The organism is Actinophytocola glycyrrhizae (genome assembly GCF_042653545.1).
Classification (GTDB): domain Bacteria; phylum Actinomycetota; class Actinomycetes; order Mycobacteriales; family Pseudonocardiaceae; genus Actinophytocola; species Actinophytocola glycyrrhizae.
Map to the genome: position 1 here is coordinate 513,605 of NZ_JBHSIS010000002.1, position 57,671 is coordinate 571,275.

Annotated in this window: 49 protein-coding genes (2 of these 49 running past the window's edge); 24 read left to right on the forward strand and 25 right to left on the reverse strand. The window is 70.5% G+C overall.

Features of this window, described 5'->3' with window-relative positions:
* The 4 genes from ACFPCV_RS02360 to ACFPCV_RS02375 form a co-directional block, all read left to right on the forward strand.
* Window positions 1–376: the 3' end of a CaiB/BaiF CoA transferase family protein gene (locus ACFPCV_RS02360; protein ID WP_378053944.1), read on the forward strand. 800 nt of this gene lie to the left of the window's left edge; only the last 376 of its 1,176 coding nucleotides appear in the window; its start codon lies beyond the left edge, outside the window; it ends in the stop codon at window positions 374–376.
* Window positions 373–1,167 (forward strand): HpcH/HpaI aldolase/citrate lyase family protein, encoded by a 795-nt coding sequence (locus tag ACFPCV_RS02365; RefSeq protein ID WP_378053946.1) that lies wholly within the window; start codon window positions 373–375, stop codon window positions 1,165–1,167. The genes ACFPCV_RS02360 and ACFPCV_RS02365 overlap by 4 nt, the downstream gene beginning before the upstream one ends.
* A gap of 253 nt (window positions 1,168–1,420) precedes the next feature.
* On the forward strand, window positions 1,421–1,636 hold the full coding sequence (locus ACFPCV_RS02370) for a hypothetical protein (protein WP_378053948.1): 216 nt from the start codon (window positions 1,421–1,423) through the stop codon (window positions 1,634–1,636).
* On the forward strand, window positions 1,633–2,604 hold the full coding sequence (locus tag ACFPCV_RS02375) for a hypothetical protein (RefSeq protein WP_378053950.1): 972 nt from the start codon (window positions 1,633–1,635) through the stop codon (window positions 2,602–2,604). The genes ACFPCV_RS02370 and ACFPCV_RS02375 overlap by 4 nt, the downstream gene beginning before the upstream one ends.
* Here ACFPCV_RS02375 and ACFPCV_RS02380 read toward each other — a convergent pair.
* A complete protein-coding gene (locus ACFPCV_RS02380) occupies window positions 2,563–3,927 on the reverse strand; it encodes a coiled-coil domain-containing protein (RefSeq protein ID WP_378053952.1) in 1,365 nt (454 codons plus the stop codon). The genes ACFPCV_RS02375 and ACFPCV_RS02380 overlap by 42 nt on opposite strands.
* Before the next feature lie 227 nt (window positions 3,928–4,154).
* Complete coding sequence (locus tag ACFPCV_RS02385) at window positions 4,155–4,487, reverse strand: DUF3140 domain-containing protein (RefSeq protein WP_378053954.1); 333 nt, start codon at window positions 4,485–4,487, stop codon at window positions 4,155–4,157.
* A 105-nt stretch (window positions 4,488–4,592) separates the two neighbouring features.
* Here ACFPCV_RS02385 and ACFPCV_RS02390 point away from each other — a divergent pair, with 105 nt between their 5' ends.
* The 4 genes from ACFPCV_RS02390 to ACFPCV_RS02405 are packed head-to-tail and all read left to right on the forward strand — an operon-like array spanning window position 4,593 to window position 12,909.
* Complete coding sequence (locus ACFPCV_RS02390) at window positions 4,593–5,576, forward strand: LacI family DNA-binding transcriptional regulator (RefSeq protein ID WP_378053956.1); 984 nt, start codon at window positions 4,593–4,595, stop codon at window positions 5,574–5,576.
* A 42-nt stretch (window positions 5,577–5,618) separates the two neighbouring features.
* A complete protein-coding gene (locus tag ACFPCV_RS02395) occupies window positions 5,619–8,384 on the forward strand; it encodes an RICIN domain-containing protein (RefSeq protein WP_378053958.1) in 2,766 nt (921 codons plus the stop codon).
* A gap of 5 nt (window positions 8,385–8,389) precedes the next feature.
* Complete coding sequence (locus tag ACFPCV_RS02400) at window positions 8,390–10,165, forward strand: glycoside hydrolase family 76 protein (RefSeq protein ID WP_378053960.1); 1,776 nt, start codon at window positions 8,390–8,392, stop codon at window positions 10,163–10,165.
* 8 nt (window positions 10,166–10,173) lie between these two features.
* On the forward strand, window positions 10,174–12,909 hold the full coding sequence (locus tag ACFPCV_RS02405; RefSeq protein WP_378053962.1) for an AbfB domain-containing protein: 2,736 nt from the start codon (window positions 10,174–10,176) through the stop codon (window positions 12,907–12,909).
* Window positions 12,910–13,013: 104 nt separating this feature from the next.
* Here the strand turns inward: ACFPCV_RS02405 and ACFPCV_RS02410 are convergent, their stop codons facing one another.
* Window positions 13,014–15,815: an ATP-binding protein gene (locus tag ACFPCV_RS02410; protein WP_378053964.1), complete on the reverse strand. Its 2,802-nt coding sequence runs from the start codon at window positions 15,813–15,815 to the stop codon at window positions 13,014–13,016.
* A 335-nt stretch (window positions 15,816–16,150) separates the two neighbouring features.
* On the opposite strand from ACFPCV_RS02410, the gene ACFPCV_RS02415 reads away from it, so the two are divergent.
* A complete protein-coding gene (locus ACFPCV_RS02415) occupies window positions 16,151–16,750 on the forward strand; it encodes an SGNH/GDSL hydrolase family protein (protein WP_378053966.1) in 600 nt (199 codons plus the stop codon).
* Here the strand turns inward: ACFPCV_RS02415 and ACFPCV_RS02420 are convergent.
* A complete protein-coding gene (locus tag ACFPCV_RS02420) occupies window positions 16,713–19,679 on the reverse strand; it encodes a BTAD domain-containing putative transcriptional regulator (protein ID WP_378055010.1) in 2,967 nt (988 codons plus the stop codon). The two genes, ACFPCV_RS02415 and ACFPCV_RS02420, sit on opposite strands and share 38 nt — an antisense overlap.
* 81 nt (window positions 19,680–19,760) lie before the next feature.
* Here ACFPCV_RS02420 and ACFPCV_RS02425 point away from each other — a divergent pair, with 81 nt between their 5' ends.
* Complete coding sequence (locus ACFPCV_RS02425) at window positions 19,761–20,627, forward strand: alpha/beta fold hydrolase (protein ID WP_378053968.1); 867 nt, start codon at window positions 19,761–19,763, stop codon at window positions 20,625–20,627.
* Here ACFPCV_RS02425 and ACFPCV_RS02430 read toward each other — a convergent pair.
* The gene (locus ACFPCV_RS02430; protein WP_378053970.1) at window positions 20,624–20,839 is read right to left on the reverse strand and encodes an EF-hand domain-containing protein; all 216 of its coding nucleotides are present in this window, start codon (window positions 20,837–20,839) and stop codon (window positions 20,624–20,626) included. The two genes, ACFPCV_RS02425 and ACFPCV_RS02430, sit on opposite strands and share 4 nt — an antisense overlap.
* 95 nt (window positions 20,840–20,934) lie before the next feature.
* Here ACFPCV_RS02430 and ACFPCV_RS02435 point away from each other — a divergent pair, with 95 nt between their 5' ends.
* Window positions 20,935–22,023 (forward strand): VanZ family protein, encoded by a 1,089-nt coding sequence (locus ACFPCV_RS02435; protein ID WP_378053972.1) that lies wholly within the window; start codon window positions 20,935–20,937, stop codon window positions 22,021–22,023.
* 141 nt (window positions 22,024–22,164) lie between these two features.
* Window positions 22,165–23,247: an endo-1,4-beta-xylanase gene (locus tag ACFPCV_RS02440; RefSeq protein ID WP_378053974.1), complete on the forward strand. Its 1,083-nt coding sequence runs from the start codon at window positions 22,165–22,167 to the stop codon at window positions 23,245–23,247.
* A gap of 96 nt (window positions 23,248–23,343) precedes the next feature.
* Here ACFPCV_RS02440 and ACFPCV_RS02445 read toward each other — a convergent pair whose 3' ends face one another.
* Complete coding sequence (locus tag ACFPCV_RS02445; protein WP_378053976.1) at window positions 23,344–24,330, reverse strand: aldo/keto reductase; 987 nt, start codon at window positions 24,328–24,330, stop codon at window positions 23,344–23,346.
* Window positions 24,331–24,479: 149 nt separating this feature from the next.
* Window positions 24,480–25,397: a LysR family transcriptional regulator gene (locus ACFPCV_RS02450; protein ID WP_378053978.1), complete on the reverse strand. Its 918-nt coding sequence runs from the start codon at window positions 25,395–25,397 to the stop codon at window positions 24,480–24,482.
* Window positions 25,398–26,012: 615 nt separating this feature from the next.
* Here ACFPCV_RS02450 and ACFPCV_RS02455 point away from each other — a divergent pair.
* The gene (locus ACFPCV_RS02455; protein ID WP_378053980.1) at window positions 26,013–26,492 is read left to right on the forward strand and encodes a hypothetical protein; all 480 of its coding nucleotides are present in this window, start codon (window positions 26,013–26,015) and stop codon (window positions 26,490–26,492) included.
* A 402-nt stretch (window positions 26,493–26,894) separates the two neighbouring features.
* Complete coding sequence (locus ACFPCV_RS02460; protein WP_378053982.1) at window positions 26,895–29,708, forward strand: helix-turn-helix transcriptional regulator; 2,814 nt, start codon at window positions 26,895–26,897, stop codon at window positions 29,706–29,708.
* 18 nt (window positions 29,709–29,726) lie between these two features.
* On the opposite strand, the gene ACFPCV_RS02465 is transcribed toward ACFPCV_RS02460, so the two are convergent.
* From ACFPCV_RS02465 to ACFPCV_RS02475, 3 genes are read right to left on the reverse strand one after another with little or no spacing between them, the layout of a single operon-like run.
* Window positions 29,727–30,155: an SRPBCC family protein gene (locus ACFPCV_RS02465; protein WP_378053984.1), complete on the reverse strand. Its 429-nt coding sequence runs from the start codon at window positions 30,153–30,155 to the stop codon at window positions 29,727–29,729.
* Window positions 30,156–30,183: 28 nt separating this feature from the next.
* Window positions 30,184–30,846 carry an HAD family hydrolase gene (locus ACFPCV_RS02470; protein ID WP_378053986.1) on the reverse strand — a complete coding sequence of 221 codons (663 nt, stop codon included), beginning with the start codon at window positions 30,844–30,846 and terminating at the stop codon, window positions 30,184–30,186.
* Window positions 30,843–31,967 (reverse strand): cytochrome P450, encoded by a 1,125-nt coding sequence (locus tag ACFPCV_RS02475; protein WP_378053987.1) that lies wholly within the window; start codon window positions 31,965–31,967, stop codon window positions 30,843–30,845. Before ACFPCV_RS02475 ends, ACFPCV_RS02470 begins: the two co-directional genes overlap by 4 nt.
* 78 nt (window positions 31,968–32,045) lie before the next feature.
* Between ACFPCV_RS02475 and ACFPCV_RS02480 the strand changes: the two genes are divergently transcribed.
* Together ACFPCV_RS02480 and ACFPCV_RS02485 are read left to right on the forward strand one after the other, a co-directional pair.
* Window positions 32,046–32,639: a class I SAM-dependent methyltransferase gene (locus ACFPCV_RS02480; protein ID WP_378053989.1), complete on the forward strand. Its 594-nt coding sequence runs from the start codon at window positions 32,046–32,048 to the stop codon at window positions 32,637–32,639.
* A 130-nt stretch (window positions 32,640–32,769) separates the two neighbouring features.
* Window positions 32,770–35,826, forward strand: a complete 3,057-nt coding sequence (locus tag ACFPCV_RS02485; RefSeq protein WP_378053991.1) for a glycosyl hydrolase 115 family protein — start codon at window positions 32,770–32,772, stop codon at window positions 35,824–35,826.
* Window positions 35,827–35,986: 160 nt separating this feature from the next.
* Here the strand turns inward: ACFPCV_RS02485 and ACFPCV_RS02490 are convergent, their stop codons facing one another.
* From ACFPCV_RS02490 to ACFPCV_RS02500, 3 genes are all read right to left on the reverse strand, one after another.
* On the reverse strand, window positions 35,987–36,235 hold the full coding sequence (locus ACFPCV_RS02490; RefSeq protein ID WP_378053993.1) for a WhiB family transcriptional regulator: 249 nt from the start codon (window positions 36,233–36,235) through the stop codon (window positions 35,987–35,989).
* 219 nt (window positions 36,236–36,454) lie between these two features.
* Entirely contained in the window at window positions 36,455–37,345 is an 891-nt protein-coding gene (locus ACFPCV_RS02495) for a hypothetical protein (protein WP_378053995.1), read from the reverse strand.
* Window positions 37,346–37,526: 181 nt separating this feature from the next.
* Window positions 37,527–37,784 carry an amphi-Trp domain-containing protein gene (locus tag ACFPCV_RS02500; RefSeq protein ID WP_378053997.1) on the reverse strand — a complete coding sequence of 86 codons (258 nt, stop codon included), beginning with the start codon at window positions 37,782–37,784 and terminating at the stop codon, window positions 37,527–37,529.
* 137 nt (window positions 37,785–37,921) lie between these two features.
* On the opposite strand from ACFPCV_RS02500, the gene ACFPCV_RS02505 reads away from it, so the two are divergent.
* Window positions 37,922–38,224, forward strand: coding sequence for a hypothetical protein (locus ACFPCV_RS02505; protein WP_378053999.1), 303 nt, complete (start codon window positions 37,922–37,924; stop codon window positions 38,222–38,224).
* A 72-nt stretch (window positions 38,225–38,296) separates the two neighbouring features.
* Window positions 38,297–39,958 (forward strand): peroxidase family protein, encoded by a 1,662-nt coding sequence (locus ACFPCV_RS02510; protein ID WP_378054001.1) that lies wholly within the window; start codon window positions 38,297–38,299, stop codon window positions 39,956–39,958.
* Between the two features lie 18 nt (window positions 39,959–39,976).
* On the opposite strand, the gene ACFPCV_RS02515 is transcribed toward ACFPCV_RS02510, so the two are convergent.
* A complete protein-coding gene (locus ACFPCV_RS02515; protein WP_378054003.1) occupies window positions 39,977–40,771 on the reverse strand; it encodes an endonuclease/exonuclease/phosphatase family protein in 795 nt (264 codons plus the stop codon).
* A gap of 80 nt (window positions 40,772–40,851) precedes the next feature.
* Between ACFPCV_RS02515 and ACFPCV_RS02520 the strand changes: the two genes are divergently transcribed.
* On the forward strand, window positions 40,852–42,066 hold the full coding sequence (locus ACFPCV_RS02520; protein ID WP_378054005.1) for a sialidase family protein: 1,215 nt from the start codon (window positions 40,852–40,854) through the stop codon (window positions 42,064–42,066).
* 94 nt (window positions 42,067–42,160) lie between these two features.
* Here ACFPCV_RS02520 and ACFPCV_RS02525 read toward each other — a convergent pair whose 3' ends face one another.
* Window positions 42,161–42,925 (reverse strand): class I SAM-dependent methyltransferase, encoded by a 765-nt coding sequence (locus ACFPCV_RS02525; RefSeq protein ID WP_378054007.1) that lies wholly within the window; start codon window positions 42,923–42,925, stop codon window positions 42,161–42,163.
* Between the two features lie 201 nt (window positions 42,926–43,126).
* Here ACFPCV_RS02525 and ACFPCV_RS02530 point away from each other — a divergent pair, with 201 nt between their 5' ends.
* Window positions 43,127–45,424 (forward strand): CDP-alcohol phosphatidyltransferase family protein, encoded by a 2,298-nt coding sequence (locus ACFPCV_RS02530; RefSeq protein ID WP_378054009.1) that lies wholly within the window; start codon window positions 43,127–43,129, stop codon window positions 45,422–45,424.
* Window positions 45,421–46,125 carry a creatininase family protein gene (locus tag ACFPCV_RS02535; RefSeq protein ID WP_378054011.1) on the forward strand — a complete coding sequence of 235 codons (705 nt, stop codon included), beginning with the start codon at window positions 45,421–45,423 and terminating at the stop codon, window positions 46,123–46,125. The genes ACFPCV_RS02530 and ACFPCV_RS02535 overlap by 4 nt, the downstream gene beginning before the upstream one ends.
* Before the next feature lie 424 nt (window positions 46,126–46,549).
* On the opposite strand, the gene ribA is transcribed toward ACFPCV_RS02535, so the two are convergent.
* From ribA to ACFPCV_RS02570, 7 genes are all read right to left on the reverse strand, one after another.
* Entirely contained in the window at window positions 46,550–47,158 is a 609-nt protein-coding gene (gene ribA / locus ACFPCV_RS02540) for a GTP cyclohydrolase II (RefSeq protein ID WP_378054013.1), read from the reverse strand.
* Window positions 47,155–48,204, reverse strand: coding sequence for a lysylphosphatidylglycerol synthase transmembrane domain-containing protein (locus ACFPCV_RS02545; protein WP_378054015.1), 1,050 nt, complete (start codon window positions 48,202–48,204; stop codon window positions 47,155–47,157). The genes ribA and ACFPCV_RS02545 overlap by 4 nt, the downstream gene beginning before the upstream one ends.
* The gene (locus tag ACFPCV_RS02550) at window positions 48,201–49,220 is read right to left on the reverse strand and encodes a glycosyltransferase family 4 protein (protein WP_378054017.1); all 1,020 of its coding nucleotides are present in this window, start codon (window positions 49,218–49,220) and stop codon (window positions 48,201–48,203) included. The genes ACFPCV_RS02545 and ACFPCV_RS02550 overlap by 4 nt, the downstream gene beginning before the upstream one ends.
* On the reverse strand, window positions 49,217–49,615 hold the full coding sequence (locus tag ACFPCV_RS02555; RefSeq protein ID WP_378054019.1) for a 6-pyruvoyl trahydropterin synthase family protein: 399 nt from the start codon (window positions 49,613–49,615) through the stop codon (window positions 49,217–49,219). The genes ACFPCV_RS02550 and ACFPCV_RS02555 overlap by 4 nt, the downstream gene beginning before the upstream one ends.
* Window positions 49,616–49,636: 21 nt before the next feature.
* A complete protein-coding gene (locus tag ACFPCV_RS02560; protein WP_378054021.1) occupies window positions 49,637–50,602 on the reverse strand; it encodes a zinc-dependent alcohol dehydrogenase in 966 nt (321 codons plus the stop codon).
* Window positions 50,547–51,539 carry a hypothetical protein gene (locus ACFPCV_RS02565; protein WP_378054023.1) on the reverse strand — a complete coding sequence of 331 codons (993 nt, stop codon included), beginning with the start codon at window positions 51,537–51,539 and terminating at the stop codon, window positions 50,547–50,549. The genes ACFPCV_RS02560 and ACFPCV_RS02565 overlap by 56 nt, the downstream gene beginning before the upstream one ends.
* 147 nt (window positions 51,540–51,686) lie before the next feature.
* Window positions 51,687–51,842, reverse strand: a complete 156-nt coding sequence (locus ACFPCV_RS02570) for a hypothetical protein (RefSeq protein WP_378054025.1) — start codon at window positions 51,840–51,842, stop codon at window positions 51,687–51,689.
* A gap of 18 nt (window positions 51,843–51,860) precedes the next feature.
* On the opposite strand from ACFPCV_RS02570, the gene ACFPCV_RS02575 reads away from it, so the two are divergent.
* From ACFPCV_RS02575 to ACFPCV_RS02585, 3 genes are all read left to right on the forward strand, one after another.
* Window positions 51,861–52,478, forward strand: coding sequence for a hypothetical protein (locus ACFPCV_RS02575; RefSeq protein WP_378054027.1), 618 nt, complete (start codon window positions 51,861–51,863; stop codon window positions 52,476–52,478).
* Between the two features lie 222 nt (window positions 52,479–52,700).
* Window positions 52,701–54,041 carry an endo-1,4-beta-xylanase gene (locus tag ACFPCV_RS02580; protein WP_378054029.1) on the forward strand — a complete coding sequence of 447 codons (1,341 nt, stop codon included), beginning with the start codon at window positions 52,701–52,703 and terminating at the stop codon, window positions 54,039–54,041.
* Between the two features lie 153 nt (window positions 54,042–54,194).
* On the forward strand, window positions 54,195–55,028 hold the full coding sequence (locus ACFPCV_RS02585; RefSeq protein ID WP_378054031.1) for an alpha/beta fold hydrolase: 834 nt from the start codon (window positions 54,195–54,197) through the stop codon (window positions 55,026–55,028).
* A gap of 63 nt (window positions 55,029–55,091) precedes the next feature.
* Here the strand turns inward: ACFPCV_RS02585 and ACFPCV_RS02590 are convergent, their stop codons facing one another.
* The 3 genes from ACFPCV_RS02590 to ACFPCV_RS02600 all read right to left on the reverse strand — a co-directional run.
* Complete coding sequence (locus ACFPCV_RS02590) at window positions 55,092–55,736, reverse strand: lytic polysaccharide monooxygenase auxiliary activity family 9 protein (protein ID WP_378054033.1); 645 nt, start codon at window positions 55,734–55,736, stop codon at window positions 55,092–55,094.
* A 30-nt stretch (window positions 55,737–55,766) separates the two neighbouring features.
* Window positions 55,767–57,140 carry a glycoside hydrolase family 6 protein gene (locus ACFPCV_RS02595; protein ID WP_378054035.1) on the reverse strand — a complete coding sequence of 458 codons (1,374 nt, stop codon included), beginning with the start codon at window positions 57,138–57,140 and terminating at the stop codon, window positions 55,767–55,769.
* A gap of 504 nt (window positions 57,141–57,644) precedes the next feature.
* On the reverse strand, window positions 57,645–57,671 hold the end of the coding sequence (locus ACFPCV_RS02600; protein WP_378054037.1) for a glycoside hydrolase family 6 protein. Its footprint extends 909 nt past the window's final position; 27 of the gene's 936 nt are visible here — the last part of the coding sequence; its start codon lies off the right edge, out of view; it ends in the stop codon at window positions 57,645–57,647.

Genomic DNA, 57,671 nt, shown 5'->3' on the forward strand with positions numbered 1-57,671 from the left:
GTGGTTCGCGACCGGGCATCAGCGCGCGCAGCACGCGGACGAGCTGGACGCGGCGGTGTCGGCGTGGATCGCGGCCCGGCCGACCGACGAGGTGGTCGCCGAGTTCGAGAAGGCGCAGGCCGCGATCTCGCGGGTGTACGACGTGCGCGGGGTCGTGGCCGACCCGCAGTACCAGGCGCTGGGCACCGTGCAGACCGTGGAGGACGACGAGCTGGGCCGGGTGAAGATGCAGAACGTGCTGTTCCGGCTGTCGGAGACACCGGGCGCGATCCGGTGGGCAGGGCGGCGGCACGGCGCGGACACCGCCGAGGTGCTGGCGTCGGTCGGCGTGACCCGCGAACAACTCGCCGCGCTGCGGGAGGCGGGGGTCGTATGACGCCGGTGACGGGTCTGTACGTGCCCGGCGACCGCCCCGACCGCTTCGACAAGGCCGTCGCGACCGGCGCCGACCTGGTGATCCTCGACCTGGAGGACGCGGTGGCACCGGCAGGCAAGGCGGCCGCGCGGGACGCGGTGGTGGCGTGGCTGTCGTCCGCACGCGTCGACTGCGTGCTGCAGGTCCGGGTGAACGAGGGTGTCGCCGAGGACCTCGCCGCGTTGCGGGGACTGACGGGCTTCGAGGTGCGGCTGCCGAAGGTCGAGTCGCCCGCGCAGGTGGACCGGGTCGTCGCGGCGTTGCCCGGCGTGGCGGTGACGGCGCTGGTCGAGAGCGCGTCCGGCGTCGAGCACGCGGCCGCGATCGCCGCGCACCCGGCGGTGACCATGGTCGGGCTCGGTGAGTCGGACCTGGCGAGCGAGCTGGGCACACGCGACGACGCCGTGCTCGACCACGCCAGGATCCGCCTGCTGTACGCGGCGAAGGCCGCGGGCCTGCCCGCGCCGATGCTGTCGGCGTACCCGGCGATCAGGGATCTGACCGGGCTGCGCGCGGACACCAAGCGGGGCAAGGCGCTCGGCTGGTTCGGCCGCGTGGCCATCCACCCGGCTCAGCTGCCGGTCATCGCCGAGGTGTTCCAGCCGTCGGCGGCCGACCGCGAGTGGGCGGCACAGGTGCTGGCGGCGACCAGGGACGGCGGCGTCACGACCCTCGCGAACGGCGAGATGGTCGACCCGGCCATGGTTGGCCGGGCGGAGACGATCCTGTCGCGGTCGCGGCTTCCGGAGTGACGAACGCGCGACCGCGGACCAGATACGGCTACCTGTGACAGGGCGCCGACATGAGTACCGGACGCACGGCAGGGTGGGCGGCCTGATCGCCGGGTCGCCGCGGCGGTGTCCGAGACCGTGCGCCTTCTGGTGGAGCCGCTGCGGTTCGGTTCGCTGGAACGGCGATCGTCGACGGACGTCCGGCTCACCGCAGCCCGTGAGAAAGTTGCAGACCGCATGTCGTGAACAGGGTCGCGCATGACACAGTTCTGTCATGCGCAGTGACGTGCGAATGGTGTTGAGACACTGGCTGGGGGCGGACGTGCGCGCGGTCGAGGGCTTGTCCGACGATGCACTCGAGGAATTGTGCGGCGCGCTCGCCGCGGCGCGGAAACGGCAGGCACGGACGCTGGCCGCCGCGTCCGACGAGGCGTTGCGGCAGATGCCGCCGATGGTGCGGGGCACGGTCAGCCGGCTGCTGGGCCGGTGACCGCGGGGACGGACCTGGCGACGCGGGCCGAGCTGGTGAAGCTCGCACGGGCGCTGGGCACGACGACCGACACGGTCTCGTTCGCGGCCGTGCTGCCGCACGAGGACATCCGGCGGGTGCGGGAACGGGTGGTGACCACCCTGTACGACGAGCACCGGGCCGCGTTCCAGCGGGTCGCCGCGATCACCAGGGTGCTGCCGACGGCCGTGAACGTGCGGATCGCGTTGCGTGCGTTCACGCCGTTGCTCGCGGCGCGGGTGGCCGGGGAGATGACGCCGGACCGGGCTGCGGAGCTGGCGGACCGGATGCCGGTCGGCTACCTCACCGAGGCGTGCCTGCACCTCGACCCGCGCCGCGCGGGCCCGCTCGTCCAGCGGCTCCGGCCGGGCCGGTTGCTCGCGGTGGTGGCCGAGTTGATCGACCGGGCCGAGTACATCACCCTTGGCAGGCTGCTGGACGCCGCGACCGAGGGCGTCATCCACGACGTCGCCATGACCGTGTCCACGGAAGCGTTGCTGCGCATCGGTTTGTACGCCGAGTCCGGCACCCAGCTCACCCGCGCGGTCGCGCTGCTACCGCCGGCCCGGCTGCGGGGCGTTGTCCGCGACGCGCTGAGCGGCGAGCAGGAGCTGATGTCGGCGGGCCTGGCACTGATCGGCAGGCTGACGGACGACGAACTGCGTGCGCGGCTCGCCGGTTACGCCGCGAAGTCCGACACCGCGACCCTTGTCGCGCTGTTGCACACGGCCATCGCGGACGACACGGTCCCGGCCCTGCTCACGGCCGTGGCCGCACTGGGCGCCGACGACCGGCGGCGGGTGCTGCGGCTGCCGACCCCGGAGATGGTCGACCACCTGGTGCCCGCCGTGAAGAAGCACAACCTGTGGGACACCGTGGCGGAACTGACGCCCCACATGCCCGACGACCTACGGCACCGGTTCACCACCGCCTGCAGGCGACTCGACTAATCGCCCCGAACGCTGCTGAGGGATCGGCGTCGGTCTGGCAGGCTCGTCGAGTGCCTCCGCCTCGACGGGCGCGAGCAACGGCGCCGCGCCGACGAGCACCTCACGGGCACCGCGCAACTGTGTGGCGAGACGACCGCGCAGGTCACGCAGCCGCGCCACCTCCTGCTGGGCCGCGGTGACGCGCCGGTGCGCGTCCTCCGTCGCGTCGCCGACCAGGCGCTCGGCTTCGGTCTTGGCCGCGCGCAACCGGTTCTCGGCCTCCTGGGCCGCCGCGCTGACCAGGCGCTCCGACTTGGCCCTCGCCTCGCGGATGCGGTGCGCCGCCTCCGCTTTCGCCGCCGCTGTCCGGTTTTCCGCGCCTTCGGTCGCCTCCCGCAGCAACCGGCTCGCCCGCTCACGTGACGTCGCGACCCGGCGTTCCGCGTCGGCGCTCGCGGCGCTGACCAGGCGTTCGGCTTCCGCCCTCGCCTCGGTCACCAGCCGGTCGGCCTCCGCGCGTGCGGTCGCGCGGCGTTCGTCGGCCTCCGCTGTCGCCTCGCGGATGCGGTGCGCCGCTTCCGCTTTCGCCGCCGCTGTCCGGTTTTCCGCGCCTTCGGTCGCCTCCCGCAGCAACCGGCTCGCCCGCTCACGTGACGTCGCGACCCGGCGTTCCGCGTCCTCGGTCGCCTCGGTCAGCAGCCGGTCGGCCTCCTCCTGGGCGGCGACCCGCTGCTCGGCGAGCTCCCGCATGGCCTCCGCGCGCCTGCGGGCCATCGCCATCTCGAAGTCGGTCTCCACGCGTTCCCTGCGCCGGGCCGCGAGCTCGTCGAGCTGGGCGCGGCGGCGGTCGGCCTCGGTGGTCATCACCGCGGCGTCGACCTGCGCCTGGCGCAGCAACTGGCGGTGTTCCTCCTCGGTGGCGCGGCGGGCGCGATCCATCTCGACCAGCGCCTTCTCGTACCTGGCCCGCAGCCTGCCTGCCGCGTCCTCCGCCGTCGCCCAGCTGTGTTCGGCGGCCGCCCGCGCACGCGCGGTGATCTCGGTGGCCTCCTCCTTCGCCAGCTCGACCATCTTCCGCAGCCGCGCCGGCAGCGCCGCCGCGTCGACCGGCGTGCGGGACATCCTGTCGATCTGCCAGGCGAGTTTCGCGTTCTGGGCGCGCAACTGCTCGACTTCGGACACCAGCGACTGCGCCAGCTCCGCGTTGGCGTCACGGTCCGCGGCGAGCAACCGCAGCTCCTCCTCCACCGCGCGCACGTACTGCCGGACCGGCCCGCGCCGGTAACCACGCAGTACCACGTCGAACCCCGTGCGCAGCGGGACCAACTCCCTGCCGTCACTCACCCGGCCATCACTTCCTTCCGCCACACGTGAATCGACGCGTCTGTCCTAATTGGACATTTAGGACGGACGGTGTGTGGTTCCACCCTTACCAGCGTCGCCCGAGGTGGTAAAGGCCCTGACGGCCAAAGATGATCTCTCTGCGGTCAGCGGTGCGGCAGGACCGCCATAGGTGACAACGTTCACGGGCGCGGCGGGCGAACGGAAGCGCGACACTCGCCGGAAGAAACTCAGCCCTTCAGCGGGTCGTGGCCGATCGTCATCAGGCGGTGGCGCCAGTGGGCCTCGCCCGCGGTCGGTTCCAGGTCGGCCCGGCGGTCGCCGTGCACGCGGTCCACGACGTTGCGCATCACGCGCAAGTCGTCCTCGTTGAGGTCGGTCTTGCGTTTGCCCAGGATCGCCAGCACGTGCTGGCCGGTCTCCGTGCCGGCATGGTCCGGCAGTTCCTCGGTCTCCGTGTCCGCCGAGCGGACGCGCAGCCACTCGCTCAACTCGCGGGACGTCATGTTCACCACGCGGTGGAACTCCGTCCAGAGATCCTCGTCCACTGGTGTGTTCGCCACCGGTCTCGCCTCCTTGTTCCGGGTCCGTGAAAGTGCAGGGCTACCCGGGTGAATCAGGTGCGAAACGCCTTTACATCGTTGGCACAACGTTGTAAAAGCTTATACATGGCCACCTTGAGGGACGTCGCGGTCCTGGCCGGGGTGTCCGTCAAGACCGTGTCGAACGTCGTCAACGGGTACGACTTCGTGAAGCCGGAGAACCGCCGCCGGGTCGAGGACGCGCTCAACGCCACCGGCTACCGGCCCAACATCGGGGCCCGCAACCTCCGCCGAGGGCGCACCGGGTTCATCGCGCTCGTCGTTCCCGAACTGTCGATCCCCTACTTCGGCGAGTTGGCCGGCGGGATCATCGCGGCCGCCGCCGAGCACGACTGGAGCGTGCTCATCGAGCAGACCCAGGGTGACCGGGCGCGGGAACGCAAGGTCATCGCCGACCTCGGACCGCACATGGTCGACGGTGCGATCGTCAGCCCGCAGGCCGTCGCGCCCGACGACGTCGCCACCCCCGGCGTCCCCGTCGTGCTGCTCGGCGAGCACCCGCTGCCGTTGCCGCTGGACCACGTCGGCATCGACAACGTGACCGCCGCCAGCACAGCCGTCCGGCACCTCGTCGACCTGGGCCGCACCCGGATCGCGGCCATCGGGCAGCACCTCACCCGCGGCACCGCGACCCAGCGGCTCGCCGGGTACCGGCAGGCCATCGCCGAGGCCGGGCTGACCGAGATCGTGGCACCCGCTCTGCGCTACCACCACAGTGACGGCGCGACCGCCATGAACGAGCTGCTCGATCGCCGCGAACCACCCGACGCCGTGTTCTGCTTCAACGACATGCTCGCCCTCGGCGCCGTCCGCGCCGCCCACGACCGCGGCCTGCGCATTCCGCACGACCTCGCGGTCGTCGGCTTCGACAACACCGAGCACAGCGCCTACAGCGTCCCATCGCTCACCACCATCGCCCCGGACAAGGCGGCGCTCGCGAAGGCGGCCGTCGCCCTCGTCCACCGCCGCGCCATCGACAAGGATGACTTCCCGCCCCAGGACGTCGCGATCCCGTTCGCGCTGGAGGTCAGGGAGAGCACCACCCCATAACCGAATACGGCACCAGGTCCCCCTGCACCCTGGAGCACCACCATGCGAGTACGACGACGTACGTTGCTGATCGGCAGTGCGCTCACCGCGGGCGCGTCACTGCTCCCCCGCGCCGCCGCCGCGGCCCCAGCGCCGCGAAGACCGGCGTTCCTGCGGCTCCCACCCGGCGCGGTCCGTCCCCTCGGCTGGCTCGCCACCCAGCTCGACCGCCAGCTCACCGGCCTCTGCGGCCGCTACCAGGAGATCTCCGGCTTTCTCCGCTTCGACACGTCCGGCTGGGCGCACCCCGACCGCGACGGCTGGGAGGAGCTGCCGTACTGGCTGCGCGGCTACGGCGACCTCGGCTACGTCACCGGCGACAGCCGCGTCCTCAACGACACCGAACGCTGGGTGGAGGCGGTTCTCGCCACCGCCTCGCCCGACGGTTTCTTCGGTCCGTCCCGGTTGCGGAACAGCCTCGACGGGCACGCTGACCTGTGGCCGCACATGCCGATGCTGCACGCGCTGCGGTCCTGGGCCGAGTACCACGGCGACACCCGCGTCGACAGTCTCCTGACCCGGTTCTTCCGGTTCACGGCCCGGCAGCCGGACGGCGTGTTCACCGACGGCTGGGGCAACACCCGCTGGGGCGACACGATCGACGTGGTCATGTGGCTCCACGACCGCACCGGCGACGCCGCGCTGCTGGACCTGGTCCATCGCATCCACCGGCTGTCGGCGAACTGGACCGGCGGCCTCCCCACCCTGCACAACGTGAACATCGCGCAGGGCTTCCGCGAACCCGCCCAGTACTGGCAGCTCTCCGGCGACGCCGCGCACCGCGACGCCACCTACCGCAACTACGACACGGTCCTGCGCACGTACGGCCAGTTCCCCGGCGGCGGTTTCGCCGGTGACGAGAACGCCAGGCCCGGATTCGGCGACCCCCGTCAGGGCTTCGAGACCTGCGGGATCGTCGAGTTCATGGCGAGCCACGAGCTGCTGCTCCGGCTCACCGGCGACCCCGCCTGGGCCGACCGCACCGAGGACCTCGCGTTCAACTCACTGCCGGCGAGCCTGGACCCGCTCGGCCGCGTCACGCACTACGTGACCAGTGCGAACGTCATCCGGTTGGACAACGCCGCGAAGGCGCGGCGGCAGTTCCAGAACGAGTTCGCCATGCAGGCCTACAAACCCGCCGTGCACGACTACCGCTGCTGCCCGCACAACTACGGGCAGGGCTGGCCGTACTTCGTCGAGGAGATGTGGCTCGCCACCCCGGACGGCGGGCTCGCGGCCGCGCTGTACGGCCCGTCGACGGTCACCACGACCGTCGCAGGCGCGCGGCTGACGATCACGGCGGACACCGGCTACCCGTTCACCGACACGATCACGTTCCGCCTCGCGCTCGACCGCGCCGCCGCGTTCCCGCTGGCGTTCCGGATCCCCGCGTGGTGTGCGAGTCCCCGGCTCACCGTGAACGGCACCGCGGTCGCGGTGGCCCGGGGGTTCACGACGGTCACGCGGACGTGGCAGCACGGCGACACGATCGTGCTGACGCTGCCGATGGCCACCCGCACCCGCACGTGGGTGTCCGGTGCGGTGTCGGTGGAGCGCGGTCCGCTGACGTACTCGCTGCGGTTCGACGAGCGGTGGCGCCGGTACGCGGGCACCGAGGCGTGGCCGGAACTGGAGGTCACCTCGCCCACCGCGTGGAACTACGGCCTCACCACGAACCCCGCACCCGCGGTGACCACGGGCGGAAACCTCACGGACCCGTTCACGGTCGACGGCGCGCCGGTGCGGATCACGGTGTCCGCGCAGGAGGTCCCCGACTGGCGGGCCGACACCGAGAACGTGATCGGCACGCTCCAGGGCAGCCCGGTCGCCACGACGGCACCGGTCGAACGGGTCACGCTGATCCCGATGGGCGCGGCCCGGCTACGCATCACCACCTTCCCGCGAACCGGCGGCCCCCGGACGTGGGGCACGCCGGGTCCGCCGTGTCGTATACAGAACAAGAACAGCGGCAAGGTGCTCGCGATCGACGGTGGGTCCACGGCCGATTCCGCGCACGTCGTCCAGTTCGCGGACGACGGCACGGCCGACCACCGGTGGCGGCTCGTGGACCTCGGCAACGGCCAGGTCAAGGTCGCGAACGTGTACACCGGCAAGGTGCTGGGCGTCGACGGCATGTCGACCGCGAACTCCGCGCACGTCGTGCAGTTCGGCGACACCGGGACCACCGATCATGTGTGGGACCTCCTCGATAACGGCGACGGCTGGTTCCGGCTGCGCAACCTGAACTCGGGCAAGGTGCTCGGCGTCGACCTCATGGGAACCGCCGACGCCGCGCACGTGGTCCAGTACGACGACAACGGCACCGCCGACCACCTGTGGCGGATCATCCCCGACGGCGACGTGCGGATCCAGAACCTGAACTCCACCAAGGTGCTCGCGGTCGACGGCATGTCCACGCAGGACTCGGCGCGGGTCGTGCAGTTCGCCGACACGGGTACCGCCGACCACCGCTGGCGCTTCCTGCCCGACGCCGACGGGTACTTCCGGATCCGCAACGCGCACTCGGGCAAGGTTCTTGCCGTCGACCGCATGTCGACGGCCGACTCGGCGTTCGTCGTGCAGTTCGGCGATAACGGCACCCGTGACCACCTGTGGCGGCTGCGTGCCGACACCGAAGGGCTGTGGCGAATCCAGAACGCCAACTCCGGCAAGGTGCTCGGGGTCGACGTGATGTCCCACGCGGACTCGGCGCAGGTGGTCCAGTTCGGCGACACCGGAACCGCCGACCACATGTGGCGGCTGCTGTGAAAGCCGTGATACTCGTCGCCACACTGCTCGGCGGACTGCTTCTCGTGCCACCGCAGGCACAAGCGGCCCCGGTCGTGTGCTTCCTGTCCTGCGACACACTCGACCCGTCACGGGCCGGACAGGAGACGTTCCCCGTGCCGGAGCGGAACATCAACGGTCGCAGACTCGTACTGCATGTGTCCGATGTGGACGGAATGGTCTGGGGCAGCATCGACGACGGCCTCTCTGGTGACTCGGTGTGGCTGGACCGTTCGTGGGACGGCGGCCGAACCTGGGATGGCTTGCTGGGTAAGGCAATCGTACCCGCGACGTGGAGCGGCACCCGCACGCTGATGTACAACATCGGCGACCCGCGCAACCATCGGCGGGGGGTGATCCGCGCATGCGGTGACGCGAACGCGGTGACGTGCACCGACTGGGTGTACCCGACCGTGTGCGACCTCCGCTGCGACCGCACGGATGCGAGCCTGGCGAACGGCGACGTGCAGCCCGTGCCACCCACATCGTTGTCCGGGCGGGTGATCCGGCTGCACGTCGACCGGAACGCGATGGCGTGGGCCACCATCGAGGCCGGGGCACCCGGTGACGAGGTCTGGCTGGACCGGTCCTGGGACGCGGGCGCCACCTGGCCGGACGGCTCGTCGCTCGGCCGCACCACGAGCAACCGCACCACGATGTTCGCCACACGTGATCCGAGGGCGCGGCTCCACGGCGGCGCGGTCCGTGCCTGCGGGCGGGCCGTGACCGGCGCGAACGGCAGCTGCACGGCGTGGGCCCGGCCAGCACCGACCCGGACCGGGGCGGCGGCGGACGCACTGGTGTACTCCTACGACCCGTACCACGGCTGGTGGCCGGGCAGCTGGTGGAACTCGGCGGCAACGCTGACCGCACTGATCGACACCATGGACACCACCGGCGGGTACGACTGGGTCATCGCGCGCACGTTCGACCGGAACAAGGGCACGTTCGCCGCCGGGGAACGCGGCACCGACGCGATCGAGGGCAACTTCGTCAGCCGCGCCATCGACGACAGTGCCTGGTGGGGGCTCGCGTGGATCGCGGCCTACGACCGCACCGGCGACCGCCGCTACCTCACCATGGCCACCACGATCGCGGCCTATGTACACCAGTACTGGGACACCGGGACGTGCGGTGGCGGGGTCTGGTGGGACCGGGAACGCACGTACAAGAACGCCGTCACCTCGGGTCTGTACCTGCGGCTCGTGGCGTCGGTCCACAACCGGACACCGGGCGACACCGTGTGGTTGCGGCGCACCGGCACGGCCGCGACCTGGTACCTGCGCAGCGGGATGATCAACGGCGCGAACCTGGTGAACGACGGGCTCACCGGGGACTGCCGGAACAACGGGCAGACCGTGTGGACCTACAACCAGGGCCTCGCGATCGGCGGCATGGTCGAGGCGTGGCGCGCCACCGGTGACACCGCGCTGCTCGACACCGCCCGCCGCCTCGCAGACGCCGCGCTGACCGGACTGACCAGCGACGGGGTGCTCACCGAGTCCTGTGACGTCGGCCAGTCCGCGTGCGACGACAACCAGAAGCAGTTCAAGGGCGTGTTCTCGAGGTACCTCGCCGACCTCGCAGAGGTGACCGGAGCACCCGCGTACACCGACTTCGCCGGCAGGCAGGCCGACTCGATCTGGCTCCTGGACAGGGACCCGCTCAACCGGATCGGTCAGCGCTGGGCGGGCGGCACCGGAAACCAACTCGACTGGCGCACCCAGGCAAGTGGCCTCGGCGCGCTCACCGCAGCACAGTAGGAGCAGCCATGAGATTGAGACATTTGCTCGGCACGGCGCTGAGTTTCCTCATCACCGCCACCACTGTCGTCGCGGTCGCGCCCGCGGCCGACGCCGCCGTGTGGGTACCGAAGACACCACCGCTGTCCACGCCGTGGACCAGCCAGGTCTCGCCGACGAACGCGCTGCCGGAGTACCCGAGACCGCAGCTGGTGCGCTCGGAGTGGCAGAACCTGAACGGGGTGTGGGAGTTCGCGGGCGCGTCGTCGATCAGCACCCCGCCGGTCGGGCAGACACTGCCGGAGGGCGTGCTCGTGCCGTACCCGATCGAGTCGGCGCTGTCGGGCATCAAACGGCACGAGGACAACATGTTCTACCGCCGGGCGTTCACCGTGCCCGCCACGTGGAACGGCCGCCGGGTCAAGCTGAACTTCGGCGCGGTCACGTGGGAGACGCGGGTGTGGGTGAACGGCACCCAGGTCGGCACGCACACCGGTGGCTACGACGCGTTCTCGTTCGACATCACGAACGCGCTGCGAGCCGGGAACAACGAGATCATCGTCGGCGTGCACTCGCCGATCGACGGCAGCCGGTACCCGATCGGCAAGCAGCGCAGGAACCCGAGCGGCATCTGGTACACGGCCGCGTCGGGCATCTGGCAGACGGTGTGGCTGGAACCGGTGGCCGCCAACCACATCACGCGCCTGGACACCACCCCGGACGTGCCGGCGGGGGTGCTCGACCTGGTGGTGCAGGGCAGTGCGGGACAGCAGGTGCGGGCCGAGGTGCTGTCCGGCGGCACGGTCGTCGGGTCGGCGACCGGCACGACCGGCGGGCACCTGCGGGTCCCGGTGCCGAACGCGCGGCTGTGGTCGCCGAGCGACCCGTTCCTGTACGACCTGCGGGTCACGATGGGCACCGACGTGGTGACCGGGTACTTCGGCATGCGGTCGCTGGGCAAGGCCGTGGTCGGCGGGGTCATGCGGCCGCTGCTGAACGGCGAGTTCGTGTTCCAGCTCGGCACCCTCGACCAGGGCTACTGGCCCGACGGCCTCTACACCGCGCCGACCGACGAGGCGCTGCGGTTCGACCTGGAACGGCAGAAGGCGCTCGGGTTCAACATGGTCCGCAAGCACATCAAGGTGGAGCCCGCGCGGTGGTTCTACTGGGCGGACCGGCTCGGGCTGATGGTGTGGCAGGACATGCCGTCGCTGGACGCCGTGGACGACACGCCGCCCGCGAGCCACGCCCACTTCGAGTCGGAGCTGACCAGGATCGTCAACCAGCTCAAGGGCGTCACGTCGATCGTGCAGTGGGTGCCGTTCAACGAGGGGTGGGGCGAGTACGACAACGGACGGATCGTCGACCTCGTGCGGTCGCTGGACTCGACGCGGCTGATCAACCACAACTCCGGTTCCAACTGCTGCGTGTCGGATCCCAGTCCTCCCAACGGGGACGTGATCGACGACCACGCCTACCAGATGTCGGGCGCGACCCGGACGCCGGACGCGACGAAGATCGCCGTCCTCGGCGAGTACGGCGGTCTCGGCAGGCGCGTCGTCGGTCACGAGTGGCAGCCGGGTGCCGGTTTCGCCTATGGGGACCTGTATCCGGACGAGACTTCGCTGACGTCCCGCTACGTGACCATCACCGCCGAGGTCGCGCGGTTCGTGCAGACCAGAGGGCTGTCGGCGTCGGTGTACACCGAACCCTACGACGTGGAGAACGAGGTCAACGGGTTCTACACGTACGACCGGAAGGTGCTGAAGATGACCGCGGCCAGGGTGCTCGCGGTGAACCAGCGGGTGCTGGCGGCCGCGTCGGGCACGTCGGTGAACCAGGGCGAACTGACATCGCTGCGGGTGACGACGCCGGGATACACCAACCGGTACCTGCGGCACCAGGACAGCCTGGCGCGCACCGACGTGGACAACGGGAGCGACGTGCTGAAGCAGGACGCGACGTACTGGGCGCGGCCGGGCCTCGCGAACACGACGTGCGTGTCGTTCGAGTCGCGGAACCACCCCGGCCGGTACGTGCGGCACGCGTCGTCGCGGATCCGGGTCGACGCCACCGACGGCACCTCGGGTTTCGCGGCCGACGCGACGTTCTGCCCCCGCTCGGGCTGGGGCGCGACGGCGCTCGAGTCGTTCAACAACCCCGGTGCGTTCGTCCGGCACTACAACGAGGCGGTGTACCTGGCGAGGTCCGGCGGTCCGAACCCGTGGGACACGGCCAACTCGTTCGCACAGGACACCACGTGGGCGGCGACCATCCCGCTGTGGCGCAGCGGTGCCGATCTCCCCCGCGACCAGGCGCGGTCTTTCCGGGTGACGACGCCGGGCTTCACCGACCGCTACCTACGGCACCAGGACGGCGTGGCCCGCACGGACGTCGTGACCGCGTCCTCCCCCGCGACCACGAAGTCGGACGCCACGTTCGTCGTCCGGCGGGGGCTCGCGGACCCGTCGTGCTATTCCCTGGAGTCCCGCAACTTCCCGGGTTCCTACCTGCGGCACCAGGCCTTCCGGGTCCGGCTGTCGGCGAACGAGAACACGGACCTGTTCCGCAGGGACGCCACGTTCTGCGCACAACCGGGCTCCGGTGGCGTGAAACTGGCGTCGCTCAACGAACTCGGCACCAATGTCCGCCATTACTCGGAGGAGGTGTGGGTCTCGTCGAACGGCGGCGCACACACCTACGACAACCCGGCGTCGTACGACCAGGACGTGACCTGGTCGGTCAGCACGGCCTGGACACCCTAGTGCCCCCGCGCCGGAGCCCGGTACATGATTCTGCGGCCCAGCCTGGGTCCACCGACTCACACACCGCGTTCCCGGCGCGGCACACCAGGTTGACGATGCGGTGGTCAGGCCGGATCCTCCCGTGATCCGGCCTGACCGTCGCCCCCTCCCCGCACGATGTCGACCCGCGACCGCATCCCCAGCTTGGCGAGGATGTGGGAAACGTGCGACTCGACCGTCCGCACGGACAGCACGAGCCGCTCCGCGATCTCCCGGTTGGCCAGCCCGTCGGCGACCAGCCGCGCGACCCGCGCCTCACTGGCTGTCAGACTGGCCCACCCGGCAGCCGCCTGACGGTGCCTGTTCCTCGGCCCGCGCCGGATCCCGTACCGCCGAAGCTCTGCCCGCAACCGCGCGACGTCCCATGCCGCACCGAGCCGCTCGTAGATCTCGTCGGCCCGCGTGAACGCCGCCCGCGCCGCCGCCCGGTCCCCCTGGTCCGCGGTCAGAAGCGCGGCCTCCTCGAGCGCCTTGGCCGCTGCCAACGGCCGCCCGGCCCCGACAAACCGATCCGCGGCGACCAGCAACAACGCCGGGCTCCGGTCGACCAGCCCCCGGCAGTACGCCGCACTCCCCAACCGGTGCGGCACCTGCCCCCGCCCGGCCAACTCCGCTGCCCGCGCCGCGACCTCGACCAGGACGGTGGTGGCACCGGTACGTTCCGCGAGGCGCGCCGCCTCCGGCAACAGGCCCTCCACCTCGTCCAGCTCCTCGGTACCGGCAAGACGCGCGGTCAGCACCGCCAGCGCCCCGGAAAGGTCGTCGACCACCTCCCGATCAAGGCTCCGCGCAACAGTCAACGACGACACCACCCGGTTGCCGAGATGCTCCGCACTGGACTCCGCCTTGCCGAGGTGTCTCCGCGCCGACGCCGCGTCGTCGCGGTGGAACGCGATCACAGCTGCGACGCCGCGGTCGCAGCATGTCGCCCCCGGGTCCTTCGACTCGTCGGGCAGTACCCCGACCTCACGCTGTGCGTCGTCCCACCTGCCAGCGTGGAACATCAACTGCCCCAGGGCGCTGTGCGCTTGGGCGAGGCGTGGCACGCTACCGGTCCGGTCTGCGAGTTGCCGCACCGCCATCGCGGTGTCCACTGCCTCGTCATATCGATCCAGATCACCCAACGCGACCGCCTTGTTGATCTGCAGCAGCAGATTGAGGTCGATCAACGACGGGTCCTCGGCGACCACGTCGAGTGCCCGGTCGAACAATGGCAGTGCGGCTTCGACATTCCCCTGCATCGTCGACACCACGATCATCACGTGCAACGACCACGCCAGCGCCCACGTGTCGTCGACCTTCTCGGCTGTCGTCAACGCCTCCACGGCCAGCTTCCGTGCACGCGTGACGTTGCCGAGGTCGCGGTGGGCTCGTGCGGTGATCACCAAAAGCCGCGCCCGCTGCCTTGGCGACACCCCTGGCACCCCCATGGCCAGCCTCAACGACTCCAGCGACGCGTTGGACCTGCCCACGAGAGCCCGGCTCTGGTAGATCGTCCAGTGCAACTCGACCAGCAGGTCGGGATCCGACACGGAGACCATCGCCCGCTCCGCGATGCGTTCCGCTTCGGCCGGGTCACCGGAACGGTAGAGTGCCTCCGCCAGTTTGGCCGCGAACCACACCCTGCGCATCGTGGTGGACGAGCGGTGACATGCTTCCCGCAGCAACTCGATGGCGGTGGTCGGCACCTGCGCGACCAGCGTCCCAGCGGCACCGGCCAGCCAGTCGAGCAACAGGTCGTCGAGTGCTCCGGCACCGGGAGCGGCCCCGGCCAGGCGCAACTGTCCGGCAACCCGGTGGACAGGCGCGCCTGCTCCGGCGAGCGCACGTGCGGCGTCGCGGTGCCACGCCGCACGCACAGCGAACGAGATCTCGTCGTACAGGGCCGCATGGATCAGTGGATGACGAAACGACAGCTTTCTATCGTGCTCCCTCAGAACGCCCGCGATACGGGCTTGTTCGATTGACTGCACAAGGTCTGGCACCCGGCAGTTCCGCACGATCGCGAGATCGGCGACCAGGACCTCAAGGCCCAGAAGCGCGGCGGCCTGCAGCACGGAGCGCACGTCACGCGGCAGGAAGTCGAGCCGGTCCGCGATCGCGGCCAGGAGCGACCTCGGCACCGGACCGTTCTCCACCTCTATCTCACCGGCACGCACACGGAGGCTTCCCGCACGGATCAAGGCGTCCATCAACTCCGTGAGGTACAGGGGGTTGCCCGCAGCATCCGCCGCGATCCGGAGCATGCTTGTGCCAGGCTGACCCCCAGCCAGTCCGGCAAGCAGATCCGTTACCGCCTCGTCTGGCAAGGCATCGAGCCGCAACACCGCCGACTCCCCGAGAACCCGGCGGATCGCGGACAGCTCGGACCGCACCGGGGTCGGTCGTGCCGCGCCGATGGTCAGCAGCGCGGTTCGTTCCGCCGCCCGTGCGAGCCGTTCCCACACCCGGATAGTGGCCTGGTCGGCCCACTGCAGGTCGTCGACGACGAGGACCACTGTTGTGGTGTCGCACAGTTCGGCCACCAGGGTGAGCACGTGCTCGGACGCCGCCGCGACCGGGTCGAGGTCACCGGTGAACTCACCTCGTAGGAGTCGTCGGACAGCGGCGAGGCGAGGTGTGGTCAGGTGCTGGAAGGCATCCAGCAGCGGTCGAAGCGGTAGTGCCTGGCCAAGTTCGTCGGCCGCGGCCCACAGGACGAGGCAGCCACGTCCGGTTGCGAAGTCCGTGGCTGCCCGGGCCAGGGCGGACTTGCCGATGCCCGGTTCGCCTTCGATGAGGATGGCCGCGCCGGTGCCGGACGTCGCGGCCTCGACGAGGGTGCGCAGGCGGGCCAGTTCGGTGTCCCGTCCGACGAGGGCGTCCACGGGTACACCGTAAGCCGGTCTCCGGTCACGTCCATTCGAATGCCGTGATGTGCATGCTCTTGGTCCTTTCGTTGTAGTGGTCGGCATGTGCACACTCTCGGCGACGTGGGGCCGTGAGACATCCGTGGTTCCACTGAAGCCCTACGGCACGGAGTAGACGCCCAGCGAATGGACGTGCCGCTGGAGTGGCTGGCACGCAGCGGTCGGCCTACGCCCTGAGCAGGACAATGCGGATTCCCGTCGCTCGAACATCCCGGTTCGGGAGGAGATCCATCACACATCAGATGAATGCCGTGGCGGGAGCATCGGGGGTCACGCAGACGTTGATCCATGCGATGACCACTCTCCGGTTCCGCGTCCTCGGTGACTCGCTCGCCGCCGGCGTCGGCTGCACGCGTGTGGAACAGAGCATCGGGCACGTGCTGGCGGACGCGCTGCGGGCGGCGGGGCACCGGGTGGAGCTGAGCGTGCACGCGGTGCCCGGCGCCCGGTCGGCCGACCTGCCACCGCAGGTGCGGGCGGCGGTGGCGGCGGGCGTGGACCTCGCGCTGATCGTCGTCGGCGCCAACGACCTGACCCGCTTCACGCCCCCGGCCGTCGGCGCGGAAAAGTTGCGGGACGCGGTCACGGGTCTGGTGTCGACGGGTGCTCGGGTGCTCGTCGTGACGGCGCCGGACATGGGTGTGCTCGCCCACGTGCCGCCCACGTTCCGCGACGTGGTGTCCCAGACGAGCAGGCTGTACGCCACCGCCCAGGCCGCCGCCGCGACCACCGCGGGGGCGACCGTCGCGCACGTCGGCCCGGAGGTGTTCTCCCGTTTCGCCGTCGACGAGCGCCTGTTCTCGGCCGACCGCTTCCACCCGTCCGCGGCGGGTTACGCGGTGATCGCGCAGGCACTCACGACGTACGTCCTCGCCGCCGCCCGGTCCGCGTGAGCCAGTGCGTCGCGCCTGCCCGCGCGGCGATCTCGTCCGCGTGCGCGCGGTGCGCCTCCGCGTCGCACCCGAGTGCCACGGCCAGGTCACCCAGGTAGTGCGCGACCGGGCGCAGCGTGACCATGCCGCTGCCGGCCCCCGCCAGCTCGTCCGCAGCGGGCAGCAGGTCCTCGTACAGCCGCGCCATCGTCGCCCGGTCGTCACGGACGACGGCGGTGATCGCGTGCAGGCAGGTGCGCACCTCGAACAGCAGGTCGCGTGGGGCGGGCGGGATCACCGCGGCGCTGCCCTCGACCAGCGGGCGGCACCACGGTTCGTGTGCGCCGAAGTCGCCGTCCACCGGCGGCAGGCCGCGCTGAAGCCGGTCGCACAGCAGCGCAAGGCCGAGGATCCCGTTGTCCACACCGGACATCCCGGTACCCCCGAGCCGGGCAGCGGCCGCCCGGTACGCGGCCTCCGCGGGTGCGCCGGTGATGGACCGGCGCATCGCGCGGTACCAGTCGGTGAACACGCCGACGAGCGGGATGTCGTGTTCGGCGCCCAGCGCGTCCGCGGCCGCCGCGTGCCGGTCCGCGGCCGCGAGGTCCGCCAGCGCGGCACCCGACTGCACGAGGATCAGGTGCCCGAGGACCTCGAACGGCACGAGACCGGGCAGCGCCGCCAGCTCGGCGCCGAACGCGGCCCGTTCCGGTGCCATCCCGGCGCGGTCGAACGACTGCATGAACCGCGCGTTGAGCGCGAACGCGAGCACCGCGGGATCACCCAGCCCGCGCGCGATCACCTCCGCCTCCCGCGCCGCGGCACGAGCCCGTTCGTCACCGGTGTTGCGCAGCTCCACCGCGATGGTCGCGAGCAGACGGCTCCGCAACGCGGGCGGCGGGCCGTCGGCCAGCGCCCGTTCGGCCGCGTCCGCGATCCGCCGCGCCAGCACGGGGTCGTCGTGCTGGGTCCAGATCGCGGGCACGTCGAACGCCACCAGCGCGGGCGCCGAACCCAGGAGTTCGGCACGCAGCGCGCGGGCTTCGGCAAGGCCACCGGTGACGGCCAGCGTCCTGGCGAGGCCGGCGGTCACGTGGTCGTCGGGCGGCCCGAGATCGCGGGCGACGCGCCACCACCGCGCGGCCTGGTGCGGTGCGAACCGGCGCTCCGCCTCCGCCGCCGCGGCACGCGCGTACCGAGCGGCCGCGGAGGAGTTGCCCGCCAGCAGGAAGTGGTGCGCGAGGGCGGCGGGCTCGTCGCGTCGCCGCTCCGCCAGTGCCGCGGCCACCGCCGCGTGCCAGCGCGCCCGGCGGGACGTGGACACGTCCGCATACACCGTGTCCCGCACGAGCCCGTGCACGAACCGGAACCGGCCCGGCCCCTGCTCGCCGAGGAAACCGTGCTGTGCCGCCGTTTCGAGCGCGTCGAGCACGTCGCCGGGCAGCAGCTCCAGCTCGACGTCCACGCCCTGGACGGACGCCTGCCGCAGCACGTCCTGGACCGGTTCCGGCAGCGTCGCGACACGGTGCCGCACCACGTCCCGCACCCCGGCGGGCACGTCCGACAGGTCACCGGTGTCGAGCAGCCGGGCCAGCTCGCGGACGAAGAACGGGTTGCCGCCGCTGCGCCGGTGGATGGCGGCGGCGGTGGCCGCGTCGACGTCCCGGCCGGTGGTGGCGCGCACCAGCTCCCGGATCGCGGGTGCGGGCAGCCCGGTGAGGTACACGCGTGCGGGTTCGGCGCGCGCGACGCGGCCGAGGAGGTCGCGCAGCCGAGGCGGCACGTCGGTCGTGCGATGGGTCGCGAGGACCAGCACCCGGTGCGGCAGCGGTTCGAGCACGAGCGACGCCAGCAGCGCCAGGGTCTCCTCGTCCGCCCAGTGGAGATCGTCGAGGACCACCAGCAGTGGTGCCTGCGCGCCGAGATATCCGGCGACGGCGCGGTGCCACCTGGCGCGGACCGGATCAGGTTCCGGTGCGGTGCCGGGAAGGCCGTCGAGGACGGTGGTCCACGGCCACGCTGCCGGCGCGCCCTCGTCGTCCGGGCTGGTGCCCCACGCGGTCCGCCACCCCCGCGCCGCCAGGTGCGCCGCGAACGCCTCCGCGAGCGCGGTCTTGCCCGCGCCTGCCTCCCCCGCCACCAACGCCAGCGCGGTCCGGTCCCGCCCTGCCGCGGCCGCGAGCCGAGCCAGTTCCTCGGACCGGCCGACGAGCGTCGTCGCGACCGGCGCGGGTGCGGGGGCCGGTGCCTGCGCCAGGACGTCGGCCTCGAGCTGCCGGAGCCCTGGGCCGGGATCGATCCCCAGCTCGTCGGCCAGTTTGCGGCGCGCCCGGCGCAACGTGGCGAGCGCGTCGCCCTGCCTGCCCGCCCGGTAGTGGGCGAGTGCGAGCAGCCGCCACGCCTCCTCCCGCCACGGGTGCCCGCCGACGTGCTCCTCCAGGTCCGGCACGGCCGCCGCGGCGTGCCCGGCGTCCAGCAGCGCGGCCGCCCGCCGCTCCACCGCGAGCAGCCGTAGCTCGTCGAGGCGGGCGATCTCCCCGCGTGCCCACGGCTGGTCGGCGAACTCCGCGTACGCCGGGCCGCGCCACAGCGCCAGCGCGGCGTCGACCTGCCCGAGGGTCCCGGACACGGCCGCCTCGAACTGCCACGCGTCGACCACCTCGGCACGCAGCACGTAGCCGGGACCGGAGGTGACCAGCAGCCGCGCGGGGGTCCTCGGCGGCCGGTCCGGTTCGAGTGCCCTGCGCAGCGCGGCGACGAACGTCTGCACCGCGCCGACCGCGCCGACCGGCGGGTCCTCCCACAAATCGGCGACGATCGTGTCCACGGGCACGACGCGGCTGCGCGCGACGAGCAGCCGCGCGAGCACGGCGCGGTGCCGGGGCCCCTTCAGGTCCACCGGACCCCGCTCGTCCTCGGCCGTGAGCGGGCCGAGCACCCGGAACGTGATCACCGCCGTCAGCCTACTGTCCCGCGCGGCCGCTGACCGGATGCTGATCGGGCGCTGATCGGCGCCTCGCATGCTGGCGGCATGCAACTCGAAGGATTCGACTACCAGCGCGTTCCGGTCGCCGACGGCGTGTCGCTCAACGTGGCCGTCGCGGGCACAGGGGACCCGGTCGTGCTGTTGCACGGCTTCCCGCAGACCCACCTGATGTGGCGGCACGTGGCCGCCGACCTCGCGACCGACCACACGGTCATCTGTCCCGACCTGCGCGGCTACGGCGACAGCGACAAACCGGCCGACACCGGCCGCACCTACGCGAAGCGAACGATGGCCGCCGACGTGGTGGCCGCGGCCCGCGCTCTGGGTCACGAGCGGTTCGCGCTCGCCGGGCACGACCGGGGCGCGCTCGTCGCCATCCGCGCCGGGCTCGACCACCCGGACGCGGTGACCCGGCTCGCGTCGCTGGACGTGCTGCCGACCCTGGACATGTGGGACGTGCTGCACGGCGTGCGAGCGTCGGTCGCCTTCCACCTGTACCTGATGGCGCAGCCGCCCGGCCTGCCCGAGACCATGATCGCCGCCGCGCCGGACGCGTTCTTCGGCCACTTCCTCGACCTGTGGGTCCGTGACCCCGCCGCGATCCCGCCCGACGTCCGCGCCGAGTACCTGCGGGCGAGCCGCGCCGCGGTCCCGTCGATCGTGGCGGACTACCGAGCGTCGGCGGGTGTGGACGTCGCCGACGACACCGAGTCCCGCGCGGCGGGCGCGACGCTGCGGATGCCGGTGACGGTGCTGGCGCAGGACTGGGGCGCGGCGCTCGGCTACGACGCCGAGGCGGTGTGGCGGGCGTGGGCGCCGGACCTGACGCACGTGACGGTGACCTGCGGCCACTTCATGGCGGAGGAAGCGCCCGCGGAGGTGCTCAAGCACCTCCGCGGCATGCCGGCCTAACCGGCGCGGTGCCAGGCCACCGTGAACTCGGCGAGGGAGATCTTCCCGTCGGCGTCGGTGTCGGCGTCGGCGAAGATCTCCGCGATCTCGCCCACTGTGATCTCCTCGCCGCGCGCGACCATGGCGGCCTGGAACTCCGTGCTCGTGATGTGGCCGTCGCCGTTGCCGTCCAGCTCCCTGAACGTGTCGGTCAGCTCGGCGTCGGTCGCCATGGTCGGGCCTCCTGGATTGGTGGAGCGTCAGAATAGTCCACCCGTTCGGATGAGCCAGCCGACGTCGGCCGCGCCGGCCGGTTAGCTTCCACCGCGTGTCGTCCCAGGTGCTCCCCGCCGTGCTGGCCGTGGTCCTCGGTACGTTCCTCGCGTTCGTGCTGCTGGTGCCGTTCGTGTTCCGCAGCTACCGCAAACGCGGCGAGGTCGGGCTCGGTCCTGGCATCCTCGCGTTCGCGTTCCTCGTCTACGGGCTCGCGCTCGTCGCGTACACGCTGTTCCCGGTGCCGGGGATCGACGAAGCCTGGTGCGCGGACCACACGAGGTTCGCCGACCCGCAACTGAACCCGCTGCGGTTCCTGTCCGACATCGTGAAGGACCGCACCGTGCCGGGGTTGCGCGGGATGCTCACGAACCCGGCGGTGCAGCAGGTCGTGTTCAACGTGGCGTTGTTCGTGCCGCTCGGCGCTTTCCTGCGGCACCGGGGGATGCGGGCGCCGGCCGTGGTCGGCGCCGGGCTGGCCGTGTCGTTGCTGATCGAGTTCACGCAGCTGACCGGCAACTGGTTCCTGTACCCGTGCCCGTACCGGCTGTTCGACGTGGACGACCTGCTCGCCAACACGCTCGGCACAGCGGCCGGGCTGCTGTTCGCCCCGCTGCTGCGCAGGATGCACGGCCGTACGTCGTTGCCACCGGAAGCGCCCCGGCCGGTCACCACGGGGCGGCGGTGGCTCGGCATGACCGTCGACCTCGTCGCGGTGACGCTGCTCGGCGGGGTGCTCAACATCGCGGCCAACGTGGTGGCGGGCGACGTGGTCGACAACGCGCTGCTGAACCCGTTGGTGCCCGCGGTGCTGCTGCTCGTGCTGCCCTCGCTCGGTTCTCATGGCGCGACGCTCGGGCAGCGGGCGGTGCGGCTGCGGCGGGTGCGCGCCGACGGCGGTCACCCGGGCGTGCAACTGGTGCCCGCGCTCCTCTTCGGCGGGTTCGGCTACTTCGTCCTTTCCGGACTCGGCGGCCACGTCGGAGCGTGGTCCGGCCTGATGCTGTTCCTGAGCCTGGTACTCGCATGGCGGCCGAGATCGCATCGCGGGCTCTCCGGGCTGGTGTCCGGACTCCACGTGGTCGACGCACGGCCGCCGGTCATCGAGGCACAGGCTCCCGCTCGACCAGGGGCACATCACTGAACTACCGAAAGTTTCGATTGCCCCGCACGAAGAATCGCCTGTCTGCTTGACGAAGTCGTTGGCGCGCCTTAACGTTTCTGCTCGCGATACCGACAAATCGCCGAAACTTTCGAACTCGCCATCGTTGTCGAGGAGCCCCGCATGAAGGTGTCCCGTGTCGCTGCCGCAGGCCTTCTCGCGGCGGCATCGCTCTACTCCGTTCTCCCGGCCGCTGGCTCACCCGCTCCGGCGGCCGGGTCCTCCTCCCCCGACCGGCCACTGCGTGAACTGGCCGGCAGGCAGTTGCTGATCGGCACCGCCGTCGACCACGCCGCGTACACCTCGGACGCGACCTACCGCGCACGGGTCGGCACCGAGTTCAACTCGATCACCGCCGAGAACGTGATGAAGTGGGAGGTCGTCGAACCCGAGCGCGGACAGCTCGACTTCAGCGCGGCCGACGAGCTGATGACCGCGGCCAGGCGCAACGGGCAGCAGGTCAGGGGGCACACCCTGGTGTGGCACAACCAGCTCCCGGCGTGGCTGACGCAGGGCGTCGAGTCCGGCGACATCGACGCCACGGAGCTGCGCGGGATCCTGCGCAGGCACATCATCGACGAGGTCGGCCACTTCCGCGGCCGGATCCACCAGTGGGACGTGGCGAACGAGGTCATCGACGACAACGGTCAGCTGCGCGACACGATCTGGCTGCGCGAGCTGGGACCGGGCTACATCGCGGACGCGTTCCGCTGGGCCCACCAGGCCGACCCGAGGGCGAAGCTGTTCCTCAACGACTACAACGTGGAGGGCATCAGCGCGAAGAGCGACGCCTACCTCGCGCTGGCGCGGGACCTGCTGCGGCAGCGGGTGCCGGTGCACGGCTTCGGCGCGCAGGGCCACTACGGCGTGCAGTACGGCTTCCACAGCGCGTCCGAGGTGGCCGCGAACTTCGCCCGGTTCGAGAAGCTGGGCTTGGAAACCGCGGTGACAGAGGCCGACGTCCGCATGATCATGCCGACGGACAACGTGAAGCTTCAGGCGCAGGCGCAGGGCTACAGCGTGCTGCTGCAGGGTTGTCTGCTGGCGCGCCGCTGCAACTCGTTCACGGTGTGGGGCTTCACGGACAAGTACTCGTGGGTGCCGGGCTGGTTCGAGGGTGAGGGCGCCGCGAACCTCCTGGACGAGAACTTCGCCGCGAAACCCGCCTACCGAGAGCTGCAGGCCGTGCTGGCCCTGGCCCGCTGAACGCGTTCACCCCGGCGGCGTCGGCCGGACCGACGTCGCCGGGCTTCTCGCCGATGGCGGCAACGCGACTACCGGCCCCCGCGTTCTTCGTCGGTCTCACCAGCGGTCGTGGACGTGCTCGCGGATCTGCTCGTCGTAGATCTGCTCCACCGCGCACAGGGTGTCCTCCGACAGCGGCGGGACCATCTGGGCGGCGGCGTTGGCCTTGGCCTGTTCCGCGTTGCGGGCGCCGGGGATCACGACGCCGACCCCAGGCTGGTCGATCACCCAGCGCAGTGCGAGCGCCGCCGTGCTGGTGCCGAGGTCCTCGGCGACGGCCGCGAGCGAGCGGGCCGCGCGGACACCCACCTCGTACGGGACGCCGGAGAACGTCTCCCCCACGTCGAAGGCCTCGCCGTTGCGGTTGTAGGTGCGGTGGTCGTCGGCGGCGAACGCGGTGTGCTCGTCGTACTTGCCGGACAGCAGCCCGCTCGCGAGCGGCACCCGCGCGATGATGCCGACCCCCGCCGCGCGGGCCGCGGGCAGCACCCGCTCCAGTGGCTTGCGGCGGAAGGCGTTCAGGATGATCTGCACGCTCGCGACGTTCGGGCGCGCGATGGCGGTCAGCGCCTCGTCGCAGGTCTCGACCGACACGCCGTACGCGGCGAGGTTGCCCTCCGCGACCAGCTCGTCGAGCGCGTCGAACACCTCGTCGGTGGAGAAGACCGGCGTCGGCGGGCAGTGCAGCTGCACCAGGTCCAGCCGGTCGACCCGCAGGTTGGCGCGGCTGCGGTCGGTCCAGGCACGCAGGTTCTCCGGGGTGAACGACGCGGGCACGTGCGGGTCGGCGCGGCGCCCGCACTTCGTCGCCACCGTGACGTCGGCGGCCCGCTCGGCGAGGAAGCGGGCGATGAGCTGCTCGCTGCGGCCGTCGCCGTACACGTCGGCGGTGTCGAGGAACGTGACCCCGGCGTCGACGGCCGCGTGCAGCACCGCGAACGCGTCCGCGTCGTCGACCCGGCCCCAGTCCGCGCCAAGCTGCCAGCACCCCAGCCCGACGACGGACACCTGACGGCCAGTGCGGCCGAGCACTCGGTTTTCCACGGACGCCAACAGTAGTCACCCGAACCGGGACGCGCTCCCCGGCCAGGTACATGCCCCGCCGATCGCCGCCACCGGGCCACCACACGACCGCGCAGACGCGAGAGCCTCGGGTTCGTGGCACCTACGCCCATGCCGGAGTTCCGCGCGCGTCACCTCCGCGCCCAGCCGGGCACCCAGGTGCCGGGGACGGCGGCGGGCACCGAACCGAGGTGGGCGATCAGCGCGGCGAGCCCGGGATGCGGGTTGTCCGTGCGCCACACCACGGTGTGCGGGTAGACCGGAACCGGGTCCGTCACCGGCACCCGGCGCAGGTCGTGCCGCATGGTCCACGCGACCCTGGTGCGGTGGCCGACGAAGGTGCACAACGTGGCCGACTCGGCGACCATGTCGAGGATGTGCTCGAACCCGAAGTTCGGGCCGGTCCTGTCGATGTGCAGCCCGAACTCCACACCCAGCTCGGCGTAGTAGGCCGCCCACTCCGTGCCGTCGACCACACCGGGCAGCCAGATCCGTTGTCCTGCGAGTTCTTCCAGCCGTACCGACGATGCGGCCGCCAGGTGGTGCGCCGGACCGGTCAGCAGGTCGAGCGGATCGTTCAGCACCCGAGTGCTCGCGAGCCCGTCGGGCAGCCGGGTCATCGGCGCACGGAAGGTGGCGTCGATGACCCCGTCGCGAACGGCGTCGACGGCGGCCGCCTCGACAGGCAGCGCGACGACGTCCAGTTCGAGGTCCGGGTTGGCGCGGTGGAAGTCGTGCAGCAGCTCCCCGGGCGCCGCCCGGCGCCCGATCACGTCGACGCGCAGTGCCCGCCGCCCCGGCCGCACCGACTCGGCGGCCCGCTCGGCCGCGGCCAGCACCGTCCGCGCGTGCGGCAGGAACGCCTGCCCGTCGATCGTGAGCACCGCGCCGCGCGCTCTGCGGGTGAACAGTCGCACGCCCAGCTCGGCCTCCAGCGCGGCGACCCGTTTCGACACGGCCTGCTGCGTGACGGACAGCTCGACGGCCGCCTCCTGGAACTGCCCGCTGTCCGCGACGGCGATCACCGTGCGAAGCGCGTCGAGGTCCATTCGTACAACCTACAGTTGTCGTTACGGCGCAGCGGTTGCGGAGACGACCGAACTGCTTGTTCCTGCCGCCCCGCGCCGCATGGCCTGGGAGCTCGGCAGGCGGTGACGGTCCGCTTGGTGCCGTCGGCGTGGACAGTGGCGCCGAACAGCTCAGTCGTGAGCCAGAGCGAGGTGCGCAGTGCCTCGTGACCGCCGCGAGCGCCTCGGCGCGGGGCCGCGCCGGTGACGTGTCCGCGACACTGCTTCCCCGTTGCCCCGACTGGGCGCATCTCACGTGCTCTCTGGCGACACTTGCCCTCAGCGGCCAAGCAGTGCCTGCGTCACCATCCCGCCAACACCGGCGATCCCGCGGCGTTTGGCAATTGCCGCGCCGTTGGACGAGAGTTGCCACCACCCGTCCGTCCAGGCACCACGAGCATGACCGGCCGAGCGGTGGACCCGCGGAGGCGCCCCGATGCCGAAGCCTGCGGACCCGCGGCTACGGTGAGTAACTGACGGACAGGGAAACACTGTTCTTTCGCCCGTGAGCGGAGCGCTCCGGGCGTGGGGGTGGTGACTCTGCGCCATCCGATAAACCACGTACACAAGTCGCGGTGACGGAGCGTGTTCCCTCACATGATCGTCCCGGTGCGAATGCACGAGCAGTCAGCATTTTCGGTTGCCGTTGCGCCCGACGTCACCCGAACGGCCGAACAACCGACCCGGCAACTGCCCTTCGGACATCCGTCACTTGACCGATGTCTCCCACACTGCCAGGTAGCAGACTGTCATTATCCGGCAAAAGGCAGAACACAAATTCGTGGGGTGAACACGGTGGCCGCGGACGAATGGCATGACGAACTGGTGCTGGCAGCTGAATTGTCCAGCATAAACAACCAGATCGCCCGATTCGTGCTACGCATGCTCGACACCGACGCCCGACGAAGAGAACAGATAGCCGTAGCCGACGAATGCCGCCTCGGCGGCCGTCTGGTAAACCTCGGCTACGCATTGCAGGACCGCGCGGTACACAGAGCCGCAGGACGCCACCGCGATGCTGCGAACATCGCGGAAACGCCCTGCGACAGTGGTCACACGAGGTCAATTGCAGGATAGCCCCTGGCAATTGACGGGTATTGGATCATTAGTCGTAGGTCATGAAGGTCGTGAAACTGTCGTATGTCATACCAGGTGGATCCGCCGAGGCGGGACCGCCTACCGTCAAGGCCAGACCCACGGCCGCCGCGATAGCAGCCACTATTCGAGCGATTCTCATCCTACCTCCCGTTATCCGCCCATCCAGGGGGCAAAAAGGAGTCGCAAATAGACATGGGCTACCGCGACGAAGGTGAGGGGATGGGCTAACTTACTTTCCTTCAAAAAAAGGATCCCACACACCGCAAGTAATCACTAATAACTGAGTGTTAACGAACGGCTAACGGAATGAGCACGTCCACGGTTGGCGTAACATGGGCGCCAACCGTTGTTCCCTGCCACGACTACCAATACTGTCGTGGTATGCCGAGTGATGCCTACGCACTCGTCGGCCGCGAGGCCGAGATCAACCGTCTTACCGGATTGATCGACCTCCTCGCAAGTGGTACCGGGCAGGCAATCCTCCTCGAAGGAGAGCCGGGTATCGGCAAGTCCTCCCTTGCGCGCGTCGCTGTCGTGGCCGCCGAGGAACGCGGGTTCGGCTTCTACTGGGCCGAGTGCGACGAACTGGGCCAGGCGCTCCCCCTCCAGCCGTTACTGGACGCGCTGTTGACCAAGGCGACCGCCGAACCCCGACTCGACACCATCCAGCGTCTCCTGCGCGGGGAGGTCACCAGCGCCGCCGATCCCGCGATGGCCGCAGCCGAGCAGATGCTCGCACTCATGAACGAACTGTGCAGTGAAACCCCGACGGTGCTGGTCGTCGATGACCTCCAGTGGGCCGACCTGTCCACGATCAGCGTTTGGGAGTGGCTGGCACGTTCGGTCGAGCGCACCGCACTGCTACTCATCGGCATCGTCAGGCCGGTCCCGCAGCGAGACGAACTGCTCGCCGTGCGCCGCGTGGTCGGCCCGGACAACACCATTCGCCTGGAAGGGTTGCCCGATGACGCGGTCAGTGAGCTCGTCTCGACGCTCTCCGACGGCGCACCCGGCACGAACTTGCTCCGCCTCGCGGCCGAGGCAGCAGGCAACCCCTTGTATCTGACAGAACTCATGGACTCACTCGTCCGCGCTCAGCGCCTCACGATGAGCGTGTCCGGGACGGTGGAGGTGACTGGCGGCCCGGTTCCCGGCTCGCTCATCGGCGCCATCTCCGACCGGCTCGACTTCCTGGCGAAGGACGTCCGCAACACACTGCAGGCGGCAGCGTTGCTGGGGAACGAGTTCCTCGTGGGTGATCTCGCCATCGTGTTGAGCAGGCGGGTGGCTCAACTGGTGCCCGCCATCGACGAGGCCCGCACCGCGCGCGTACTCAAGGATGTCGGTGACAAGCTGGCGTTCCGCCATCCGCTGATCCGCGCCGCGCTCTACGACGACATTGCAGTTCCTCTCCGCCCGGCATGGCACCGGGACGCCGCGAAGGCGCTGGCCGAAGCCGGCGTACCAACGCAGCGGGTCGCGCGCCAGCTTCTGCAGGCGATCAGTGTGCCCAGCCCGGATCCGCTGGACGAGTCGTTGCTGAACTGGACAGTCGAAGCGGCGCCGACCCTTGTCGCGCAGGCTCCGCGGGTGGCCATCGAACTGTTACGGCAGGCCGCGAGCCGCACCACCGCAAGCACGACGCGGGGCGCGGTGCTCGTGTGCCGCCTGGCCGAGGCGCTCTACCGTGCGGGCGAATGCACGGAGGCTGTACGGATAGCGACCCGCGCCATGGCCGTAGTCAAAGACCCCGACCTGCTCGTCGATCTACATTGGACAGTCTCGCAGAGCCGGGCCATGCTCGGTCGCTCCGACGAAGCACTCGAGGCGCTCGAAGAGGCATACGAGCTCGCCGAGATGTCCGCGCAGCAGCGGGCGCGGCTGCTCGTGCTGACCGCACGGGCACACCGTGCTCTCGGCGAAGTCTCCGTCGCGGGCAGCGTGGCAACCAAGGCGCTGGCCACCGCGGAAGAGGCCGGGGACAAGTGGGCGCTGGGCTGGGCGCTCCACGTGTTGATCGTCACGTCCATGATGCGTGGCGAGGTATCGGACGCGCTACCGCTGTTCGATCGTGCTCTTGACGTCGTCGAGAACGACCCAGAGCTGAACGATCTCGGGCTGCTACTGCAGATCAACAAAGCAGTCGCACTCGGTGATCTCGACCGCTACGACGAAGCATTGGGGACCGCCACCCGAGTGCGGCAGCTCGCGGACCGCACCGGCAGTCTCGTCCGGTTGGCACAGGCACAGAGTGCGTTGGGACAGCTGCTGTTCCAGGTCGGCCGCTGGGATGACGCGACGGCAGAGGTCGAGACGTTGACCGACGACTTCAAGGACCCCAGCGCGACATGCTGTGACCGCGGCATCGCCGCCGTCATCGCCTTCCATCGCGGCGACGCCACCACCGCACGCCAGCACTTGGAGCTCGCGGCGTCGAGCGCGGAGCAGATCGGCAACCGGGTCGTCTCGTCACTCATCCTCGCCCACAGCCTCGACCGGGAGGTCAACGACGAGCCCGAGGAGGCGCTCGCCGTACTCACGGCTCGGGTCGGGGGCGACGCCGAGGAGCTCGACGAGGTCGAGGACCTCCTTCCTGAGGCGGCCCGGCTCGCCGCCTACACCGGGAACACCACCGCGGCCGCTGATGTGGCTGCTCAGGCGGCCACGCTGGCGCGACGGTCGTCCGTGCCGCACCGGCTCGGGACCGCTGCCTACTGCCGGGGGCTGCTCGACCGGGACCCGTTCCTGTTGCAGCACGCCGCCGACCGGTACCGGGACGCCGGGCGGCCGCTGTTGCGGGCCAAGGCACTGGAGGCGGCCGCGATCGGGTTCGCCGGGCGGGACGAGAAGGACGCGGCGCGGTCGGCGTTCAAGCGGGCCGACGAGTTGTACGACCGGCTCGGGGCCAACTGGGACCTCGCCCACCTGCGGGCGCACCTGCGGCGGTTCGGGATCCGCCGTGGTCCGCGCGCGAAGCACCGGCAGGCCCAGGCCGGGTGGAACAGCCTCACGCCGACCGAGACCAAGATCGCCGCGATGGTGGCCGAGGGGATGTCCAACCGGCAGATCGCCGAACAGCTGGTGCTGTCGCCGAGGACCGTCGGCACGCACGTGTCGCACATCCTCGCGAAGCTGGGGGTGCGGTCGCGAATCGACATCGCCAGGGAGGCGGCCGAGCACGTCAAGGCCGGTTGAACAACCCTCAGTTGTGGATCAGCCCTCGCCCTGCCTGCGATGGGTGGCGGCCTGGTCGTCGGCCGCGACGGCCTGGGTCAGGGCCGCCACCGTGTGTTCCAGGCCCTCCTGCACCTCCGTGCCCTCGGCGGCTCGGACGCTGTGCAGGCGTACCGTGATCCGGCTACGGCCCGGTGCCAGGTCCTCGACCGTCAGCTCGCCGTGGTAGTCGTCCGGGCCCTCGGCACCCCATTCGAGCCGTCGTTCCGCCTCGTGCGGGCGCACCCACGCCTCGCCGGACACGCGGTCGCCGTGCACCTCCGCCTCAACGTGCACCTTCTCACCGCCCTCCGGCTCGGCCGTGCGCATCTCCGGGAAGTACCTCGGGAGATTCGTCGGGTCCGCCAGGTAGCCGAACAGGACATCCGCCCCGATGTCGGCTTCCGCCGTGTGCGTGTACGTCGTCATCCCCGGCGGGTACCCGGTCCGGCCACGGCTACGCGAGCGCGTCGGCCACCGCGTCACGCAGGGCCGTCGGGCGGGCCGTGGTCGGGGCCGGGTCGACGATCACGGTGCGGCAGCCGATGGCGGACGCGCCACCGTCGGCCTCGGGGCTGTCGCCCACCATCACGGCCTGCTCCGGTGCGACACCGATCCGCTGGCACGCGATGGTGAAGATCTTGGGGTCCGGCTTGACCACGCCCTCCACATACGACAGCACGAACTCGGTGACCAGGTCCTCGACCCCCAGTTTGCGGAACATGGGCCGGATGTCCCACGCGATGTTGCTGACCACCGCGACCGGCACGTCGGCTGCCGTGAGCGCGCGCAGCACCTCGGCGGTGTCCGGGTAGGGGTGCCAGGCCTCCGGCGCGGTGAGGCTCCGGTACACCGTCTCGGTCTGCTCCGGTGTCAGCTCGAACCCGGACGACGCCAGCGACGCCAGGTACACGGTCCGGTGCACCTCGGGGTCGAGGTCGCGGCGGTCCCACGCGTCGGCCAGGTCGGGCGGCAGGTGGTCGGCCGACATCGTGGGCGAGGTCAGCACGGTGGTCAGCCGCTCACGCATCGGCTCGTCGAACGTCGTGGCCGGCCAGCCGGGGCCGGGCTGGAAGCGGAACAGGGTGCCGGAGAAGTCGAACAGGACGCCGTGGATCATGCCTCCACAGTACGGTCGTCGACCGACACGATCATGTCGTGCAGTGAATAGCTGCCGAACGCGTCGTTGAACGCCACCCTCGGCGGCGCGATCAGCCGCACACCCTCGATCGCGAACAGCTTGGTCAGGAAGATGTCCGACTCCTGGATCGCGAGGTGCGCGCCAGGACACCTGTGCGGTCCGTCACCGAACGTCAGGCCGGGAGCCGCGGCCTGGTCCAGGTTGGCGGCCGCGATCGACACGTCCACCCGCTCGCCGGCCGCGATGACCGTGCCGCCGGGCAAGGTCACCGGCGCGGTGGTGCGCCGCTTGAGCGCGGCGAGCGGCGGTTCGAGGCGGGCCAGCTCGTGCAGGATCGCGAACCTGGCGAGCTCGTCACCGGCGCGGTAGGCGGCCAGCAGCGCGTCGTCGGTGCACAGGTGCCACGCGGCCGCGCAGATGAACTCCCTGGTGGTGACCATGCCCGCGGCGGCGACCGTGATGCACTCGCTGAGGATCTCCCCCGCGCCGGCGCCTTCGTCGAGGAGGTGGGAGATCAGGTCGTCCTGCCGCCGCCGCGTGCGCACCCGCACCGCGGGCCGGACGTCGCGCACGTGGATCGCGAGCCACAGGTAGAGGATCCGCGCGGCCCAGTACACGCCGCGCGGGCTGGTGAACCCTGGCTTGCCGAGTTTCTCCGGGAAGAACCGGGCGAGCCTGCGTGCCGTGCCCGGCCTGCTCTCGGTCAGGCCGATGACCGCCTTCGCCACGTCGACGGCGAGCCGGAAGCTCAGCTCCGACAGGTCCGCCCGGCCCGCGGCACGGAGCACCCCGATCTCCCGGTCGGCGACGCGGTGCATGAGGTCGCGGTACTCGGTGTCGACACGCCGGGGCGTGAAGAACCGGGCGGTCTGCCTGCGGTACTCGCGGTGTTCTGGCCCGTCCCAGTACAGCACCGGCCGCCGGAAGCTCGACGGCAGCTTCGCTACGGTCTCCACACCCAGCCCGGCCTGCACGGTCTCGGTGTCGCGCAGCACCGCCCGGCCGCCGGCGAGGTCGCGGACGTGCCACACCCCGTCGTCGTCGCGGAAGGCGGGGCACACCGTCTCCGTCGCCGCGCGGTCGATCCTGCGAGTGGCCACCCGTCCATCCTGGCGTGCTTTTTGCGGTTATGGCAACGAAGGTTGTCGCGGCCGGGGAATCGGGGTGATCGTGGCGGCATGGATCAACAGTTCTGGGACGACCTGTACCACGAGAAGGACCAGTTGTGGAGCGGTGCGCCCAACGGCGTGCTGGTCACCGAGGTGGACGGCCTGCCGCCAGGGCAGGCACTCGACCTGGGCTGCGGCGAGGGCGCCGACGCGCTGTGGCTGGCTTCGCGTGGCTGGCTCGTGACCGCCGTGGACATCTCCCACGTCGCGCTGGAGCGGGCGAAGGCCGCGGCGGGCGATGCGAAGGTGAGCTGGGCGCACGCCGACCTGTCCACCTCGCCGCTGCCCGCCGGCGCGTTCGACCTGGTTGCCGCGCTGTACTTCTCGGTGCAGCGCGAACCGGGGCACCGGGCGGTGCGGAACATGCTGGCGGCCGTCGCACCCGGCGGCACGCTGCTCTACGCCCACCACGACATCACCGGGCACGAGCACGAGAAGAACCCCGGCTTCGACCCGGCCGACTTCTACTTCCCGGCCGACATCGCGGAGATGCTCGACGAGGACCAGTGGACGATCCTCACCCACGAGACCCGGCCGAGAACCGACGTGCCCCCCGAGGCCAGGCACGTCAACGACATCGTGCTGAAGGCCAGGCGCCGCTAGCGCCGAAAGTTTCGATTCTCCTTGGCGCACAACGACTCTGGCGTTTCGGACACATCTGTGTTTATGGTGTTCTGGTTACGGAAGTGTTCCGAAACTTTCGGCTCCGCCCTGCGTCAGTACGGAGAGCGACATGCGCCGGTCCGCAGCCCTGCTCGCACTGCCCCTCCTCGCGGCGGCCGCCGTCTCACCGGCTCCCGCTGCGGCCTCGCCACCGGCCGTCGAGGAGTCCTATGTGGTCACCACGCCAAGGCCGGGGGCGTTCCCGCTCGTGGCGGGCGGTACCGCCGCGCCGATCGTCGTGAGCGGCGCGGACCGGCCGGGCGTGGTGCGGGTCGCAGGCGACCTGCGCGACGACGTCGAACGGGTCACCGGCGTGCGGCCAGAGGTGTCGCTCGACGAGGTACCGCGTGGTAGCACGCCGGTGCTGGTCGGCACCCTCGGCGCGAGCCCGCTCATCGACGACCTGGTCGCGCGCGGCAAGGTCGACGTGCGCGGCATCGCGGGCCGGTGGGAGACCTCGCTGCAGCAGGTGGTCGAGCACCCGCTGCCGGGGGTGCGCCGCGCGCTGGTGATCGCGGGATCGGACCAGCGCGGCACGATCTACGGCGCGTACGACGTGTCCCGCAAGATCGGGGTCTCGCCCTGGTACTGGTGGGACGACGTGCCTGCCAAGCGGTCCGGCGCGCTGTATGTCCTGCCCGGCAGGCACACGCAGGGCACACCGGCGGTGAAGTACCGCGGTTTCTTCATCAACGACGAGAACCCGGCACTCGGCCGGTGGGTGCCGACGCAGTTCGGTGAGGGTCTCGCCCCAGGTCACCCCGGCGGGTTCAACAGCAAGTTCTTCGGGCGGGTCTTCGAGACCATGTTGCGGCTCAAGGCGAACTACCTGTGGCCCGCGGTCTGGGGCCGCGCGTTCGCTGAGGACGACCCGGCCAACCACGCCACCGCCACCGCGTACGGCGTGATCATGGGCACCTCCCACGAGGCACCGATGATGCGTGGCATCGAGGAGTGGAACCGGCACGCCGTGGCCGCGGTGCGCGACCCGGAGGGCAACATCGTGACGCCGGGCCACGACCCGTACGGCGGCACCGGTGAGTGGAGCTTCCGCCGCAACCGCGACGCGATCAAGGCGTACTGGAACGACGGCGTCAAACGGATGAAGGAGCAGGGCTTCGAGGGCGTCGTGACGCTCGGCATGCGCGGCAACGGCGACGTGAGCCTCCCCGACGGCGACGGCATCGAGCTGATGCAGGAGATCATCGCCACCGAGCGGCAGATCCTCGCCGACCACGGCATGTCCGACGTGCCGCAGGTGTGGACGCTGTACAAGGAGGTGCAACGCTACTGGGACAAGGGGTTGCGCGCGCCGGACGACGTGACGGTGGTGTTCACCGACGACAACTGGGGCAACATGCGCAAGCTGCCCGATCCGACCCTGCCGCCGCGCGCGGGCGGGTACGGCATGTACTACCACTTCGACTACGTGGGTGGCGGCCGCAACTACAAGTGGGTCGACACGATCAACATCGCGAACACGTGGGAGCAGCTGAACACGACGTACCGCTACGGCGTGGACAAGCTGTGGGTGGTCAACGTCGGTGACATGAAGAACGAGGAGCTGCCGCTGCAGTTCTTCCTCGACTACGCGTGGAAACCGATCCCGCTCAAGGACGTCCCCGCCTGGTACGAGCGGTACGCGGCCGAGAACTTCGGGTCCCGCCACGCCGAGGAGATCGCCGAGGTCCTGCACACCTACGGCGTCCTGCAGGCACGCCGCAAGCCGGAGCTGCTCAACCGGCGGATCACCAGCGGCCCCGGCACGACGGTCACCTACGACGACGAGGAGAACCCGTACTTCCTGGAGAACTACCGCGAGATGGACCGCGTGACCGCGGACTGGCAACGCCTCGCGGCCGAAGTGGACCGGATCGGGCGGAAGCTGCCACGGTCCTATCAGGACGCCTACTACCAGCTGGTCGGCTACGCGACGAAGGCGACCGCGAACCTGTACGCGTTGCGGCGCGCGGAGTTCACCAACCTCCGGTACGCCGCACAGGGTCGCGCGGCGGCCAACGACCTCGCCGACGAGACCGACCGGCTGTTCGCGGTGGACCAGGCCATGTCGGACTACTACAACACCGAGCTGGCCGGCGGGAAGTGGAAGAACTTCCAGACCCAGCCGAAGATCGGCTACGGCGACGTCGAACGGTACGGACCGAACGCGCCGTGGCAGCAACCGGAACTGAACCACGAGGCGTTGCCCGACGAGGTCTTCCCCGCCGTGCGGCGGATCTCGTTGCCTGCCGCCGCGGACATGGGCGTCGCCATCGACGGCTCTGACCAGTGGTGGCCAGCGGCGAGCGCCCCTGCCGTCCTGCCGACGTTCAGCCGCTACCAGAGCCAGCCCGCGCAGTACCTGGAGGTGTTCAACCGCGGCGCGACGGCGTTCGACTACCGCGTCACGTCCGGCAAACCGTGGGTGTCGGTCTCGCGGTCGCGGGGCACTGTGGACGAACAGGTGCGGCTCGAGGTCGCCGTGGACTGGAAACGAGCACCGAAGGGCACTACGCGGGTGCCGCTGACGGTGGTGGGTGCCGGGCGCACCGTGGTGGTCGAGGCGGTGGTGGACAACGCGGTACGACGGCCGGGCAAGGGTTATGTCGAGGCGAACGGCTACGTGTCGATGCCGGCGGACGGCACGAGCCGGGTGGTCGGCGACTGGCTGCACATCCCGGACATCGGACGGGACGGCGACGGCATGCAGCCCGCGCCGGTGACCGCACCGCGGCGCGAACCGAACGGGCCGCGCCTGGAGTACACGGTGAACCTGACCACGACCGGGCCGGTGACCGTGTGGGTCTACCTGTCGCCGCGCAACAACGTGCACTACACGGACGGGCTCACCTACGCGGTGTCACTGGACGGTCAGCCGCCGCAACGGGTCAACGTCACGACGGCGACCGGCGCCGACGACACCGCCATGAACAAACAGTGGGAACGCAACACGTCCGACAACGTGAACCGGACGGCCACCACCCACGTGGTCGACCACCCGGGAGAGCACGTGCTGAAGGTGTGGGCGGTCGACCCGACGGTGGTGGTGCAGAAGGTGGTCATCGACACGGGCGGCCTGGCACCGAGCTACCTCGGACCGCCACCCAGCAAGCGGGTCGGCCGCTAAGTGGTCAGAATCGGAAGTCCTTCGTGGGTATCGGCGGATCCAGGTTTTCGCTGGGCGTGCGGCCGGAAGGTCCTCGTACTGGTTGTACTCGGGCCTTTCGGCCGTGCGTCCAGCGGGAAGCTGGGCCGTCGAGACCCCGAAGGACTTCCGATTCTGACCACTAAGCCACCCGCTCGCGGCGGACGAGCACGCGTCGCTCACGTTCGGTGGTGCCACCGAACACGCCGTGGTCAAGGCCGGCGTCGATGGCGTAGTCGAGGCACTCGCTCCGCACGGGACACTGCCCGCACACGGCCTTCGCCTCGGCGATCTGCCGGGCGCCGGGGCCCATGTCGGAAATCGGGAAGAACAGTTCGGGGTCCGCGTCGCGGCAGGCGGCGCGGTCCCTCCAGTCGTCGATCATCTTCATGTCAGCCGCCTCCATTCACGGCAGGTCCGTCCGCAGGTGCCCGCGCGCGGGCGCGGGAGCGAACTGATGTTGTTGGTGGTGTTTGTGCCGGTCCGGCACCGAGTCAGTCCCCTGCGGGCGCGATTTCTCGCGCCACTCGTAGATAACAGCGTACGCGCAAACACCCCCGCGCGCCGCTCTATTCCTCAGCGGCGTGCGGGGGCGTGATTGTGGTGTCGGTTACTCGCAGGCGGTGCCGTCGTTGTCCCGGTCGAGGTCGTAGATGTCGCTGCCGGTCACCCGGATGGGACCGGAGACGTACTCGGGCCCGTTGCCGCTGCCGCCTGCACAGTCGACATCGGACGCGACCGGCACGCAACCCGAGTAGTTCGGGTCACACTGGGGTTTCGGTGCGGGCGGAGGCGGCGGCGGCGGTTCGACGACCGGCTCCTCTGTGACCGGCGGCACGACGGCCTCGGTGGTCGTCGGCGGTGGGGGCGGCGGAGTGGTGGTGGTCGTTGTCGTCGTCGTCGTGGTGGTGGTCGTCGGCGGGGGTTCGAATGTCGTCGTCGTGGTGGTTTCCCCGGCCGCGACGTTCGACGGCGTCGGGTCGTCCTCGTTGCCGCCGAAAATCCCCGCCAGCACGAAAACGGCGAAAACCACCGCCGCGCCGATCCACACGGGTTTCCGCCACCCGGACTTCGCCACAGCGGCGGTCGCGGCTGCCTGCCGGACCGGGACGAAGCGTTCGGTGGGCGGCTCGGGTGTGAGCAACACCGTGTTCGCGTTGCGGGGCAGGAGAAGCGTGACCTGGAGACCACGTTCGTCGCGGGTCACGGCCGCCTCGGCGCCCACGCGGTCGCCGGACTCGAGCAGCGCGGCATAGCGCTGCGACATCGCGTGCGTCAGCTCACCGACTCGATGACCGTCGACGCGGACCTCGATGCCGCGTTCTCCCTTGTACTTGCCCGCACCGATGGTGCACCACACCAGTTCGGCGGCGATGTGGCGTTCACCGCCGACGGCGACGGTGTAGCGCGACAGCGCGCGCTGGTGGTGTTCTTCACGGGTGACGGTGACCGGAACATCTCCCGGCACCATCGAAAGACCCGGCGTCGGGTTATCGACCATGCCGGGTCATTCGGCGCCCTGCCCGGTCCCGTTACCGGATATCGGGAATCGTGCCCGCCGGAATTCGCGGGCATCCTGGCGCCGATCCCGATCGCGCGGCCGGCAATCCTCGACCAACCCGCCACGTTTCTGGTGGACCGCGAGGTCACGCCGGCCGCCGACCGGTCGTCGAACCGGTGTTCTAGACGACCGTCTCGTCGTCATCGTCGTCGTCTTCGGCGTCGAGCTTCCACTTCAGCTGGAACTCGACCTCCTCCTCGCCGTCGCCCCGCTCGTGCTCGATGGAGAACTCGGCGCGCACCGGGACCCGGAACCGCTCCCCGGCGATCTGGATGCGGAACGACGTCCCCGACTCCAGCGCGTCAGCCAGGCGGCGCAGCTTGGCTACCACCTCCGGCGTCGAGTAGATGCGTTCGACGTCCCTCGTCGCGTCGGCCACGTGACCTCCGTTGTGTCGGCGCCCGGTGGTCGGGCGCGGTCGGCGAATTCAATCACCCGTTCGGGGTACCGGTGGTCACAGCCCTCTTTTGCCGGTAGTGTCCGAATCATCACATTCTGCGACAGAGAGGGTTCACCATGGGGTTGTTCGACGCCGTCCGCGAGAAGGCCGCCGAGTTGCTGTCCGGTGCGACGGACAAGGTGAGTGAGCTGACCGGGACGGATCTCGCCGACGCCCAGCAGAACGCCACCGACACCGCCCAGAACCTGGGGGACACCGCACAGGGCTACGCCGACACGGCAAGCGGTGCGGGCCAGGACCTGGCGGGCAACGCGGCCGACTCCGCGCAGAACGCCACGGACACCGCGACCGACACGGCTTTCGGCGCCGTGGCCGACTCCCCCGTCGGCGACTACGTCGACCCGCGCGGACAGCAATAGCCCGACCTGACGTATCTCGCGCGTCGCGGGTAGCTCCCTTGAGGTGATCGGTCGATCGCCACTGGGGGAAACATGAGAAAGCACGCGCGTGACAGCTTCTTCGTCGTCGACGAAGGAGTGCTCGAGTTCGACGCCGACGGCAGACCGGGCACGCGGCAACCTTTGACCGGCGAGGATCTGCGCCGGTTCCGGTTCTCGCGGCTCGGCCCGAAGGGCCCCGCCGCCGACGACACCACGGACGCCACCACCGTCGCGCTGGCCGAGGCCATCACCGCGACGGGCGACCAGCCGGACGCGGCGGTGCCCGCCGGGTACACCTACCTTGGCCAGTTCGTCGACCACGACCTGACCATGGACCGCACCGAGGCGCAGCTCGGCGAGGACGTCACGCTGGACGAGCTGCTCCAGGGCCGCTCCCCCGCGCTGGACCTCGACTCGCTGTACGGCCGCGGCCCGCAGGACCGCCACGACCGCGTGTACTACGCGGCCGACGGTGTGTCGCTGAAGGTCGGCACGACATCGGCGACCACGTTTCCCGACGACCGGGTGAACGTCGAGCTGGAGGGTTTCGACCTGCCTCGTGCCGGCGGCACCGCGGGCACCCGCGCGGACCGCCGCAAGCCGCTGATCCCGGACCTGCGCAACGACGAGAACCTGGCCGTCGCGCAGACGCACCTCGCGTTCATCCGCTTCCACAACCGCGTGGTCGAGGAGCTGGCGCTGAAGGGGCTCATGGGGCAGCGGTTGTTCGTCTCGGCCCGCAACGAGGTCATCCGCCACTACCAGTGGCTGCTGCGCACCGACTTCCTGCCGCGCATCGTGGACCCGGAGATCGTGCGGGACGTGTTCTCCTCCGGTCGCCGGTTCTTCGAGGCGCCGGGCCGCGGCACCGGCCGGTACGGGCAGCCACCGACCATGCCGCTCGAGTTCGCGGTCGCCACGTACCGCCTGGGGCACAGCATGATCCGCGGCGGCTACCAGTGGAACCGCGTGTTCGACACGAGCGGGCCCGGTGGGCTCTCGACGCTGCTGCAGCTGTTCACGTTCACCGGCGTCGCGGGGAACTTCGCGCCGGGGTCCGGTCTGCCGGAGCTGGACGATCCGGACTCCGGCACCGTGGACACGCTGCCGACCAACTGGATCGCGGACTTCCGCCGCCTGTACGACTTCACGGAGGCCGGCCGCCCGGACCTCGCGGCGCCATCGGGCGGCGGCAACGTCACGAAGCGGATCGACACGCTGCTCGTCGACCCGCTCAGGGAACTGCCTGCGGGCACGTTCGGCGGCCGCGGCACGGAGATCCCGCCGATCCAGCGCAACCTCGCGTTCCGCAACCTGACGCGGGCGGGCATGGTGCGGCTCGCGACCGGCCAGCAGATGGCGAAGCTGCTCGGGGTGCGTCCCCTGACGGCCAAGGAGATCATCGACGGCAATGGCGGCGCCGTGCTCAGCGGTCTGTCCGCCGCGCAGCGGGAGTCGGTCGCCGCGAACACGCCGCTGTGGTTCTACGTGTTGCGGGAGGCCGAGTTCAACGACGGGCTGCTCGGTGCGGTCGGCGGCCGGATCACCGCCGAGGTGTTCCACCGCGCCATGGAGGGCAGCCGCACGTCGATCGTCCGCGACCCGTCGTGGCGGCCGACGCTCGGGCCCGACCTGCGCACGTTCCGGATGACCGACCTGCTGCTGTTCGCCTTCGAGGGCAAGGCGGACCTGCTCAACCCGCTGGGCGACTGAGCAGGCCCGCCCCGCCGGTCACCGTGCTCGCCGCACCATCAGTGCGGTGAGCACGGGGCGGTGGTCGGAGGCAGCGGTCGGCAGGACCTTGGAGAACAGCGGCAGCCCGTTCGTGAGCACGTAGTCGATGCGGGCGGTGGGCACGTCGGCCGGGTAGGTGTACGCGTTCCCGCCGTCCCGCAGGTGGGCGGTCAGCGTGGTGATCTCGGGTGCGGCCGGGACGGCGTTCAGGTCACCGGTTAGGACGACCGGTTCCTTCGACGCCACCACCGCGTCGGCGACGACCGCCGACTGCAGCAGCCGGGAGGCGGCGCTGTCGTGCTGCAGGTGGGTGTTCATCACACGCACCTGCACGCCACGCACGTTGACGACGGCGGTCAGCAGACCGCGCCGCTCCTCGGCGGGTTTTCCCTTGGGCAGCAGGGTGTTGTGCCATTCGAGGATGGGGTGGCGGGACAAGATCGCGGTGCCGTACTGGCGGCGCGGCTGCCCGGCCGACGGCGGCTCGAGGTCGAGGTTCGCGCCGAAGACGACGTGCATGCCGAGGCGTTGCGCCAACTCGGCGGGCTGGTCGGCCCAGTCGCTGCGCTCACCGTAGTGCCGGTCGACCTCCTGCATCCCGATCACGTCGGCATGCGTGCGGCGGATCTCGTCGGCGACGCGGTCGAGGTCGAACACACCGTCCTCACCTGCGCCGTGGTGGATGTTGAACGACAGGACCGACAGCGTGCGCGCGGGAGTGGCCGGGGTCGCGGTCGCCGGCGTGGCGAGCGCGGCCATGGCGAGCACGATCAGGAGCAGCAGTCTTCGCATGGCCGAAGCGAACACCACCGAGATGACATTTTGGGTAACAAATCACCAGAAACAGAGGGATGTGCGGTAATGATTCTCTCGTGAAGACGAGCCGGCTCCTCGCCCTGCTGTTGCCCCTCGCCGTCCTCCTCCCCGCCGCACCGCAGGCGTCCGCCGCCGCCGAGTCCCACTCGGAGCGGATCCTGTTCAACGGCGGCAACGAGTCGATGAACGGCATCACCTACCACTCGTTCCGCATCCCGTCCCTGGTCAGGACTAACAAGAACACGCTCATCGCGTTCGCCGAGGGGCGCGCCGCGGGCAACGGCGACTTCGGCAACATCAACCTGGTCTACAAACGCTCCACCGACAACGGCGCGTCCTGGTCGTCGCTGCGGGAGGTCATCGGTGCGGGCCAGGGCGTCTGGGGCAACCCGACGGCAGTCGTGGACAGGTCCGACAACAGGATCTGGCTGTTCATGAACCACCAGCCGGCGACGAGCGGCACCGTGAACTCGTGGGACGACCGGCAGGTGTGGGTGTCGTCGAGCACCGACGACGGACTGACGTGGTCGGCACCGGTGAACAGGTCGTCGACGCTGAAGCCGAGGACCCTCGCCTCCGGCGCGAGCTGGAACTGGGACGCCGTCGGTCCCGGCGTCGGCATCCAGACCACCTACCGCAACCCGGGGCGGCTCGTGATCCCCGCGCAGCACCGCAACATCTACTCCGACGACCACGGTGCGACGTGGCGGGTGCAGGTGCTGAGAACGACGTCCGGCGCCGCCATGGAACAGACCGGCGAGGCGACGGTTCTGGAGCTGGCAGACGGGTCGCTGTACCGCAACGACCGGCCGACCACGCGGGTGTGGGAGTCGGCGAAACGCCGTCAGGTGGCCCGCGGCTCGATCGAGTCGGGTTTCGCGGCGTTCAGGGCGGCGAGCTGCCTGCTGGACCCGAAGAACGAGGCTTCGGTGATGCGGTACAACGCCGACGCCCCGGCCAGGCTGGCGTTCGTGAACTCGGCGTCGACGCAGACGCGCACGAAGATGCGGATCCGGATCAGTGAGGACGAGGGCCGCACGTGGGCCTACAGCCGCCCGTTCTCCGACGCCCCGCTGCCCGGCCAGAGCGGGACGTACAAGGAAGGCGGCTACTCGAGCATCGTGAAGACTGCCGACTACCACGTGGGGGCGCTGGTCGAGGTGAACGAGAACGTCTCGAGCAACTCGACCTCGCACCGCTCGATCGCCTTCCGCAAGGTCAACCTCCCCTGGATCCAGGGCGGCGTGGACGACACCGGCTGCACGGGTTGACGGGAGCGGGCCGCGCGTTCGGCGCCACCGGCCACGCCTGCGCGGCGGTCGGTGGCCTCCGCGTGGTCCGCGGTCGCGGCCGTCGGTGCCGGTGTCAGCCGGGGATCGCCAGCAGGTCCTCGTGGTGCACGGTCGCGTGCAGCGGACCGCTGAGCCTGCGACGCAGGTAGGCACCCGCGACCCCGGCCAGCTCCTCGTCCTGCTCGCACGCGGCGCCGAGCCAGCCCTGCAGCCAGGCCGTGGTCAGCTCGGGGCGGTCGGGCCCCAGGCGCCATGGGCTGGGGCAGCGGTGCACCGTGGCGCCCAGGTCCTCGAACACCCGCGCCATCACCGGCACCGCGTCCGGGCCGAGCAGGGCACGGCCTCCGGTCGTGCGGCGCTGGTGGGCGTTGAACGCGCTGGTCACGGCGTCGTCGAGGGGGTCGGGCGGCTCCAGGTCCACCTTCCCCGCCACCGACAGCACGAACAGCGCGGGGGAGCGCGCCTTCACGCAAACCTCGGCCAGGCGGGTGACCTCCTCCTCGGTGAGCAGGTCCAGCAGCGCCGACCCGGTCACCAGCGAGGTGCCCTGAAGGTCCTCCGGCGTCAGCGACGTCAGGTCACGCTGCTCGGTCACCGCGCCAGGCACCGCCGCGTGCGCGAGCAGGTCGGCGTCGCGGTCGGTCAGTACCCACCGGTGCGGGGTGAGCAGCCGGGGTGACAGCCACCGCGCCATCGACCCGGTGCCGCTGCCAAGATCACGAATAACCAGGTCACGGGCGCCGAGGTGGGCGCGAAGGGGGATCAGCAGGTCATCGGCACGCGCGTCGGCGTCGGCGGGCTCACGCAGCGCCAGCCACTCGCGGGAGAAGTCACTCATCGCCCTCTACACGCGGGGCAGGGCCCGCCGGTTCAGAAGATCCGGTTCAGAACCGTCCTGCGGCCGCATGCGTATTGAGGTACGACCAGATCTTGGGAGGAACCTGTGGCAGCACCGACCGTACCGACACTCGAGAGCCCGCGTACGCCCGTGGTCCCCGGGCCCGCGACGAGGTCGAGACGGCGCCCGCTGCCTCCTTCCGTGCCGCTGACGATCGCGCTGGTCGCGCTGGTGGCACTGCTCGCGGCGCTCACCGGGGTCGCCGGGCTGGCACCGCCCGGCTGGCTCGCGGGGCTGGCGTTCGCGGTGGCCGGGTGGGCGGTGCTCGCCGAGGCGCTGCCGAGGTACGGGATACACCGGTTCGGGCCCGCCGACCACGTCACGCTCACCAGGTCCGTGCTGGTCGGCGGTGTGGTCGCGCTGGTCGCCGACACCAGCCACCCGCGCGGCTCGGTCTGGCCGCTGGTCGTCATCGCCTCGGTCGCGCTCGCCATGGACGCGGTCGACGGGAAGGTCGCGCGGCGCACCGGCACCGCGTCGGAGTTCGGTGCGCGGTTCGACATGGAGGTCGACGCGTTCCTCATCCTGGTGCTGAGCGCGTTCGCCGCAACGCGGCTCGGCTGGTGGGTGCTCGCGATCGGCGCCATGCGGTACGTGTTCGTCGCGGCGGCCCGGCTGTGGCCGTGGCTGCGCGCGCCGCTGCCGGTGCGGATGAGCAGCAAGGCGGTGGCCGCCGCGCAGGGCATCGTGCTGACGCTCACGACGGTCCTCCCCCACACCGCGGCCCTCGTCCTCGTCGCGGTCGCGCTCGCGGCGCTGACCTGGTCGTTCGCCCACGACGTCCGCTGGCTGCACCGGCACCGGGACACCGCGCCCGCCGCGGCACAGGCCCACGGCGGTGACGAGTCGCCGCGGCGCAGGAGGGTGCTGACCGCGGTCGCGTGCCTGCTCGTGCTGTTCGCCCTGCTGGCGCCGAGCGAGCTCGGTGCCCTCACACCGGCCGCGTTCGCCCGCATCCCCGTCGAGGGCCTGGTGGTCGCCGCGCTCGTGCTGGTGCTGCCACCCCGGTCGCGCCGGGTGGCCGCCGCAATGGTCGGCGTCGCGCTCGGCGTGCTCACGATCATGAAGGTGATCGACATGGGCTTCCACGAGACCCTGGCCCGCCCGTTCCACCCGGTCTACGACTGGACGTTCTTCGGCCCGGCCGTCGACTTCCTGAACGACTCCGTCGGCTGGTTCGGCGCGGCTGGCGCCGTCGTCGCGGCCGTGGCGCTGGCGGGCGGGCTCATCGTGGGGACGACGTTGTCGGTGCTGCGGCTGACCAGGCTCGCCGTCGGCAGGCGCACCACCGCGACCAGGGGCGTCGCCATGCTCGGCGTGGTCTGGGTGAGCCTCGCGGTGCTCGGCCAGCCGGTCGCGGCGAACTCGGCGGCCAACGAGGTGTTCGACGACCTGCGCCAGGTGCGTGCCGACCTGCTCGACCCCGACGTGTTCGAGCAGCAGGTCGCCGACGACCCGTTCCGCCACACGGCAGGTTCCCGGCTGGTGCCCGGGTTGCGCGGCAAGGACGTGCTGGTCACGTTCGTCGAGAGCTACGGGCGGGTCGCGGTGGAGGACCCGGCTGTCGCGCCCGGCGTCGACGCGGTGCTCGACCGCGGCACCGACCAGCTGCGCGCGGCCGGGTTCGAGGCCCGCAGCGGCTTCATGACATCGTCGACGTTCGGCGGTGGCAGCTGGCTCGCACACGCCAGCCTGCAGTCCGGGCTGTGGGTGGACTCGCAGCCCAGGTACGACACGCTCACCGGCGGCGACCGGCTCACGCTGTCCGGCGCGTTCAAGCGGGCGGGCTGGCGGACCGTCGGGGTCTCCCCGTCGATCACGCGGGACTGGCCGGAGGCGAAGTTCTTCGGCTACGACAAGGCGTACGTGATGAACAACGTCGGCTACGAAGGACCGAACTTCTCCTACGCCAAGGTGCCCGACCAGTACTCGATGGCCGCGCTCCAGCGCACCGAGCTCGCGCCGGCCGACCGCGCCCCGGTGATGGCGGAGATCGACCTGGTGTCGAGCCACATCCCGTGGACACACCTGCCCCGCATGGTCGACTGGGACGTCGTCGGCGACGGCTCGGTGTACAAGCCGATGCCCGCGCAGGGCAAGACGCATGCCGAGGTGTGGTCGGACACCGGCAAGGTCCGCGAGGCGTTCGGTCAGTCCATCCAGTACTCGCTGAACACGCTGATCTCGTTCCTGACCACGTACGGCACCGACCGGACGGTGCTGGTGTTCCTCGGCGACCACCAGCCGAGCCCGGTGGTCTCCGGCGACGACGCCTCGCACGACGTGCCGATCACGATCGTCGCGAAGGACCCCGAGGTGCTCGAGGCCGTGGCAGGCTGGGGGTGGGAGCCGGGCCTCAACCCGAGCCCCGGTGCCCCGCTGTGGCGGATGGACCAGTTCCGCGACCGTTTCCTGACCACGTTCGGATCCCGCCCATGACCCACCTGCTGCCGCTGCACACCTCGGCCGACGCACGCGACCACACCGTCGCCGTCCTCCCGGTGGGCAGCTTCGAACAGCACGGCGCGTTCCTGCCCCTGGCGACCGACACGGTGATCGCGATGACGATCGCCTCCTCGGTCGCCGAGGCGTACCCGGTGCTGCTGCTCCCCCCGGTCACGATCTCCTGTTCCCACGAGCACGCGGCATGGCCGGGCACGGTGAGCATCACGGCCCCGACGCTGTACGCGATCGTGCGGGACGTCGCGGAGTCGTTGCGGCACAGCGGAGTTCGCAAACTGGTGCTCGTGAACGGTCACGGCGGCAACTACGTGCTCGGCAACGTCGTCCAGGAGGCGAGCGCACGGGGCGAACGGATGGCCCTGTTCCCGACGGAGGTCGACTGGCTCGCCGCCCGCGCCGCGGGCGGCGTGGAAACCGGCCCGGAGACGGACATGCACGCAGGTGAGCTGGAGACGTCGCTGCTGCTGCACGCCCGCCCCGAACTCGTTCCGCCCGACTACGCGACGCACGACGAACGCGCGGACGACCGCAACCGCATGCTCACGTTCGGGCTCGGCCCGTACACCGAGTCCGGCGTGGTGGGCCACCCGTCACTGGCAACGGCGGAGAAGGGCAGGGCCGCGCTGACCGACCTGGTGACCACGTTCGCGGACGTACTGGCGGCACTGGACCACTGACGCACCCGAGGAGCGGGCGCGGATGCCGCGTCCTGGACGACGCCTTCGGGGGCGTCCCGAAAGCTTGGTGGGCGGTCGGTCGTCGTGTGCTGGTCGCGTCGGATCGGCCCGGTTTCGGTCGGGTGGTTGCCTGGTTTCGGTTCGCGTTGGGGCGGGTTTGTCCTCGCCGGACGGGCAAGTCTCCGGGGTGGCGGAGGGGTTGTTGGGCTGCGGTTTGGGCGGGTCTGCCTGCCATCCCGTCGGGGTTGCGCGGGCGGGGCACGCTTCGCGGACCCGGCGCGCGGAGCGCCCGGGGTTTGGTGCTGTGAAAGGCGCGTTGACGGCGTGACAATGCCCTGAAAGGCGCGTTCAGGGCGCTGAGCGCCCTGAACGGCCCATTGACGGCACTGGTTGTGCCTGATGACGTGTTCGTACGCCATATCATCTAGGCTAGGTGCGGCAGCAGGTGATCGAGACGTTCCCGCTTGGTGCGCAGGTACGGGAGGTTGTCGTCGTTCGGCGCGACCAGGATCGGGACCCGTTCGCTGACCGTGATCCCGTTGCGTCGCAACGAGTCCAGCTTCTCCGGGTTGTTCGACAACAGGCGCACCGCGGACACGTCGAGGTCGCGGAGGATCTCGGCGGCCACGTCGTACTCCCGTGCGTCGACCGGCAGCCCGAGCGCGAGGTTCGCCTCGACGGTGTCGAGGCCGTCCTCCTGCAGGCGCATCGCCTCCAGCTTCGCCAGCAGCCCGATCCCCCGGCCTTCGTGGCCACGCAGGTACATCACGACCCCGGCGCCCTCCGCTGCCACCGCGCGCATGGCGGCGGCGAACTGGTCGCCGCAGTCGCAGCGGGTCGACGCGAACACGTCGCCTGTCAGGCACTCCGAGTGCAGGCGGGTCAGCGGGACCGTGCCCGCCACGTCGCCGTACACGAGCGCCACGTGCTCATGCCCCCGCGCGTCCAGGTAACCGACCGCGCGGAACGGCCCGTACGCGGTCGGCAGGCGGGTCTCCGTGACCCGTTCCACCATGCTGGCCAGGTTCGTCATGCCACCCTCTCCCGTCTGCGGGGCACCAACATGAGTGCGCCCGGCAGGCTCGCAACGAGCCCGAGCAATCCGTATGCCACCGCGGCGGTCAACCCCTGTGCGGCACCGAGGCCGGCGGCGGCGAACATCAGGGCCGTCACGCCCTCCCTCGGCCCCCACCCGCCGACGTTCACCGGCAGCCCCATCGCCAGCAGCGCGACCACCACGATCGGCAGCAGCTGTTCCGGTGACTGCGTCGCGCCCGCCGCCTTCATGGCGATCAGGAACAACGTGACGTGCCCGGCCAGCGCCAGCGCCGACAACAGCGCGACCCCCGGCCACGCGTCCCGCGCCAGCAGGCCGTTGCGGACGTCGTCGACGGTGCGCCGCCACCGCGACCCGACCCCGATCGACCGCCGCGCGACCAGGTAGGCGACCACCAGCACCACCACGAACGCCGCGATCCACATGCCGATCTCGCGCGCGGGCCCCACCAGCAGCACGACGACCCCCGCCACGATCACGACGGCCTGCCCGGCCATCCGCTCCAGTACGACGGCACGGACTCCCGCGCCGACGTCACCTTCCTGCCTGCCGTGCTCCACCGCCCGCTTGACGTCACCCAGCACGCCCGCGGGCAGGACCGCGTTCAGGAACAGCGCACGGTAGTAGTCCACGACCGCCCTGCCCAGCGGCAGCCGCAGGCCGAGCCTGCGCGCCACGAGGCACCACCGCCACGCGCAGAGCACGGTCGTCGCGAGTCCGATCACCAGCGCGGCAACGACATCGGCGGCGTCGATGACCTGGATCCCCGCGACGAACCCGGCCGTGCCGAGCTTCCACACGAGCGCCCCGACGATCGCGAGCCCGATACCGAGCTTGACCCAGGCCCACAGCTTCCCGGAACCACGGCGAGCCGAGGGCGCCTCGGGCGCCGCGCCGCGATCCGCGTCCCCGACGAGAACCATCCCGCCGACGGACGCGACCTCGTCGGCCAGTGCCACCCCGCCACCGCACATGCCGGTGTCCCGGACGTCGACCCTCTCGTCGACCAACCCGCTGGTCACCGAAGCACCCCCGCGAGGCGCTTCGCCGCGCTCGGCCAGTCCTCGATCTCCCTCGCGCGGGCCGCCTCACGCAACCGGTCGCGCAGTTCCGCGTCGGTCAGCCAGCGGCGCAGCGCCCCGGTCAGTGCCGGCACGTCGTCGGGCGGGACGAGCATCCCGCCGTCCGGTCCGAGCGTGCGCGGCAGCGCGTCCACGTTCGTGGTGAGCACCGGGATGCCACGCACGAGTGCCTCGGTGACGACCATGCCGAACGTCTCGCGCCGCGACGGCAGGACCAGCAGGTCGGTCTTGGCGAACGTGACGTCGAGGTCGGTGTCCGACAGCGGGCCGGCCAGGATCATCTTGTTGCCGATCCCCAGCTCGTCGATGAGCGTCTGCACCCGCCGGGCGTGGGCGGGGTCGCGGCGCACCGAGCCGGCGCACACGCACGTCCACGGCAGGTCGGCGAGGTTCGCGAGGGCGTGGACGAGTACGTCGTGGCCCTTTCTCCGGGTCACCGAGGCGAGGCACAGCAGCTGGTCGCCCGCGTCGGAGCCGGTCGCCATCGGGGCGGGGTCGGTGCCGGGCGGCGCCGCGCGCACCCGCTTCGGGTCGAGCCCGTGGTGTGCGATCGCGCGGCGGGCGGCCCACTCGCTGGTGGCGACGACCGAGGACGCGGCACGCAGCACCTCGCGTTCACGCCGGTCGAGGCCGGCGGCCCGTTCCGGTGGCAGCCCGGTCTCGTCGGCGAGCTGCAGGTGGAGCAGCACGACGACCCGTAGCCTGCGGGTGTGCGGCACCACGACCTCCGGCACCCCGCACGCGACCAGTCCGTCGATCAGGACGACCGACCCGTCGGGCACCTCGGCGAGCCGGTCCGCGAGCGCGACCCTCGCCTTGGTGGACGGAGTGGGCCAGCGGCCGGCAACCGTGACCTTGACGAGCCCGAGCAGGTCGCACATGCGCCGGTCATAGGTGTTGCCGCCGCTCGCGACCGTCACGTCGTCGATGTCGGCGGGCACCAGGAACGGCGTCACAGCGGACGCCGGTAACTCGCCCACGCCACATGGGACTCACGCAGCGTCACCTCGATCTCGGCGAGCCCTCGTGCGCCGTCGCCGAGTGATCCGTTGTGGACGTGGTCGGCGAGCCGGTCCGCGACGACCTTCGCGAGGTACTCGGTCGAGGTGTTGACGCCCGCGAACTCCTCGACCTCGTCGAGGTTGCGGTAGTTCAGATCTCCCAGCACCGCACCGAGCTGGGCGGTGGCGAGTCCGATGTCGACCACGATGTTGTCCGCGTCGAGCTCGGCTCGGCGGAAGGTGGCGTCCACCACGAAGGTCGCGCCGTGCAGTCGCTGGGCTGGCCCGAACACCTCCCCGGTGAAGCTGTGCGCCACCATGACGTGATCACGGACGGTGAGGCTGAACAACCTGCGCCTCCTACTTTCGACTCAGTCGCTGTCGTAGGTAACACGCAGGCAGAGAGAAGACGGTTCATCGCTGATCATGGCGGGCAGCGCGGTGGGCAGCTCGTCGAACCGGCACTCCGAGGTGACGAGCGCGTCGAAGCCGGGGTCGGCGAGCAGCTCGAGTGCGACGGCCAGGCGTTCGGCGTAGGTGCGCGGCCTGTTCGGTGACACGGTCCCGACCTGGCTGCCGCGGATCGTCAGGCGCCGCGAGTGGAACCACTCCCCCAGCGGCACGGCGACGCGGCGGTCCCCGTACCAGCTCAGCTCGACACACACCCCTTCGGACCGCAGCAGCTCGAGCGAGGTGGTGAGCCCCTGCTCGGTGGCACTGGCGTGCACGACGATGTCGCACCCGTCGAGCGCGGCACCGGGCACCGCGAAGTCCACCCCGATGGCCTCGGCGATCCTCGCCCGGCCGGGGTCGATGTCCACGAGCTGCACCCGCACCGCGGGCAGCCGCCCCAGGATCGCGGCGACCGACGCCCCGACCATCCCGGCACCCACGACGGCGATCCGGTCCCCGACCTGCGGGGTGGCGTCCCAGACGGCGTTGAGCGCGGTCTCGACGGTGCCCGCGAGCACCGCCCGCGCGGCGGGCACCCGGTCGGGTACCGCGGTGACCGCGGTGGCGGGCACGACGTAGCGGGTCTGGTGTGGATACAGGCAGAACACCGTGCGGCCCACCAGCTCCGCCGGTCCGCTCTCGACCTCGCCGACGTTGAGGTACCCGTACTTCACCGGCGCGGGGAAGTCGCCGTCCTGGAACGGCGCCCGCATGATGTCGTACTGGTTCGCGGGCACCCCACCGCGGAACACGAGCGCCTCCGTGCCCCGGCTGACAGCGGAGTAGACCGTGCGCACGAGGACGTCCCCTTCGCCGGGCGAGGCCAGCTCAACCGGCCTGATCTCGCCCTGTCCGGGCTCGCGCAGCCAGAACGCCCGCTCCATCGTCGGCCCTCCCGGTCCGTGCCGTGTCCCAGCGGACACCGTAGGCCATGCCGGGGGTCAGATCGGTGAACGACGCCTGCACCTCGCCCGCCGCGTCGGCGTGCACGAAGACACCGTCGGTGGCCGACGCGAAGTCGCGGGGGTGTACGTGTTCGAAGGCGGTGATCCGCACCGGCACCCGGCGGCGGTCGAACCGGACGCGCAGGTCGAGGGTGGCGCACGGGTGTTCGAGCACGCACACGAACCACGGCCGGGTGTGTTGTTCGCGGCCGAGGCGGGCGCGCAGCGCGAGGTCGTGGGACTGGCCTTGCTGCAGCGGCTCCGGCAACCGCAGCGTGTACGCGAACCGGCGGCCGCCCCGGGGTACGAGGATGCCGCCGTGGAACACGTCCACGACCACCGCCGCCGGGGTCGCCGTGATGTCCACTTCGGACAGATCATCGACGTCGGCCACGATGCGGCGCTGTTCCAGCACTTCCGGGCGGTCCCGGTCGAGGGCGAGCGTCGTGCGCAGCTCCGCGATGTGCCACCGCGTCGAGCCGTGTTCGCGGGAACCCTGCTTCGGTGCGAACGCGGCCGCGAGCTGTGCGAGGTGATGGATGCCGTCGTCGATTCTGCGGCGGGCGGTGCGGGGGTCGCGGTTGAGCTTCTCCGCGGCCAGGTTGACCCGGTCCTGGTAGAGCGGGAGACGGGCGTCCGGCGCGATCGCGAACGCGGCCATCACGGCGACGCGCAGGTCCGGCGGCAGCTTCTTCGCCCAGTTCCCCAGCCGCTCCCCCACCTTGTGCCGGATCTCGGCCGGCCCGTCGGCGTCGGTGACCTCGCAGACAGTCCGCAACGTGGTCCCGACTCTCTCGTCGATACGGCTGACGAACAAGCCGCGGCCCTTGCGCAACACCTTCAGATCGCTGATCAGGTCCGTCAGGACGGCTGTCATTCGACCTCTCCTCCCACACCTCACCTCGTCCAGTCGCGTGGCGACGGCACAATGTTTCCCGTGTGGCATGGATGAGAACTGGATAGAACCTGCAGGCCCGGACGACGGGGGCACGCACGGAAACTCACCTGCGGGAGGCGGGAGTGGTCAGTCCTTGACGGACTCGGCCGCGCGGGCGTGGAGGCGGCCGCGGATCTCGTCGGGGGTGTACGCACGGCGTTTGCGTTCCGCGCGGGCGACCGCGACACCGGTCGCGGCGACACCCGCGACACCGGCCAGTCCGAGGACCTTCCACCAACGCACGGGCCTAGGCTACCGGTTGTGGCGGTTTCACTGGACCAGGCGGTCGAACTCACCCGTACGGGGGATGTGTGGCTGTTCCGCGGCAGCACGGCCGCGGACCGCACGATCCGGCTGACCACCAACAGTCCGGTGAACCACGTCGGCATGGCGATCGTGATCGAGGACCTGCCGCCGCTGATGTGGCACGCGGAGCTGGGCCGGTCCCTGCGGGACATGTGGACCGGCAACCACCACCGCGGTGTGCAACTGCACGATCTGCGCGCGGCCGTGACCCAGTGGACGACCCGGTACCGGCAGCGCGCGTGGCTGCGCCAGCTCGAACCACCGGCGGACCGCGACATGGAGGACGCGGCGCTGCGTGCCGTCGCGCGGCTGGACGGCACGCCGTTCCCGTCGACCACGCGCCTGCTCTCGCGGTGGCTGGTCGGCAGGGCGCCGCTCCCGCGCACGCCTGCGTCCGACGCGAAACTCGAGACCGCCTACTGCGCGGAGGTCGTGGCGCTCACCTACCAGGAGATGGGCCTGCTGCCCGCGCGCCGTCGCGCCAACTGGTACGACCCGGGCCGGTTCTGGAGTGGCGACGACCTCGAACTGGAGAACGGTGCCCGCCTCGGCGCGGAGATCACCCTCCGGTAGTTTCACGAAAATTTCGCGGAGCGGCACCGCGGCAGTAATTCTGTCAACCGCAGAACTTCCTTTTCATCGCCACCGAAACTTTCCGATAATGTTCCGGGAATTCGGCATTGACATGTCTTCTCGAAGCCACGCACAATCAGTGGAAGCTGTAGCCGATCGCGATCGTCTCGTCGCTCAGCGTCGTGCGAACCCTGTGATCTCACCTCCAGGAAACGAGCAGTCATGATCAGGAAATCCCTGCGTTCCACCGCAAGAAAGGCCTTGGTGCTCGCTGCCGCGGGCATCACGGGCGTCGCCGGTGTGGTCGTCCTGGCCGGCACCGCCAGTGCCGCGACCACGCTCGGCGCCTCGGCCGCCGAAAGCGGCCGGTATTTCGGCACCGCCGTCGCGGCGAACCGGCTCGGTGAGTCGGACTACGTCAGCGTGCTGAACGCCGAATTCAATTCGGTGACACCCGAGAACGAGATGAAGTGGGACGCGCTGGAACCCAACCGCGGCTCGTTCACCTTCGCCAACGCCGACCGGATCGTCACCCAGGCACGCGGCCGGGGCGTGAGCGTGCGCGGGCACACGCTCGTGTGGCACTCGCAGCTGCCCGGATGGGTCGGCGGCCTCGACACGAACAACCTCCGCTCGGCCATGAACAACCACATCGACGAGGTCATGGGCCACTGGCGCGGCCAGATCCACTCCTGGGACGTGGTGAACGAGGCCTTCGAGGAGAACGGCACGCGGCGCAACTCCGCGTTCCAGCAGCGGCTCGGCAACGGGTACATCGAGGAGGCGTTCCGCAGGGCCCGCGCAGCCGACCCGAACGCGAAGCTCTGCTACAACGACTACAACACCGACGGCCAGAACGCGAAGAGCAACGCCGTCTACGCGATGGTGCAGGACTTCAAGTCCCGTGGCGTGCCGATCGACTGCGTCGGCTTCCAGTCGCACTTCAACGCCCAGTCCCCCGTGCCCTCCGACTACCGGGCGAACCTGCAGCGGTTCGCCGCCCTCGGCGTGGACGTGCAGATCACCGAGCTGGACATCGAGGGGTCCGGCACCGCGCAGGCGAACAACTACCGTTCGGTCACCGAGACCTGCCTCGCCATCTCCCGCTGCACCGGCATCACGGTGTGGGGCGTCACCGACAAGTACTCGTGGCGGCCGAACGGCACCCCGCTGCTGTTCGACGGCAACTACAACAAGAAGCCCGCGTACACCGCGGTGCTGAACGCGCTCAACGGCGGCCAGACCGACCCGCCGGAGGACCCGCCGCCGACCGGCGACTGCACGGCGACCGTCGCGACCAACCAGTGGCAGGGCGGGTTCGTCGGCACGGTGAAGGTCACCGCGGGCTCGGCGGCGGTCAGCCGCTGGACGGTCACCATCACGATGCCATCCGGTGCCTCGATCGTGAACTCCTGGAACACGAACCGGAGCGCGAACGCCGGCACGATCCAGTTCGCCAACGCCGCCCACAACGGCTCGATCGCTCCTGGTCAGTCGACCGAGTTCGGCTACCAGGGCACGGGAACCGGCACAGGAGTGACGCCGAGCTGTACGGCGTCCTGACCGGGGACCGCGGTGCGCGGGTGGGCCTGCCGCCACCCGCGCACCGCGGCGTGTCCCGGATCACCTTCCGCCACCGGAATGCCACGGTACGGCACCAGGTTGTGCCGGACAGCGGAGAACGATCGTTCTCCCCGGTCCAGTAAGGAACCCGCCATGCCGTTCATCACCGTCGGGACTGAGAACAACACGGACATCGAGCTGTACTACGAGGACCACGGCAGCGGGCAGCCCGTCGTCCTGATCCACGGCTACCCCCTCGACGGCCACTCGTGGGAGAAGCAGAGCGCCGCGCTGCTCGACGCCGGCTACCGCGTCATCACCTACGACCGGCGCGGCTTCGGCCAGTCCAGCCAGCCCACCACCGGCTACGACTACGACACGTTCGCAGGCGACCTCAAGGTCGTCCTCGACACGCTGGACCTTAACGACGTGGTCCTCGTCGGATTCTCCATGGGCACCGGTGAGGTCGGCCGCTACCTCGGCACGTACGGCTCGGCCAGGATCGCGAAGGCCGCGTTCCTCGCCTCGCTGGAACCGTTCCTGCTCAAGACCGACGACAACCCGGCCGGTGTGCCGCAGGAGGTCTTCGACGGCATCCTCGCCGCGGTCAGGGCCGACCGGTACGCCTACTTCACCGACTTCTACGAGAACTTCTACAACACCGGCGAGAACCTGGGAACAAGGCTGTCCGAGGAGGCGCTGCGCAACAGCTGGAACGTCGCCGCAGGCGCGTCCTGGTACGCGTCGGCAGCCGCGGTGCCGACGTGGGTCACCGACTTCCGCTCCGACATCCCGAAGGTCGACGTGCCCACGCTGATCCTGCACGGGACCGCGGACAACATCCTGCCGATCGACTCGACCGCGCGGCGGTTCCGCGAGCTGCTGCCGAGCGCGACCTACGTCGAGGTCGAGAACGCACCGCACGGTTTGCTGTGGACACACGCCGACGAAGTGAACACCGCACTGCTCGACTTCCTGAAGGCCTGAGGTACCACCATGACGGCCACCTTCCCACCACGAGGCGGGAAGGTGGCCGTACCATGTGGATGGTCAACCGGTGAAGTTGACGTCACTGCAGAAGTAGTACGACTGGTCCAGGTGGCTCGCCTGCCAGATCGTGTACACGATGTGCCTGCCGGTGCGGTTGCCCGCGTTGACCGGTATCACGGTGTTGTTCTGCGGCGGGGTTCTGCCGACCGAGGTGACCAGCTCCAGGTCCGACCACCGCAGGGGTTGCGTGATCGGGTTGAAGCCCTGCCTCGTGATGTAGACCCGGTAGTAGTCACCACCGTGCAGCGCCTGGTCGTGGACGTTGACCGTGAAGTTCCTCGGCTTGTTCACCGCCTTCCAGTTGCCGACCGCGTCCAGCGCGGCGTATCTGCCGTTCTGCGTGCGGCCCGCGGAGCAGAGCTGGCCGTCGGGAATGGCGGCCTGGTGGTTGCCCGCGACGTTCTCGCGGTACAGGCCGTTCCAGTTCCACATGGCGTTCGAGTCGGCCTGCCATGCCTGCCAGCACATCGGGTCCTCGGTCGCCATCGCCGGGTTCTGGAAGTCGCTGCCCCAGCGGTCGAAGCAGTGGTAGTTGCGCGACGGCGGGTCGGTCGCGTTGCCGTGCGCGGCGGCGGGCAGCGCGCCCGCGACGAGCATCGCGGCGGCCGCGGCGAGCACGGTCACGGTGCGAAGTCGGATGGACATGTCTTCTCCTCGACTAGCAGGGCACGCAGCTCACAGCGGCGGGTACGCGTTGCGCATCAGCTCCTGGAACTGCGCGGAGAACCAGTGCCCGGAGATCGGGGCGTCCGGCAGCGAGCCGGGCGGGTTGTTGCCGTTGCGCGGGTTGCCCTCGTAGGTGGGGTCGCACATCCGGTCGAAACCCTTGCCCTCGTCGTTCGGGATCTCACGGCTGGAACCGTCGGACTCACCCGGCGGCTTCATCCACACGAACGCGTCGATGCCCGACGCGGGCGCGGCCGTCGGCCGCTCGCCGAGACCGGCACCGGACTGGTTGCACCAGTTGCCCTTGTGGATGCGGCGGTCGATCCTGCCACCGTCCACGTAGGCGTCCACGGAGGTCTGCGGACCCGGACCCGTCGGGCGGGCGCTGCCACCCCAGCCGTTGCGCGAGGTGTCGATGAGCATTCCGATGCCGGCCGGGAAACCGGCCTGCACCAGTCGCTGCCGGAACGCCTGCGCGAAGGTCAGCTCGTCGGTGTAGCGGTTCCAGTCGACCCAGGAGGACTGGCGCACCGCGGTCCCGTTCACCGTGTCGTCGACGGAGAAGTGCGGCTCCCGGGTGGGCGAGTAGTTCGCGGTGTTGGTGATGAACCCGTGCACGTCGGCGGTCGTGCTGCCCTCGGCGCGCGCGGCCTCGGCGAACAGGTCGGCCGAGGCACCGAAGTTGTCGTCCCACCCGATCCAGCCGTGGTGCCCGGCGTCGATGTAGTTGTAGACGTTCTCGATCGCGCCGAGCTTCGCGAGCGCGTAGCCGACGCCCTTGACGTAGTTGCCGTTCTGCTTCATCCGGTCGCACTCCGGCGTGGCCGTCGGCCTGCTGCCGGTGTTGGTGACCAGGTTCGGCAGCGAGTCGATCTCGATGACCGTGACGATCCGCAGGTTCGCGTACGCCGGGTCGGCGAGGATCGCCGCGATCGGGTCGATGAACTCCGCCTTGTACCTCGGCAGGTCGTCGGGGCCCAGCTCACCGTTGGAGGCCAGCGCCGCGCAGTCGCGGCCGGGCAGGTTGTACACGACGACCTGGATCGTGAGCTGCCGGCCACCCGCCTGGGACACGGCCTCGTCGAGGTGGTCACGCAGCCCCATGCCGCCGTTCGCGCCGTCGATGGCGGCGATGCGGTCGAGCCACACGCCGGTCGGCTGGTTCGCGATCCGGTCACCGCCCGGCTCGGCGGCGGCCTTCGCGGACCACTCGGGGTTCACGTACACCCCGGCCCCGGAATAGGGGTTGTCCACCCGTGGGGCCGGTGCGGCGGCCGAGGCCCCCGCACCGGTGAACAGCGAAACCGACGCCAGGGCCACAGCGGCGGCCACACCGCCGATCAACCCCTTTCGCGGGGTGCCTCGTACAGAGGCAGAACGCATGATGACTCCTTTGTCATGTGAATTCTGGGGAGTATTTGGGAACGCTCCCAGGACTGGACTGTAACGATGCGGACGGCAACCGTGAAGGCCGTTCGGCCGTCCGTGACGCGCGGCCACCACGTACCGTGATTTCCTTACCTGGTAAGACCTGCGCACACTGCTCCGTTCAGGAGCCGTTCAGCGGTCCATGCGCACGGTACGAGCGACTCCGCCGCCACTACGGCCGTTCGCCCAACTGGATTGGGCCGATTGTGCGAACTTCGCACGTTTTTCGCCGAATGAAAATATCGGCACCACCGGCCCTGCGGAACGAGGCACCGCGAACGTGCCCCATCCAATGCCCTGAAAGGCGCGTTCACGGCACAACCGGTGCCGTGAAGCGCGGCTGCGTCCACGCAACCCCCACCCGAACCGGGGGGTCCCGCCATGCCCTGAACGACGCTTTCGTCCCGAAAGCGTCGTTCAGGGCACAGGCGGACACCCGGCGGTGTCCTGACGCCTGTTTCAGGAAGTGGCGAGTTCGTACGCGCG

Excerpts from the sequence above, each read along its gene's own strand:
- ACFPCV_RS02560 (WP_378054021.1), bottom strand. The coding sequence starts at position 50,602 with ATGGAGCGGGCGTTCTGGCTGCGCGAGCCCGGACAGGGCGAGATCAGG.
- ACFPCV_RS02485 (WP_378053991.1), top strand. The coding sequence starts at position 32,770 with ATGCGCCGGTCCGCAGCCCTGCTCGCACTGCCCCTCCTCGCGGCGGCC.
- ACFPCV_RS02365 (WP_378053946.1), top strand. The coding sequence starts at position 373 with ATGACGCCGGTGACGGGTCTGTACGTGCCCGGCGACCGCCCCGACCGC.
- ACFPCV_RS02450 (WP_378053978.1), bottom strand. The coding sequence starts at position 25,397 with ATGGACCTCGACGCGCTTCGCACGGTGATCGCCGTCGCGGACAGCGGG.
- ACFPCV_RS02405 (WP_378053962.1), top strand. The coding sequence starts at position 10,174 with ATGAGATTGAGACATTTGCTCGGCACGGCGCTGAGTTTCCTCATCACC.
- ACFPCV_RS02525 (WP_378054007.1), bottom strand. The coding sequence starts at position 42,925 with ATGAGTGACTTCTCCCGCGAGTGGCTGGCGCTGCGTGAGCCCGCCGAC.
- ACFPCV_RS02505 (WP_378053999.1), top strand. The coding sequence starts at position 37,922 with ATGGGGTTGTTCGACGCCGTCCGCGAGAAGGCCGCCGAGTTGCTGTCC.
- ACFPCV_RS02415 (WP_378053966.1), top strand. The coding sequence starts at position 16,151 with ATGACCACTCTCCGGTTCCGCGTCCTCGGTGACTCGCTCGCCGCCGGC.
- ACFPCV_RS02590 (WP_378054033.1), bottom strand. The coding sequence starts at position 55,736 with ATGTCCATCCGACTTCGCACCGTGACCGTGCTCGCCGCGGCCGCCGCG.
- ACFPCV_RS02595 (WP_378054035.1), bottom strand. The coding sequence starts at position 57,140 with ATGCGTTCTGCCTCTGTACGAGGCACCCCGCGAAAGGGGTTGATCGGC.
- ACFPCV_RS02395 (WP_378053958.1), top strand. The coding sequence starts at position 5,619 with ATGCGAGTACGACGACGTACGTTGCTGATCGGCAGTGCGCTCACCGCG.
- ACFPCV_RS02585 (WP_378054031.1), top strand. The coding sequence starts at position 54,195 with ATGCCGTTCATCACCGTCGGGACTGAGAACAACACGGACATCGAGCTG.
- ACFPCV_RS02480 (WP_378053989.1), top strand. The coding sequence starts at position 32,046 with ATGGATCAACAGTTCTGGGACGACCTGTACCACGAGAAGGACCAGTTG.
- ACFPCV_RS02465 (WP_378053984.1), bottom strand. The coding sequence starts at position 30,155 with ATGACGACGTACACGCACACGGCGGAAGCCGACATCGGGGCGGATGTC.
- ACFPCV_RS02370 (WP_378053948.1), top strand. The coding sequence starts at position 1,421 with ATGCGCAGTGACGTGCGAATGGTGTTGAGACACTGGCTGGGGGCGGAC.
- ACFPCV_RS02440 (WP_378053974.1), top strand. The coding sequence starts at position 22,165 with ATGAAGGTGTCCCGTGTCGCTGCCGCAGGCCTTCTCGCGGCGGCATCG.
- ACFPCV_RS02455 (WP_378053980.1), top strand. The coding sequence starts at position 26,013 with ATGATCGTCCCGGTGCGAATGCACGAGCAGTCAGCATTTTCGGTTGCC.
- ACFPCV_RS02580 (WP_378054029.1), top strand. The coding sequence starts at position 52,701 with ATGATCAGGAAATCCCTGCGTTCCACCGCAAGAAAGGCCTTGGTGCTC.
- ACFPCV_RS02490 (WP_378053993.1), bottom strand. The coding sequence starts at position 36,235 with ATGAAGATGATCGACGACTGGAGGGACCGCGCCGCCTGCCGCGACGCG.
- ribA (WP_378054013.1), bottom strand. The coding sequence starts at position 47,158 with ATGACGAACCTGGCCAGCATGGTGGAACGGGTCACGGAGACCCGCCTG.
- ACFPCV_RS02495 (WP_378053995.1), bottom strand. The coding sequence starts at position 37,345 with ATGGTCGATAACCCGACGCCGGGTCTTTCGATGGTGCCGGGAGATGTT.
- ACFPCV_RS02565 (WP_378054023.1), bottom strand. The coding sequence starts at position 51,539 with ATGACAGCCGTCCTGACGGACCTGATCAGCGATCTGAAGGTGTTGCGC.
- ACFPCV_RS02460 (WP_378053982.1), top strand. The coding sequence starts at position 26,895 with ATGCCGAGTGATGCCTACGCACTCGTCGGCCGCGAGGCCGAGATCAAC.
- ACFPCV_RS02535 (WP_378054011.1), top strand. The coding sequence starts at position 45,421 with ATGACCCACCTGCTGCCGCTGCACACCTCGGCCGACGCACGCGACCAC.
- ACFPCV_RS02515 (WP_378054003.1), bottom strand. The coding sequence starts at position 40,771 with ATGCGAAGACTGCTGCTCCTGATCGTGCTCGCCATGGCCGCGCTCGCC.
- ACFPCV_RS02425 (WP_378053968.1), top strand. The coding sequence starts at position 19,761 with ATGCAACTCGAAGGATTCGACTACCAGCGCGTTCCGGTCGCCGACGGC.
- ACFPCV_RS02430 (WP_378053970.1), bottom strand. The coding sequence starts at position 20,839 with ATGGCGACCGACGCCGAGCTGACCGACACGTTCAGGGAGCTGGACGGC.
- ACFPCV_RS02390 (WP_378053956.1), top strand. The coding sequence starts at position 4,593 with ATGGCCACCTTGAGGGACGTCGCGGTCCTGGCCGGGGTGTCCGTCAAG.
- ACFPCV_RS02510 (WP_378054001.1), top strand. The coding sequence starts at position 38,297 with ATGAGAAAGCACGCGCGTGACAGCTTCTTCGTCGTCGACGAAGGAGTG.
- ACFPCV_RS02470 (WP_378053986.1), bottom strand. The coding sequence starts at position 30,846 with ATGATCCACGGCGTCCTGTTCGACTTCTCCGGCACCCTGTTCCGCTTC.